Source organism: Microbulbifer thermotolerans, assembly GCF_900112305.1.
Taxonomy (GTDB): Bacteria; Pseudomonadota; Gammaproteobacteria; order Pseudomonadales; family Cellvibrionaceae; genus Microbulbifer; species Microbulbifer thermotolerans.
Genome location: NZ_FOKT01000007.1, coordinates 73,398 through 131,068, shown reverse-complemented (window position 1 = coordinate 131,068; position 57,671 = coordinate 73,398). Strand labels below are relative to the sequence as shown.

Below are 57,671 nucleotides of genomic sequence, written 5' to 3'. Positions count from 1 at the left end.
TATTATTCTTCAAAGCAAACTGAGCAGTAAGCAGCAATGATCGACATCCATACCGTTAATCGCCGCCCACTTCGGCAGCGCTTCAGCAATGGCTTGGCGGCGCTGGGAATGGGATTACTGCTCGGGGGAACTCCGCTCGCCGCGGCGACGGACGACGAGATCCGCCTTCCCGAACTAGGGGACAGCAGCAGTGCCCTGGTGTCCCGGGCGCGGGAGAAAGAACTCGGGCAGATGTGGCTGCGCATGTTCCGCAGCCAGGTGCGCACATCTAACGATGCTCTGCTGCAGCAGTATGTAGAAAGAACCCTCAAAAATCTGGCCGAATACGCCCCCCTGGAAGATAAATCCCTGGATGTGGTGGTGGTCTTGAATGACACCATGAACGCCTTTGCCGTGCCTGGTGGTGTCGTTGGCGTACACACGGGGCTGTTCCTGTTTGCCGAAAACGAAGACCAGTTCGCGTCTGTACTCGCCCACGAATTGGCGCACTTGAGTCAACGCCACTACGCCCGTTCTCTCGAAGCACAGCGCAACAGCACGATTCCCACCCTGGCCGGAATGCTCGGGGCTCTGGTGCTGGCTGCCACCGCCGGTGGCGACGCCGGCATCGCGGCCATGACCGCCACCCAGGCGGCGGCGCTGGACAACCAGCTGCGTTTCTCGCGCAAAAATGAGCAGGAGGCAGACAGAATTGGAATTGAAACGCTGGCCAAGGCGGGCATGGACCCAGAGGCCGCCGGCGAAATGTTCGAGCAAATGCTGAAGGCCACCCGCTACTATCAGCGCCCGCCGGAGTTTTTGCTCACGCACCCGGTGACCGAAAAGCGTATCGCCGACGCAAAATTGCGCGCCAGCCGCATGCCGGATGTCACCCCCCGCAACGGCCGCGACTACCACCTGATGCGAGCCCGCATCCGTGTAGCCGCTGAAGCTACACCGCAACAGGCCGTAAAGCGCTTTCAGGCAGAACTCAACGGTATCAACGACAACGAGGACGCAGCCCGCTACGGCCTGGCTCTTGCGCAGATCGCCGCCGGCAAGCCCGATTCAGCGCTGGACACACTGCAACCCCTGCTGGACAAAGAGCCGGACAAGGATGCTTTCGTTCTCGCGCGCGCCGATATCGACCTGGCCCGTCAGGACTACGCCAGCGCCACCAGCCGTCTGCAGCGGGCACTGAATAAAAACCCCGGCGATCACGCCCTGATCATGGGACTCGCCAACGCCCACTTCAAAGCCGGCAACTACTTGGCCGCGGAGCGTATCCTAGCCAAGCACAGTCGGGTGCGAAGAAAAGATCCGGCGGTCTGGTACCTACTCGCCGAGACCCACGGTCTGGCGGGAGACATTGTCGGGGTGCACGAAGCGAGAGCGGAGTACTATATTCTGAACGGCGTCTTCGACAAGGCACTGCAGCACCTGCGCCACGGTATCCGCCTGGCCAAGAATGACTACCAGACCCACGCAATTCTGGAACAGCGGATAAAGGATGTAATCAAAATGCAGGAGAAGGCAAAGGAGCTCTGAGTCCCACCGGATAAACCAAAAGAGCGGCCAGTGGCCGCTCTTTTACGATCCTCTGCGTGTCCGCCTTACGGCTTGCGAAAATCCAACATGCGCTGTAGCGGAATCATCGCGCGCCGGCCCAGTTCCGGGTCCACGAATATCTCGTTATCGCCGCGCTCCAACACCCCGCACAGGTTCTCCAGTGAATTCATCGCCATCCACGGACAGTTAGCACAGCTGCGACAGGTAGCGCCGGCACCGGCGGTGGGTGCGATGATGAGCTCCTTGTCCGGGCACTGCTGCTGCATTTTGTAGAAAATGCCTTGATCCGTGGCAACCACAAAGCGCTTCTCCGGCCGGGTTTTGGCGGCATTGATAATCTGAGAGGTCGAGCCCACCACATCCGCCAGCTCCACCACAGACGCGGGCGATTCCGGGTGTACCAACACTGCAGCATCCGGGTAGAGCGCTTTCAGGTCGAGTACCCCTTTGGCCTTAAACTCCTCGTGCACAATGCAGGAACCATCCCACAGCAGCACATCCGCCCCCGTCTCCCGCTGCACATAGCTGCCCAGGTGTTTGTCGGGTGCCCAGATAATCTTCTCGCCGCGGGAATCCAGGTAGTCCACCACATCCAGCGCAATACTGGATGTCACCACCCAATCGGCGCGCGCCTTGACCGCGGCGGAGGTATTTGCGTAGACCACGACAGTGCGATCCGGGTGTGCGTCGCAGAAAGCCGCGAACGCTTCGGGGGGACAGCCCAGATCCAGGGAGCAGGTGGCCTCCAAAGTCGGCATCAGCACCCGTTTGTTGGGAGTCAGAATCTTGGCGGTTTCCCCCATAAACTTCACCCCGGCGACAATCAGGGTGTCCGCCGGGTGCTGAGCGCCGAAACGCGCCATTTCCAGGGAATCGGAAACACAACCACCGGTCTCCTCCGCCAAGGCCTGAATCAGCGGGTCTGTGTAGTAGTGAGCCACCAGTACTGCATTCTGCTCCTTGAGCAGACGCTTAATGCGCTCGCGCCACAGTACTAATTCGTCCTCACTGTGATTGCGCACAGCCGGCTCCGCCAAGTGTGCCTGCACAAGGGCCCTGGGATCGGCATGGACGGACTCTGCGGGGGTGGATTTCTGGCTCATTACTCACTAACCACTGACGAAAAGCGCCATTATAGCGGTTTGAGGCCTGACTTTTGCACCACTTGGGAGAGAGGATCTCAGCGAACCCATCGAAAACGATATCGTCTATGCGAGAACTAGTAACGGGGAAGAAAGATGGTGGGTCGTGCTGGACTCGAACCAGCGACCAATTGGTTAAAAGCCAACTGCTCTACCAACTGAGCTAACGACCCGTTGAGGCTACAGGCTCGATTTCCAATCGGAGATCGAAGCTGAAAAAAGGCTGTCAGTGACAGGCCTTGGGAAAATGGTGGGTCGTGCTGGACTCGAACCAGCGACCAATTGGTTAAAAGCCAACTGCTCTACCAACTGAGCTAACGACCCTTGGCTACCTCGCTAAAGGAGCTGCGTATCTTACGGATCTATTTCCAAAACACAATACCTGGCAGCAAAAAATCCAGAGAATTTAAGGGGTTAGGGTCCGAATCGCGCGAGCCCCGGAAATATTTTCCCAATTGGCCACTCAGCGGAGGATAAACCGCAGTGTGCACAGCTCCGGCACAACGGGGCTCAGCCGGCGTAAACCGTGGGATCGGCCAGCCCCGCCTCTGCGAATCCAGCCGCGCGCAAGCGGCAGCTGTCACAGCGGCCGCAGGCCCCGCCGTCGGGCCGCGCCTGATAGCAGGACACCGTCAGACTGTAGTCCACACCGAGTTCAGTACCGCGGCGCACAATATCTGCCTTACTCATATGCATCAGCGGCGCGCGGATACGGAGCTTGTGCCCCTCTACCCCAGCGCGGGTGGCCAGATTGGCCATTTTCTCAAAGGAATCGATATATTCTGGACGGCAATCCGGATAGCCGGAGTAGTCCACCGCATTGACGCCAACGAATATATCCCGCGCTTCCAACACCTCCGCCCACCCCAGGGCAATGGACAGAAAAACGGTATTGCGCGCGGGGACGTAGGTCACCGGAATACCGCTGGTTTCCTCTTCCGGCACGGCAATATTGTCATCCGTCAGCGCCGAGCCGCCGATAGCGCGCAAGTCGAGCTTGACCACCTTGTGTTCGCGGGCTCCCAGATCCGCCGCCACCCGCTGTGCCGCCACCAATTCAGCGCTGTGGCGCTGGCCGTAATCGAACCCCAGGGCATAGCATTCGTAACCTTCGGCACGGGCCATAGCCAACACCGTGGCGGAATCCAGGCCGCCAGAAAGCAGGACTACGGCTTTTTTTGCGGTCATAACCTTCCTCGCTGAATCTGATCGCTGTATATCGGAACTATACGCCGGGGATATCCCCCCAAAGCAATTTGTGCAGCTGCAGCTGCATACGCACCGGCAGACCATCTTCGAGAATCCACTCGGCCAATTGGCGGGGCTGCAGCTGTTCGTAGCTGGGGGAAAAAAGCACTTCCCCCACCCGCTCGTGCAGACGGTACTGGTCCAGTGTGAACCTGGCCCACTCGTAATCTTTCCGGTCGCAGATTACGAACTTAATCTGATCGCCCCTGCCCAGAGCTTGAATGTTTTCCATACGGTTGCGCTGCTGCTCTCCGGAAGCCGGCGTCTTGAGGTCCACGACGCGGGATACCCGCTTATCCACCTGCTCCACCGGCATGGCGCCGCTCGTTTCCAGGGATACCCGGTAGCCGGCATCACAGAGAGCGCTCAGCAAAGGTAGGCAGTTAGGTTGCGCCAGCGGTTCGCCACCGGTGACACAGACGTAACGCGCCGGGTAACTGTCCACCTTTTGCAAGATTTGCTCCAAAGTCATACGTTCACCGCCGTAAAACGCGTACTCGGAGTCACAGTAGGTACAGCGCAGGGGGCAGCCGGTCAGGCGAACGAATACCGAGGGCAGGCCGGACTCCCGTGCCTCCCCTTGAAGGGAGTAGAAAATTTCACTGATGCGCAGTGATTCTGTAGAGAGATCGGGCATATTCACCACAGATAAAAAAAAACGCCCGGGCGGCTTATGCCACCCGGGCGCGGGATCATAGAGCTTTCGTGCTCAAAAAACCAGCGGAGGACCAGCTACTCGTCAGAAGTTCTCTTCCAGGTAGCGCTTTGCCAGGCCCGAGGCCCGGGCATCGCTCGCAGCCACCTGCTCTAAGAGTTCGCGGGCCTTTTCCTGTTCCCCCATCTGATGGTAGACGGTACCCAATTTGTAGCGCCCATCCCACACCTTGGTGGAATTCGGGTAGCCATCAAGTAGTGCGACAAACCACTGGCGCGCCTCTTCCAGGTTGCCCTGCACCAGCGCTATCTCGCCCAGCCAATAGTTGGCATTGGGCGCATACTTGCCGTTCGGGTAGTCCTTCAGCAGACGCTTGAACTCGGCACTGGCCCCGTCGTAGTCGCCGCTGCGGGCCAGACCAAAGCTCGCTTGGTAGCGGTCGTGCTCGTCCCCACTGGCCGCCACCGCCGGTGCGGGAGCGGCCGCGCCGGTACCTCCGGGGCTGTTTTCGGCGCCCTGATCCTCCGGCGGCTGCTCGGCAGGCTGAGTGCCCGCAAGACGGGCAATACGCCGGTCCAAATCCATATAGTCATTGGTGCGCTGTTGTTTCAGGCGCTTGACTTCATGGCGCAGTTCTTCCACCGCTCCGCGCAGCGTCTGAACTTCCTGCTGCAATACCTGCATCTGGTAGTAGGCATCAGCCTGGCTCCCAGCCTGCGCCTGACGCTGGGGGGGCACCGGCGCACGCGCCAACTGCGTATTACCGGAGATCGGCGCGGGGTAAGTGGCCACATCAGACGAGGATGAGTCCGGATACGCAGGCGCCGATTGCCGGTCACTGTCACTGGACAGGTCGACAATCGGCGCCTGGGAAAATACGGGCGATGCCGCAGCCAGCATGGCTGCGGCAATCGCAATACTTCTAATCGTTAAGGCCATTGGCATCCATTGGCGATTAGTTGATCTCTACACGACGGTTCATCGCACGGGCACTTTCACTGGAGCCGGGTACAGCCGGACGCTCTTCACCGTAGCTGATCACTTCCAGGTTAGCGGCATCTACCCCCTGCAGAACCAGGAAATCGCGCACGGCGTTGGCGCGGCGCTCACCCAGAGCCAGGTTGTATTCGCGAGTACCCAGCTCATCAGCGTGACCCTCGAGGCGCACCTGAGTGCTGGTTCCGCGCAGACGCTCGGCGTGCTGAATCAGCAAATCACGGGTCTCGGGTTTCAACAGGGACTGATCGAAGTCAAAGTAGACTACATTGTCCAGCGGTGCCACTGTTTCGGTAACAGGAGCTTCAACCACCGGCTCCGGAGTCTGGTCAACCACCTCCTGCTGCTGTCCGCTGGTTTCGGTATCGGTGCTGGAACAACCGCTCATTACCGCCAGAACAAAGGCCAGACCCAGGCCGGTTTTTACTGATTTCAACATAAGCTACTCCGCTTTTAGTGTTATCAAAAGATCCAGTAAGACGCTTGCTTATCGCACTACACGCCCGCCAAAACTGGTTTGGTGGGCAGTTTCTTCAACAAAGCAAAGATCAATCAAAGTAAGGCGACCACGCCGGCTCCCGCACGTCACCCCGCTGGGACGGCAGGCTGTACTTCACGCCGGCATCCAATGATACCGCCGCCAGAATACCTTTACTCCCCCGCTTGGTGGCGTACATCAGCATCGCACCGTTGGGCGCTACGCTGGGGGATTCATCCAGGGTCGTCTCTGTGAGGACACGCATTCTGCCGGTATTGATATCCATCGTCGCAATCGTGAACACCCCCCTGCTGCGATGTACCATTACCAGCGTTTTCCCGTCGGGAGACACACGCGGCCGAGCGTTATAGTCACCGTCGAAGGTTAAGCGGTCTACTTGACCAGTGGCAAGAGTCAATTGGTAAATTTGTGGCTTACCTCCCCTATCCGAAGTGAACACCAGCGATTTGCCGTCTGGCATCCAATTCGGCTCGGTATCAATGGCGAAGTGCCGGGTCATACGGGTGAACTTGCCGCTAATCAAATCCAGGACATAAATCTCCGGATTGCCGTCCTTGGAGAGGACCATGGCCATTTTGGTTCCATCCGGAGACCAACTGGGAGAACTGTTGAGTCCTTTGAAGTTGGTCAATTGCTGACGCGCGCCAGTGCGCAGGTTTTCCCGGAAGATAGCCGGGCGCCCGGTTTCAAAAGAGACATAGGCTACCTCTTGGCCATTCGGCGACCACATGGGCGACATCACCGGTGCGTTGAAGCGTCGGATCTCACGCGCCCGCGCGCCGTCGATATCCGCCCGCATCAGTGCGTAGCTGGGCCGTCCGCCGCGGGTCTGCTCCAGCACATAGATCATTTCCGTGGAGAAGGCGCCGCGGATACCGGTAATCGCCTCGAAGATTTCATCCGCCGCGCGGTGGGCGATATCCCTCAGCTGCTGGCTGCCGCCACTGACCTGCTTGGTGAACATCTTGTTCTGGCCGAAGATATTCACCAAATCAAAGGTGAGCAGGTAGCCCTGCGCCTGGGGCTCTATGCGGCCGGTTACCACATATTCCGTACCCAATATGCGCCAATCGCGGAAAATCACCTCTTCCGGTGTCTTGGGAAAGGACAGCATGTCCTCCTGGGGCACCGGTGCGAAGAGGCCGCTGCGGCGCAGGTCCGCGGAAATAATGCCGGATACATCCTCAGGCAAGACACCGCTGCCGGACCAGTTAAAAGGTGACACCGCGATCGGGGTCGGGTCCTGGCTTCCGCGGGTAATTTCCACCACCAGCTGCGCCTGAGCAACGGCAGCGAACAGCCAGCTGGTAACGGCACAGGTCAACATCAAGGTCAGTCTTCTCATCATTGGCGCAAGCCTTCGACTCTGAATATCAATTGTGTTGTGCGTATCTGGCGCTCGAATAGCGCCGGTTCCTCCCGGGCCACCTCAGCGACCTCGGGGAATACTTCCACTTTGCGCACCGCGGTGAGCACCGCGCGGTCCAGAGCGGCGTTGCCACTGCTCTTGACGATATTAGCGGCGACCACACGACCAGTGGGCACAAAGTTAATTTTCACTTCCGTCACCATCCCATTGCGCGCGCTGGGGGGCCAGCTGAGCACCGATTCGATGCGCTGCTGGATCGCCTGGGCCACGGACATCACTGCCTGGGTGTCCTCGCGCGCTTCGAGCAGCTCTTCCTCTTCCTCGAGCGCCTCTTCAAAAGCGCTCTGGCGCTCGCGCTCCAACTGTTCACGGCGCTCTTTTTCCTTGCGCTCCCGTTCCTTGCGCTCTTTTTCGCGCTGGGCCTCCTCGGCCTTCTTCTTGCGCTCGGCCTCTTCCTTTTTCTTGCGCTCCAGAGCTGCGCGGCGCTTCTTCTCCGCTTCTGCTTTGCGCTGGCGTTCCAGTTCCCGCTGGCGGCGCTGCTCGCGCAGATCCACCTTGGGCGGCGCGGCCTTTTTCGGTGTCAACGCCTCCGCGCTGATCAGCTTGGCCTGCACAAATTGCGGCATCGGCTTGCGCTCGGGTTCCCTGGCTTCCCAGCCGAAGCTGAGCACCGCAATCAGCAGCCCGTGGAAGAGCAAGCTGATGACAACCGGTAGAAAATAGGAGCTGGCGTTATTCATGCAGTCCTATTCCTGCGGCGGCTCGGTCACCAGGCCCACGCTGGGGGCGCCGGCCTGCTGCAAGTGGGTCATGGCGCTGACGATCAAACCGTATTTCGCGTCCGTATCCCCCCACACAAGTACTGGCGTGTCGGGTTTTTGACGCAAAACCTTAGCCACGGTTTCCTTGATCTCCGCCAGCGGCTTGGGGGCCTTTTCATCTTCCCCCAGATTTAAATAGTAGGTGCCGTCGGCGCGCACAGATACGATCAAAGGTTCCTCGTCGGTGTCCTCAATGGGCGCCGAGGGGGCGTCCGGCAAATCCACTTTGACGCCCTGCATCAGCAGGGGTGCGGTGACCATGAAGACGATCAGCAGTACCAGCATCACGTCTATGTAGGGCACGACATTGATCTCGGAGACCAGTTTGCGCTTGCCGCCCTTGCGAAAAACACTCATGGGTTCGCCTATCCGCTCAGCTTGCGTGCACTTTGCGGTGCAGGATCGAGGAGAACTCCTCGGCAAAGGTCTCGTAACTGGACAGCAACCATTCTGCCTTGGCCGAGTAGCGGTTATACGCCATTACCGCGGGGATGGCCGCGAACAGGCCCATGGCTGTGGCCACCAGGGCCTCGGAAATCCCGGGCGCGACCGTGGCAATAGTGGCCTGGTGCATGGTGGCCAGGCCGCGGAAGGAATTCATAATGCCCCAAACGGTACCGAAGAGACCGATATAGGGACTCACCGAGCCGACAGTCGCCAAAAACGGCAGGTTCATCTCCACTTTCTCCTGTTCCCGCGACATGGCAACCCGCATGGCCCGCTCGGTGCCCTCCATCACCGCTTCGGGGCTGCTTCGCCCCTGCTGCCGCAACCGGGTGAACTCGGTGAAGCCGGCACGGAACAGGGATTCTACGCCGTCGGTCCTGCCGCGTTCAGCGCGGGCATTGCCTTCGCGGAAGAGCTGATTTAGGTCCGCGCCGGACCAGAATCGGCGCTCGAAAGTAGTCAGTGCTTTTTTCGCGCGGGAGAGGTAGAGCCCGCGCTGGATAATCATTACCCAGGAAACCACCGAGGCCAGCAACAGAAGCAACATCACCAGTTGCACCAGCAGGCTGGCATTCTGTATCAGCCCCCAGAGGGAAAGTTGTTCACCGGCGTTCATCTTTTAAATAGCTGCCTTTAATGCTGAATAAATGGGTTCGGGAAGCGCACAGGGCTTGCGGGTGTCATCCGATACGCAAGCGACTTTGACCACACCCTCGCAAATAATTTCATCGTCGCGCCAGATTTTCTGTTCGAAGGTCACCGCGGCGCGCCCCAGTTTGCCAATCGCTGCCGTGGCCCGCAACGTGTCGTCCAGGCGCGCCGAGCGCCGGTACTGTATTTCCGCAGAGTGCACCACCAGTAACAGCCCCCGCTCAGGCATGGCCGGCTTATCATAGCCGAGGGAGCGGACCAGTTCTGTGCGCGCGCGCTCCATATACTTCAGATAATTGACGTAGTAAACGATTCCACCCGCATCCGTGTCTTCGATATAAACGCGGATGGGGATACTAAAAGCTTCTTTCACCCCTATTCCTTACAAAATACTGATTGCACCGAAGAGCCACTCTTTATTTGCTGGCCGGCTTGGGAATTCCAAAATGCTCATAGGCAAGCCCGGTTACCACCCGTCCGCGTGGTGTGCGGGCAATATAGCCCTGCTGAATCAAATAGGGCTCGAGCACGTCCTCAATGGTATCCCGCTCTTCACTGACTGCCGCGGCCAGGCTGTCGATCCCCACTGGCCCCCCGTCGAACTTCTCGATCATGGCCAGCAGCATGCGCCGGTCGAGCTGATCGAACCCCCGCGCGTCCACGTTGAGCATATTCAGAGCGGCGTCGGCAATGGCGGCATCGACACTGCCGTCACCCTTCACCTCGGCGTAGTCCCGCACCCGGCGCAGCAAGCGGTTGGCAATACGCGGCGTGCCGCGGGCGCGGCGCGCGACTTCGAGTGCGCCGCCCTTATTAATTTCCACGCCCATTAGTCCAGCGGAGCGCTGCACAATGCTGGTCAGGTCTTCGACGCTGTAGAACTCCAGCCGCTGTACGATACCGAAACGATCCCGCAGCGGCGAGGTGAGCAGCCCCGCGCGGGTGGTTGCTCCCACCAGAGTGAAGGGCGGCAGGTCCAACTTAATTGAACGCGCGGCCGGCCCCTCGCCGATCATAATATCCAGCTGATAGTCCTCCATCGCCGGATAGAGCACCTCTTCCACATGGGGACTGAGGCGGTGTATCTCGTCGATAAAAAGTACGTCGCCGGGTTCCAGGTTGGTCATCAGCGCAGCCAGATCCCCCGCCTTTTCCAGCACCGGGCCGGAAGTGGTCTTGATGGCCACCCCCATCTCGGCGGCAATGATGTTGGCGAGCGTCGTCTTTCCAAGGCCCGGCGGGCCGAACACCAGGGTGTGGTCCAGGGCTTCACCGCGCAATTTGGCGGCCTGAATGAAGATTTCCATCTGCTCCCGTACCACCGGCTGGCCGACATAGTCCGCCAGCGTCTTGGGGCGCACAGCGCGGTCGTACTGCTCTTCCTGGCCGGCAGGCCCTAGAGGTTCGGGAGTAATGAGGCGGTCGGCGTGAATCACGGCAACCTCCCCGGCCACGGGCGCCAATGCAAACGCGACCGCCTGCAATTCTTCCCCCGACACACTGCTTCACTTGGCATTTCGCTGTCACCTTTGCGCATGATTGCCACGGATTTCCATTACGCCGGCGCGATACTTTTCAGCGCCAGGCGAATGAGGGTGGCGCTGTCTGCATCCGGCTGCGCCTTGCTTGCGCGGGCCACCATCTTGGAGGCTTCGGTTGGTTTGTAGCCGAGCGCGGCGAGGGCGCTCTCCGCCTCGGCAAGGTGATCGACTTTCGGCGCGGCCGCGGCCATCAGCGGTATATCGTTGACCTCCCCTGGGTGCGGCGCCAGCTTGTCTCGCAGTTCGACAATCAAGCGCTCCGCAGTCTTCTTACCCACGCCGGGCACTTTGACCAAGGCGGCCACATTGTCCTCCGCCACACAGCGGGAAAGAGCGGCGGCATCGAGGCCAGACAAGATCGCCAGGGCCATCTTCGGCCCCACACCGTTGACTTTGATCAGCGTCCGAAACAACTGGCGGTCCGCTTCGCGGAGAAAGCCATACAGAGTTTGAGCGGTTTCCGAGACCGCCAGATGGGTGTGCAACTGGACCTGTTGTCCCTGTGGGGGCAGTTCGAAAACAGTGGTCATAGGCGCGAGCACTTCATAGCCCACCCCCTGTACATCCACCAGTAGCAGTGGCGGTTGCACTGCGGCCAGAGTGCCGCTCAGTCTTCCTATCATTCGCTTCTCACTCCGAGGCAAGGGCACTGCCATCCGCCCCGCGTCTGTCTATCGAATCGTTAATCTACCGCGGCGGAAGCTGGTGCGGGCGCCGCCAGCGGTCTGAACCAAGGTCTGCATGGTATGCATATGGCAAAGCGCCACGGCCAGCGCATCGGCGGCGTCTTCTTGCGGCGCGGCCGGCAGTGACAACAGGGTTTTCACCATATGCTGCACCTGAAGCTTGTCCGCCGCCCCGGTGCCCACCACCGCCTGCTTCACTTTGCGCGCCTCGTACTCGGCCACCGGCAGACCCGCATTGGCGGCGGCAACAATAGCCGCGCCCCGCGCCTGCCCCAGCTTCAGGGCCGAACCGGCACTCTTGGACATAAACACGTTTTCAATCGCCATCTGTTCGGGCCGGTATTGCCCGGCGATCTGACTGACGGCATCGAAGATCAGTTTGAGGCGTTCCGGCAGCGCGCCGTCCGGTATCCGGATCACGCCGCTGGCGACGTAGACGGCCTTACCTCGCTGTATGTCGATCAAGCCGTAACCGGTTTTGCGCGAGCCGGGATCTATGCCCAGGATTCGGGTCAAGGGCAACTCCCTTGGTTTTGTCTATCTATTTCTATGGTGGCGGGAGTGTCCCAAGGTGGGGGGAAGGCGTCAAGGAAAGGGCGGGCACAAGGCCCGCCTGCAGCGCAGTAATCCGATACGCGGATCAGGCCAACGCTTCCATCACCTCGGAGGGAATGTCGGCATTGGTATAGACGTTCTGCACGTCGTCCAGGTCTTCCAACATATCCACCAGTGCCATAACCTTCTCGGCACCATCCTTGTCCAGCGGCACCGTTGTGGAGGGGATCATCGCAACCTCGGCATTGTCAGGCTTGAAGCCGGCTTCGGTCAGCGCATCCTTCACCGACATATAGTCCTGGAATTCGGTGGTGACCTCAATGCTGCCGTCGTCGTTGGTCTCGATATCTTCGGCACCCGCCTCCAGAGCGGCCTCCATCAGTGCCTCCTCATCCACCCCAGCCTCATAGTAAAGCTGCCCCTTGCGGGAGAAGAGGTAGGCCACCGAGCCATCGGTGCCCAGGTTGCCACCGCGCTTGGAGAAGGCGTGACGCACTTCGGCAACAGTGCGGTTGCGATTGTCGGTCAGGCACTCCACCAGGATGGCGACACCTCCGGCACCGTAGCCCTCGTAAGTCACCGCCTCGTAGTTGTCTCCTTCGGCGTTGCCGGCACCGCGGGCGATGGCCTTTTCGATGGTATCTTTTTTCATATTCGCGCCCAGCGCCTTGTCGACAGCGGCGCGCAGAGCCGGGTTGTCATCCGGGTTTGGGCCAGCCTTGGCGGCCACGGTCAGTTCGCGAATAATCTTGGTGAAAACTTTACCGCGCTTTGCGTCCTGGGCCGCTTTGCGGTGTTTGATATTGGCCCATTTACTATGTCCGGCCATTGCTCGTCTCTCTTTAATCAGTTTGCAGGATGGGCTGAGGAGCGCAGCGACATGCCCATCGGTTAAACTTGATGGGCACGATCCCGTATCGGGTAACGGGAAAGCAGAAAACCGCTGTACCGCTTTCTGCCTGCGCTTTGCCCATCCTACAAAAGATCAGCCGACCTGCTCTTCCTTCCGGCGCAGACGGATATTCAGTTCGCGCAGCTGCTTGGCCTCCACGGCACCCGGTGCATCTGTCATCACACAAGCTGCTGTCTGGGTTTTGGGGAAGGCGATGACGTCGCGGATAGAATCGCTGCCGGTCATCAGCATCACCAGGCGATCGAGCCCGAAAGCCAATCCACCGTGGGGCGGCGCACCGAACTTGAGGGCGTCGAGCAGGAAGCCAAACTTCTCGCGCTGCTCGCGCTCGTCGATACCGAGAATGCGGAACACCGCCTGCTGCATCGCCTGGTCGTGGATGCGCACGGAACCGCCTCCCAGCTCGGTGCCGTTGAGGACCATGTCGTAGGCCCTGGACAGGGCGCCCAGCGGGTTTGCCTCCAGCTCCTCCGGAGTGCAGGAGGGCGCGGTAAAGGGGTGGTGCAAGGCCGTCAGACCACCATCGTCCTCTTCCTCGAACATGGGGAATGCCACCACCCACAGAGGGGCCCAGTCGCAGGTGTAGAGATTCAGATCGGCGCCCAGTTTGCAGCGCAGCGCGCCCAGGGATTCAGAAACAACCTTGGCAGTATCCGCACCGAAGAAAATTAAATCGCCGCTCTCCGCTTCGACCCGGTCGAGAATCGCCGCACGCACATCAAGGGGCAGGAACTTAACGATCGGCGACTGCAAACCGTTCTCCAGGTCCGACTTGTCGTTGACCTTGATATAAGCCAGCCCTTTGGCACCGTAAATGCCGACGAACTTGCCGTAATCATCAATCTGCTTGCGGGTGAGCTTATCGTTGCCACCGGGCACTTTGAGGGCGGCGACGCGGCCTTTGGGATCGTTGGCGGGACCGGAGAAGACCTTGAACTCGACTTCTGTCATCAGGTCCTTAATCTCGACCATCTCCAGCGGAATGCGCAGGTCGGGCTTGTCGGAGCCGTAGCGCAGCATGGCCTGGTAGTGGCTCATGCGCGGGAATTCCCCCAGCTCCACGCCCAACAGTTCTTGGAACAGCTTGCGCACCATGCCCTCGGTAATGGACATGATGGTCTCTTCATCGATGAAAGAGGCCTCTATATCGATCTGGGTGAATTCCGGCTGGCGGTCAGCGCGCAGGTCTTCGTCGCGGAAACACTTGGCAATCTGGTAGTAGCGGTCGAAACCGGAAACCATCAGCAACTGCTTAAACAGTTGCGGTGATTGCGGCAGGGCGAAAAACTTGCCCTCGTGGGTGCGGCTGGGCACCAGATAATCGCGGGCGCCCTCGGGAGTGGCGCGAGTGAGAATCGGGGTTTCGATATCCAGGAAGCCCTGCGTATCCAGATAGTTGCGGATGGCGGTAGTCAGCTTGGAGCGAAAGCGCAGATTGCGCTGCATATCGCTGCGGCGCAGATCCAGATAGCGGTACTTGAGGCGCACATCCTCGCCCACCGCGGTGTGTTCATCCAGCTGGAAAGGAACGGTTTCCGCGCTGTTCAATATCTCCAGCTCAGTGCCGTAAACCTCCACCTCGCCGGTGTCCATATTCGGGTTTACCGTTGCTTCCGAGCGGGCGCGCACACGGCCGGTCACTTTCAGCACATACTCGCCGCGCACCCGGTCCGCCTGTTCAAAGTGTTCGCCGGCATCCGGATCGAACACCACCTGCACTATGCCATCGCGATCACGCAGGTCGATAAAAATTACTCCGCCGTGATCACGGCGGCGGTCGACCCAGCCGCAGAGGGTTACTACGCGGTCTATATCCGCGGAACGCAGGGCGCCACAGTAGTCAGTGCGCATGGATGTCTATTCCCGTAGTCGTTAAATGAATTTGAGGGCCGCCACACGGCGACCCGGAGGACTCAACCGGTCTTGGACTTGTCTCCACCGGCCTTTTCGCCACTGGATTTGGCCCCATTGGCCGCGTCGCCAGCCAGATTCTTCTTGCTGCCGGTTTTGAAGTCCGTCTCGTACCAACCGCCCCCCTTGAGGCGGAAACCGGCAGCGGAGATCTTCTTGCGCAGCTCCGCCTTGCCACAGGCGGCGCAATCGGTCAGCGGGGCATCACTCATGCGCTGCAGCGCTTCCATCTCGTGGCCGCAGGCATTGCACTGGTATTCGTAAATAGGCATTGCTCAGTACCGGATGGTTTAAGGGGCGCAGATTATACATGAGGCCCATAGCGGGAAGAAGCTGCGGCCTCAATCGGCAAGGCGCACCCCCAAAGTCGGCGCAGACATGGGATCTCAACCGCAGATCGGTAAAAAAAACACTATTTTTTTCCTGCTTTTCCACTGCGCGGGAACAAAAACTATATATACTTCCCCTCAGCACCCGTCGCGCCCCCCCTTTCAGATGGGCGCGCCGGGCGTAAGAACACATTTTCATCGGAAAAAACGAATAGAAGGAAGCTACTAATGGCAGCACGCAAGAAAGCCACAGCAGCTAAGAAAGCCCCCGCCAAGAAAGCCACAGCCAGCAAGGCACCCGCCAAGAAGGCCGCGGTCAAGAAAATCACCGCCGTAAAGGAGAAGTACACCAAAACCCAGATCCTGAACCAGATTGCAGAGAACACCGAACTCACCCGCAAACAGGTTCAGTCCGTTCTGGACGAGCTGGCCGACGTGATTCACGCCCACATCAAAAAGCGTGCGGTCGGCGAGTTCGCCCTGCCCGGCCTGCTGAAAATCACCACTGTGAAGAAGCCCGCCCGCAAGGCGCGCAAGGGCATCAACCCTTTCACCGGCGAGGAAACCGTATTCAAGGCCAAACCCGCCAGCATTCAAGTGAAAGTCCGCCCGCTGAAAAAGCTCAAGGAAATGGCCGAGTCCTGATTCGCGCCACCTTGAGAAACCCCGCTGCGGCGGGGTTTTTTGTTGCTTGGCGCAAAGCGTCCTCCGCAAACACCACGGACCTATCTTTGGTCCCCAGCGCCGGGCATTTAGCGTAGAATGTCGCCCTCCAAAGCAACACAACCAGAACAGAACCCCTATGCGCGCATCCCGCTATCTGATCGCCACCCAGAAAGAAACCCCCAATGACGCAGTTGTAATCAGTCACCAGCTCATGCTGCGGGCCGGCATGATCCGTCGCCTGGCTTCGGGCCTTTACACCTGGCTGCCGACCGGGCTGAGGGTTCTGCGCAAGGTTGAGCACATTGTGCGCGAAGAGATGAACCGTGCCGGAGCCCTTGAGGTGTTGATGCCGATGGTGCAGCCTGCGGAACTGTGGGAGGAGTCGGGCCGCTGGCAGGAATACGGTCCCGAACTGCTGCGCATACGCGACCGCCACGACAACGGTTTCTGCCTGGGGCCGACCCACGAAGAGGTCATCACCGATCTGGTCCGCAACGAAATCAATAGCTACAAGCAACTGCCGGCCAACTTCTATCAGATCCAGACCAAGTTCCGCGACGAAATCCGCCCGCGCTTTGGCGTGATGCGCGCGCGGGAGTTCACCATGAAGGATGCCTACTCCTTCCATATTGATGCGGACTCCCTGCAAGAAACCTACGACGCAATGCACGCCGCCTACTGCCGCATCTTTGACCGCATCGGCCTCGACTACCGCGCGGTGCTGGCGGATACCGGCTCCATCGGCGGTTCTCATTCCCACGAATTCCACGTGCTGGCGGATAGCGGTGAGGACGATATCGCCTTCTCCACCGAATCCCGATACGCCGCCAACGTGGAGCTGGCAGAGGCACTGGCGCCAGCGGGCGAGCGGCCGGCACCGGGCCGGGAATTGGAGGAAGTGCACACCCCGAATCAGAAAACCATCGCCGCGGTGAGCGAATTCCTGCAAGCGGACCCCGCGCAGTCGGTGAAGACGCTGATTGTCCTTGGCGAGTGCGAAGAGGGTGAGACACCGCCGCTGGTGGCGCTGGTGCTGCGCGGCGACCATACACTGAACGAAATCAAGGCCGAGAAACTGCCCGGTATCGCCAGCCCATTGCAGTTCGCGCCGGAAGAGCGCATCGCACAGGAACTCGGTTGCGGTATCGGCTCTCTCGGCCCCGTCGGACTGCAAATTGAAACCATCGTCGACCGCGCCGCCGCCCACCTGGCGGACTTTATCTGCGGTGCCAATAAAGACGACTATCACTACACCGGCGTCAACTGGGGTCGCGATGTGGCACTGGAGCGCGTGGAAGATCTGCGCAATGTAGAAGCCGGCGACCCCAGCCCGGACGGCCGCGGCACCCTGGAAATCAAACGCGGCATCGAGGTGGGGCATATCTTCCAATTGGGTGATAAATACAGCCGCGCAATGAACGCCACAGTGCTGGACGAAAACGGCAAAGAGCAAGTGATGGCCATGGGCTGCTACGGCATCGGCGTGTCCCGCATCGTCGCTGCCGCCATAGAACAGAACCACGACGATGCCGGTATTCTCTGGCCGGATGCCATCGCCCCCTTCCAACTGGCAATCGTGCCGATCAATCTGCACAAAAGCGACACAGTGCGGGAAAAGTGCGAACACCTGTACCAGTCCCTCAGCGCCAAAGGTATCGACGTCCTTTATATGGACGAACCCAAAGCGCGTCTCGGCGCTATGCTCGCCGATGTGGAACTGATGGGAATTCCGCACCGCATTGTGGTGGGCGACCGGGGGCTGGAAAAAGGCGTGGTGGAATACAAAGGCCGCCGGGACGCCGAGAGCCAGGAGTTCGCCGTATCACAACTGGAGGAAGTCCTGCTAAAAATGATCGCTGGTTAACGGTTTTTATGTGACTTGGATGCCGGCGCAGCCCGGCATCCGCGGCTCGCCCCGGAGATATCCGGGCGAACCGCAATTTCCTCTGCCCTTCCCCCGCGCCTTTCCGTAAAATTCCCAGTCATGATAAGAAAAAGCCTCGCCACACTATTGCTCTGCCTGCTTTTCACTGGGGTCCAGGCCCAGGGGGAAGTTGCGCAAATTGATCCCGAGTTAAAGCGCGCCTTAAAGGAAGCAGTCACCCAGGCGGATAGCTTTGTCGACCGCTTCGATGCCGAAGTCTGGCTGATGAGCAAATCCCAGCCCCTGGCCCGCTATATCAAAGATCCTCAAGAACGTATGCGCGTATTAAAAGCCGTGCACCGCGAAGCCACCCGCGCCGGTCTGCGGCCGGAAATCGTTCTCGCCGTTATCCAGATTGAAAGTGCTTTCGACCCCTATGCCGTATCCCGTGTCGGCGCTCAGGGCATGATGCAGGTGATGCCTTTCTGGAAGAAAGAAATCGGCCGTCCGGACGACAACCTGATCGACATGGACACCAACCTCCGCTACGGCTGCACCATCCTCAAACATTACATCGAAAAAGCCAAAGGCAATCTCGCCGACGCACTGGCCTATTACAACGGTAGCTACGGTCGCTATACCTACTCCCGCAAAGTACTGGACGCCTGGGCGGCGCGCTGGAGATAAGCATGAGCACCGGTTACGTGTTCTTTACCGGCGCCGCCTGCGGCCTGCTGTTATTGGCAGCCGCCAAGCTAGCGATCAGCTACCGCCGACAGCTGGCGGGACGCTGGTTGTTTCTACTCCTGACCGGAGTGTTCAGCTACCTAGTGCACCCGCTCGCGGCACCGGAGAACGCCTGGCTGAAGCTGCTGCTAGACCTCCCCACCGACCTGGTACCGGCGGCTTTCTGGCTGTTCACCTTTTCCCTGTGCAGTGACTCGGGAAAATTTCCACGCTCCGGCTGGATTCTGATCGCGCTTTCAGTGATTGTCAGCGGAGCGGCCAACCTCGGTCCCAGCGGGCAGCCTCAAGTGCACGAAGCCCTTTACATCCTGGCCCAACCACTGAAACTCAGCCTGCTTGCCGCAGGCCTGATCACTCTGGTGCGGCAGTTCCAGTCCGACTTGGTGGAAGCCCGCCGCCGCCTGCGCGCGGCGCTGTTGATCGCGGTGGGCGGATATATGTTGATTGTCGTCTGCGCCGAATTTCTGTTCTCCTACCAGCCGGTCCCCGCCGGCGTTCCCACACTACACGCGCTGCTCGCCAGCCTGCTCACTCTGACAGCCTGCCTTTGGCTGCTGGCGCTGTCCCCCACCGCACTGGACGAATCACTGCCGCCGAGCGAAGAACGCGAAAAGAAAAAAACACCGCCTCCCGAGACTCCGCCCCCCCTGGACAAACCCCAGCAACAGCTGCTGGAAAAACTTCAGGCCCACATGCATGCCGGAGGTTATCGCCACACCGGACTGACCATCCGGGAACTGGCGGAGCAACTGGGGGCCCGCGAGCATGTACTGCGAACACTGATTAATCGCCACCTGGGTTACCGGAACTTCAACGAGTACCTAAACCAGTTCCGTATTGACGAGGCCAGCCGGCGCCTGGCGGACCCGGAGCAAGCACACCTCCCGGTGCTCACCATTGCTCTGGATATCGGCTACCGATCCCTCAGCCCCTTCAACGCCGCATTTAAACGCCGCCACAAACAGACACCCACCGAGTACCGGCGGGAAAAGCTACCGGTGCAGGAAGTCTGACCGGCAATTTTTCAGAATCCGTCAGCAGTTTTCCGCTTTCCGCAAGCAGTCGGCGCCACTTTGCCCCACACTCCTTCCACGACTGGAGGGGGTGCCCAAAACTGTCACCTCCACATCACCGGGAAAGCACCGCCCCTCGTGCGGACAGCAATTCACGGGCGCTCCAGCGCACCTAAAACGAATTCATCAGGAGCGCCGCCCCAATAAAGCCAATAAAAAAGGTGAGACTATGGAATTCCTGTGGGAAATGGCCCAAACCTGGGGAGAACACTTCCGTCGCGATCTCTTTCGTTACCTCATCGCCGCTACGGCGGTCAGCCTGCTGGTCAGTTGGGTATTCCGTCAATGGATGGACAGCCGTCGCATCCAAAGGCGTCGCGCAAGCTGGAAAGACATCCGCCGGGAAATCCGCTTTTCCATGCTCACCTTGGGCGTCTTTGCCACCATCGGCATTATCACCAGTATCCTGGGCGATTGGGGACTATTGCGGATATACCGGCAGTGGAGCGACTACCCACTGTGGTGGAACCTGATCAGTCTGCCAGTGCTTATCGTGTTGCACGACACATACTTTTATTGGACACACCGCGCCATGCACCACCCCGCGCTGTTCAAGCATTTTCACCGTGTCCATCATCTGTCCCGCACGCCGACGCCCTGGGCCGCTTACAGTTTCTCGGTGGGAGAGGCTTCTCTGATGGGAATCTTTTCGCCGCTGATACTGGCGCTGATTCCGCTGCATTTGGCGGTCTGGCTCATATTTATCTTCGTAATGATCTTCCGCAACGCCATGCTGCATGCAGGTTGCGAATTTCACCCCCGCAGTTGGGTGGACGGGCCGCTGGACATAATGACCACAACCACCCACCACGACCTGCACCACCAGCGATTCCACGGCAACTACGGTTTTTATTTCACCTGGTGGGACCGCTGGATGGGAACGGAATTCAAAAATTATAAACAGGCATTCTGCCAAGCAGTTGACGGCAATTTTAGCGACTCACACACACGAAAAAGGTCGATAGCATCAAATTTAAATTGCGGCTGATCGGCAAATATCCGCAAACTTACGCGGCCTCCGGGCCGCTTTTTTATCCGAACAATCCTTAAATTCATTTAGACCATCAACACAAAACATGCACGCCAGAATATAAAAATACAGTGACGGAATATACATTTTAACAACGTCACAGATACCAATAAAAAGTAAAATACAGAAAATTTGTAATTAATGGGGTCTCAGGCAAATTGGCGCAGATGCCACCAGCAGATGCCACTAAAATTTTTTCGGAGCTTGGGCACCCCCAAAAACCACGGCAATGGCGCAATTGCACCGGGGAATTCCTAGCGCACCAATCAGGCTCCTCGAGATCAGCAAAAAGAATACAGCGCCAATTCTCCAGTTGGCACTTGTAGAGAGAAAAGGAAGTCAGTACATTGAAAAAAGCTCGGCACCCTAATTATTAAAAGACCGGGCAGCACACACAATACAAACACAAAAAAGGTTTCGGGGAGTTTTTTCATATCCCGATTACCTGATCCTTTATTCCGCACCCAAAACTAGTAGAGCCAGGCAGTGCCGGCCTCAACCGGCGTCTCTACGTTCGAGCAGCCTCCAGAGAAACTCCAGAGGCATTTCCCAAAAAAGGCCAAGGGCGCACCGGTAACGGTAACGCCCATTAAAAATTTATGGTGCAGGAAATAATGAAATGAACAGTCCCGCGTTAAAAATCTCATCGTTATTTCTGTTAATTTGTTCATGGATTGCAATGCCTGCGGCGGCCGCTGCAACCTGTGAGTACCTAATCGTCAACGACTGGGGCTCCGGCGCACAGGCGAGCATCCGCATTACCAACACCGGTACCAGTGCCATTGATGGCTGGCAAGTCGACTGGGAATACGATGACGGTACCGTAGTCGTCGACAGCTGGAACACAAGCCTGATGGGCGACAACCCCTATACGGCGAGCAGCCTGTCTTGGAACAGCAGCGTCGAGCCGGGGCAGTATGTGGAGTTCGGTCTGACGCTCAGCAATGGATCAGACAGCGCCGTAATCCCAGTGGTGAACGGTGCCGTCTGTGACGCTGATGGCAGCGGCAGCTCCAGCAGCTCCAGCTCATCTTCCAGCTCCAGCTCATCGTCCAGTTCCGGCAGCGGAGGCCCCAGTGGTCCGCCACCAGCAGTGGAAATCGAGCGTGTATTCCCCAACCTGACCTTCGAACAGCCTCTCGGCATGATGCAGGCACCAGGAGACAATTCGCGCTGGTATATTCTGGAAAAAACCGGGATGGTTTACTGGATCGATGCCAGTGACAATCTCACCACCACCAAAAACGTTTACCTGGATCTATCCGGCACCGTCGACAGCGCGGCCGAGGGCGGGGTGTTGGGAATGGCCTTCCACCCCAACTACCAAGTGAATAGACAGGTTTACCTGTCATTTACCACACCGGCGTCAGACCCCATGACATCGGTTATCGCCCGCTACACCGAGAGCACCGGCGGCACCAGTCTGGATGCGGGCTCGCGCCAGGACATCCTCACCCTGCAACAGCCCTATGCCAACCACAATGGCGGCCATATCGCCTTTGGCCCCGACGGCTACCTGTACATCGGTTTCGGGGACGGCGGCTCCGCCAACGACCCGGAAGCCAACGGTCAGGACACCAGCAATTGGCACAGCGCCATGCTCAGAATCGACGTGGACAACGGCTCGCCCTACAGCATCCCGTCGGACAACCCCTTCGCAAACGGTGGCGGCCAGCCGGAAATTTACGCCTATGGTCTGCGCAATCCCTGGCGCTGGAGTTTCGACCGGGTCACCGGCGATCTTTGGCTCGCGGATGTCGGCCAGGCGGAATACGAGGAAGTCAATATTATTGAAAAAGGCGGCAACTACGGCTGGCGCTGCCGGGAAGGCTTCCACACCACCAGTAATAGCTGTGAAGACAGTGGCCCCTACAAAGACCCCTTGTTCGAATACGATCACGATCAAGGCCAATCAATTACCGGGGGCTATGTGTACCGGGGCACGCAAATCGCGGGCCTAAATGGCGCCTATATCTTTGGTGATTATCAGAATGGAAAAGTCTGGGCCTACACCGACACCATGTATCCCCTGGCTGACACCGCGTTAAATATCGCCACCTTCGGCGAATCCAACAGCGGTGAAATTTATCTGGCGGATATTGTCGGCGGCACCCTGCACCGCATAGTTGCGCAAGGCGACAGCGGCTCCAGCAGTTCCAGCTCGTCATCATCGGGCAGCAGCTCATCTTCAAGCAGCAGCTCAAGTTCCAGCAGCTCGTCGAGCAGCTCCACCTCGGGCAACTCGTCCAGCGGTGGCACCGACGGTGGCATCTCCTGTGCTGTGACCTACGACAATGTCTGGAACAACGGCTACCAGCTCGACGTCACGGTCACCAACAATGGCAGCAGTGCTGTAAGCAGCTGGGAAGTCACGCTCCAGTTCGATGAACCACCACAAATCACCGGCAACTGGAATTCAAACAGCAGCGTCTCTGAGAACACAGCCACCTTCAGCAACGCTGACTGGAACGGCAGCCTCAAACCTGGTGAAAGCACTACATTCGGCTTCCAGGGCGACCACGATGGAAGCTTTACGCTGCCCACCTGCAGTGGCCCGGGTGGTTCGTCGAGCAGCAGCTCCAGTTCTTCGTCGAGCAGCTCCAGCTCCTCGTCCAGCAGCTCCAGCACGTCATCCAGCAGTTCCGGTTCGTCCAGCAGCGGCGGCACGGATACCAGCAATATGACGGGCTACGAAATCTACAGCGCCATGTGCGCCGGCTGTCACGGTTTTGCCGCCGACGGCGGCAGGGTGGGAGTACCGCTGAACGAGCCTCGTGACCTGGATTTCATGATCAGCTATATCGAGCAGTCCATGCCCCGCAACGATCCTGCCGCCTGTGACGGGGACTGCGCCAACAAGGTCGGCAACTATATTGCCGATACTTTCTGGGAAGAGCAGACGCCGCCGAACTGTGACATTGTCCGCTACGGCGCCCGCCAGTTGAAAATCCTCACGCGGTCCGAGTACCAAAATACGGTCGAGGATCTGCTGGGCGTAGACTTCAATGCTGCAGAAGGATTGGCGGAAGACTACCGGGTAAGTTATTTCATCAACAACGCCCACGCGTCCATCGTCACCTCCGCCTACGACAGTTATCTGACCGTAGCCGAGGAAATCGCAGCCTGGTCCGCGGCGAGAGATTTTGCCCCGGCCTTGAACTGTAGTTCCTTCAACCAGGACTGTGTCGATCAGTTTATCAACGAACTGGCACCGAAAATTTTCCGCCGCCCGTTGGACAGCGAGGAAATCGCCACCTATTCCGAGCTGGCCAATGGCACCGTTACCGAGGGCGACGTACATTCGGGCATCCAGCTGGCGTTGATGACCATGCTGTCCTCACCGCAGTTCCTGTACCGCCACGAGCTGGGTGAACTCAATCCGGCAAACAACGCAATCGACGCAGACGCCTACGAGTTGACGTCCTACGAAATGGCCACCTGGCTGAGCTACTCCTTCACCGGCTCCACGCCGGACGAAACCACCCTGGAAAAAGCGCGCAACGATCTGCTACGCGATCCGGCGCAAATTCAGGAGGAAGCGCAGCGGCTGCTGAATCTGCCCGAGGCGAGAAACACCATGGGCGACTTTGTCGGCAGCTGGCTGGATACGGACAACCTCGACTACTCGCCGAAAGACGAGGCCACCTGGCCCGGTTTCGAAGCAGTAGCGCCGCATATGCAGCAGGAAATCCGTGAAGTCTTCGCCGAAGTCATGCTGAACAGCAGCGAGAGTTTCGCCTCGCTCTACAACGGCAACTGGACCTTCGTCAACGGCCCTCTGGCTCAGCACTACGGCATTGGCGGCGTCTCCGGCGATGAGTTCCAGCGGGTCACCACCACGGATCGCGGCGGCATTCTGACCAGCGGTGCGTTTATGTCCCGCTGGGCCGAGCGCATCGAGACGTCACCGATCCGCCGCTCAGTACGGGTACGCCGCCGTATGCTGTGTCAGGATCAGCCCAATCCGCCCGCCGGCATCATCGAGGACCGCGCCGACCGTATTGAAGAGCTCGCGGACCTTATCGCGGACCCGGCGACAACCAACCGCATGAAGTACGAGGCCCTGACCTCTGTCAGCCCCTGCCTGAACTGCCACCAGGAGTGGATCAACCCCCTCGGCGGCGGTATGGAAGACTTTGACGCGGTGGGCAATCCCCGCACTGTCGACCTCAACGGCAACACGATCGATGCCAGTGGACGTCTCTATGCACCCGATGTGCTGAGCAACCGTGGCGAATGGATCGAATTCGAAGGCGCGCGGGGACTGGGAGAAGTGTTGGCGACACTGCCCAGCGCACAGTCCTGCCTGTCTCAGAATATGTTCCGGTTCATGCTCGGTGTCGGACACAACACCATCGATAGCACTAACCCCGAGGGCCGACAGCTCGACCCGCTCGAGAAGGACGGATACTCCTGCACCATCGCCGATATGACCGATACGCTGGTGCAAGAGAACCCCCGCTCCATGCTCGAAAGTTTGAGCACACTGGATGCAGTCCGTTATCGCAAGGAGTGGTCGCGCTAAGGCGCGGCCCCCGCTCTGACTTTTTGGCGAATCACAGAATAAAAGGTTTAAGCAATGGCAAAGCGATACAAAAATGAATTTGATAAAAGGCGCAGGGATTTACTCAAAATCTTCGCCGCTGCGGGCATCAGCAAAGGACTGATGCGCGCCTCTCCCCTGGTCTCCGGCATGATGGTTTCCCGTTGGGCCGAGGCGCAAACAGCCCCCAACAAATCCGTGGTCATCTATGTACCCGACGGCGCCCTGGCGGAACACTGGTACCCCAACGCCGACCTGACCAGTTTCGGGGATATGTCCCAGCCGTACAGCACTGTCGCCAGTGAGTGCAACTTCCTCAAAAATATGAGCCACCACCGCGGCGGGCACGGCGTTATGCCGACCATCATCAACAACAGCTGGGGTGGCGACAGTTTCGACGTCAACATGGGCAGAATTCTGGGCGAAAACCTGCCCTTTACCTACGTCAACCTGGGGGTACACAGCAACGGCGGCGGCGGTTTCACCAAAGACAACGGCTCCGTTGTTCCCTCCGAAGACAACCCGTTTAACGCCTTCAACCGCCTGTTCGGCAATTTGCAGGGCGGCGGTGGCGATCCCAAATTAAACGCCGTGGACGCCCACCTGGAGGCCGTGAACGCACTGAAAAACAAACTGGGCACCTACGAGCAGCAGCGCCTCGACTCGCATCTGACCGCGATAGAGGAAACCCAGCGGCGCCTGCAAGACCTGGCCGGTGGCGGTTTCTCCTGCGGCGGTGCCACAGCGCCGGAGGAATTCCCGATCGAGTTTTCCACCTTTCAAAAACAGGCGGAACTTCAGGCGGACATCATCGCGCTGGCACTGGAGTGCAATATCACCGCCTCCTGCTCCCTCACCTTCGGCAATGACGGCGCCGAGTTCTCCCTGCCCTATCTGGATTTCAAGGACACCTATCACCAGTCGATTCACGGCGGTAACGGCGGCGATCCGACCTATCCCCACTACCGGGAAACGCGCAAGCACCTCAGCAGCCTTTCGGCTTATCTGATCGGCCGCCTGCGGGACAGAGGCGTACTCGACAGCACCATCGTCTGCGAGGTCACCGACATGGGTAACGGAGACGCCCACAGCAGTACCGATATTCCCCTGATCATGGCCGGTGGCGGCGGTGTAATAAAACGCGGCGTTTCCGATTCCGGCAGTGCCGCCTACACGCCTCTGCACCAGATACACACGGCGGCGGTGGCCCTGCAGGCGCACGAACACCCCGCCTATCAGGGTTATCAATCCGAAGTGATTCCCGGGGTATTGGCCTAGGTGGAAAAAAGGTGTTAACGAGAAAATATGCACAGATTGTCGCCCTGGCTGTTGCCGTTGCCAGCCAGGGTGGGTGCTCAAAATCCGGCGGGGAGTATTCCCCGCCTCGAAACGGACTCAATGATACCGGCATCACCTGGGGCGCGGACTATCCCCGGGGAGTCAACAGCGACTGCAGCGCCCGTATGCAGGGCGGGCAAGCGGCCGGGGAAACGGCTGTAGAGAGCGATATCCTGAGCCAGCAGGACTGCCGCCACGGCAGGGATGTCACCGCCGGTGACGACGCCGACGGCGCAGCGGGCTTTGTGTACCGCAAACTGGATGCAAATGGCGAATTCCTCCCCGCCGATGCACAGAACTGGAACTGTGTACTGGACGAAATCACCGGCCTGATGTGGGAAGTCAAACAACCGGGCGACGGTGTTTACGGCAACCGCGGACGCCACGACGCCGACGATGTCTTCACCTGGTACAACCCGGACAAGAAGCTCAACGGCGGCCATATCGGCGACTGGAACAGCCGCTATGCGCAATGCACCGGATACGTCCAGGGCCAACCCGCCACCTATTGCAACATCGAGGAATTCGTCAGCCGCACCAACCATCGGGGCCTGTGCGGTTACAGCGACTGGCGCCTGCCAACCTTAAATGAACTGTCCAGCCTGGTGCACTTCGGGCGCAGCGCCCCCGCTATCGATACCGCTTATTTCCCCAATACAAAAAGTGGCTTTTATTGGACTTACTCTCCGGACGCATTACTCCCCCAAAGGGCTTGGGCGGTAAATTTCCAGCTCGGTTACGCCGCCCCCCTGCCCCGCGACAATGGCCGTCATGTACGGCTGGTTAGGAACTGGGGCGCAGAAAACTCGGAGGACAAATGATCACTGCCGCACGCAATACATTTCTGCTGTTACTGCTGGCCACGCCTCTGCAGGCATTGTGCGCCCAGCAGTGTAAACCAGGACAGATCATTGCCACCGCGCCCGCCGCACGATTCGAACAACGGGATGACGGTACTGTTATTGATAAAAAGCTGGGCCTGATGTGGCGCACCTGCGTGGAAGGCATGTCCGGAAAAAACTGCGAGGACGGTGAGGCCCTGACCCTTAACTGGGCCGGAGCACTGGCCTATGCGCCGACATTCAACCGCGAAGGCGGCTTCGCTGGCCACCAGGACTGGCGACTGCCGAATATCCGCGAGCTGAGCTCCCTGGTCGAACTGCAATGCACCGCGCCCGCGATCAATACGGCCGTGTTTCCCAATGCCACATCCGCTGGCGTTTGGTCTTCGTCACCCGCCAAATTCCATATGCACTATTCGTGGTATGTGGATTTTGACTCCGGCGCATTTACTTACGGCGAGCGAACACAGCTAAAGGCTCTTCGCCTGGTGCGCGACATTCAGTGACACCGCTGTAGCGGAATTTAATGAGGCGCTCTGCGCCTCTGGTGCAGTTCCCTTGAGGTGATTGTTGACAGCTGTTCACACAAGCTGCATTCATCGGCGCGTCTTTAGTCACTCTTGTTTTCCAGCAAGCGAATCACCCGCTGCACATGAGCGTTGGTCGTCGACCAATTGCTGAATGCGGCGCGAATTGCGTCGCGGCCATCCCACTGCCCAGGGGTCATAAATACCTCACCACTTCGGTTCAGTCTGTCCAGCCAGGCACGGATATCTGGACAATTTCGCGGGCGAAACACCACGACATTCAGTTTACACGGCACCAGCAGATCATAGCCCTGAGCAGAAGCCAGCCACTTCGACAACTGCGCCGCCTGAAGACAGTTGTCTTTCACGATTTGCGCCACGCCCTCGCGGCCGTATGCCCGCAAATTGAACCACAGCGCCAATGCCCGAAAACGGCGCGAGTTCTCTACCCCCCGGTTCATAAAGTGCGGCTGCCCGTTGCCCGCCGGCAAATATGGAGAAGGTACGGCCAATACCTGTTCCAGCAGATCCGTGTGGCGGGTGAGGAAAATACCACTGTCGTAGGGCACGTTGAGCCACTTGTGGGCATCGCAGGTAATGGAGTCCGCAGCTTCAATCCCTTCTGTCCAATGCCGCCTATCCTCCAGCAAGCGGGAAAACAAACCAAAGGCGCCATCCACGTGCAGCCATGCATTGTACTTTCGGCACAGAGAAGCGATTGCCGTTAAATCATCGAAATCAGTACCGGTCACTGTCCCGGCACTAGCCAGTACGATTTTCCCGGGGCTATCGCTGGCGCACAGCGCACGCGCCAGATCCACGGTATCCATACGCTCCGTGCCCGGCTCGCATGCGACGGCGGTCAGGTTATTCCGCCCCAGTCCAGCCATCGCCAACCCCTTCAGACTGCTGGCGTGGGGGCAGGCGGAAAACACTTGGATACTCGCCCCACTCACCCCCTCAGCGGCTATATCCATCCCCTGAACCCGGCCGGCAAATTGGCGTCCGCAAAGAATTCCCAGCAGATTGGCGCTGGTGGCGCCACTGGTTAAACAGCCGTCGAAGGATGGCGGGAGCGAAAAAAGCTGTCGCAGCCAATTCAGGACCTGCACCTCCACCACCGGAGCGATGGAATCCCCGAAAGTGGCCGAATTCTGGTCAGTGGCGGCCGCGAGCCAGTCGCCAACCAAAGCCGCCGGGCTGCTGCCGCCGGTGACGAACCCCCAGTAGCGCGGCCCCGCCGACCCGGAAAGATAGGGCATCACCCGGCGTTGAAATTCCTTCAGGGCCCCCGCAGTGCCCATACCGTGCCGAGGTAGTGACTCCAATGGCAGCGGCGGCGCATCGATACAAGCGGCGGGGCGACGCTCTAGGCCGCGTAAAAATTCACAACTGACCTCGAGTGCCTGTTCCAGCAACTCGCGAAACTGTGTCACTTCCTTCCGGACTTCTGACATTCGTTACTCTCCCCGAACTGCAAAAAAACCAGTTTGCCGCCTTCGCCCAAACCAAAACAGAGACAATAATTTGCGCTTTTTGCAGTACAATTTGCCTCGGCATATCAATCCCGGGGGTGAAATGGCCGCTCTCTACCGCTTATTGGCAGCACAGCTGCAGCGGGAAATTCGCGAGCACCGCTGGGGTGCCGGTCAGCGGCTGCCGTCAGTGCGGCAGTTCGCCCATCAGCACAATGTCAGCGTCACCACCGCAATACAGTGCTACCGAACTCTCGAGAGCGAGGGCTTGATCACCGCCCGCCCCCAGTCCGGTTTCTATGTCCGGGATACCACCCACGCGGAAGCGGGCGCAGAATTGCAGGATTTCACCGCTGCGCCAGGTGTGGTGACCAATATCGCGGAAATCGAACAGGTACAGCGCGCCGCCGCCACCCCTGGCAGCGCACCATTTGGTATATCCCTGCTGAGCCCACAACTGATCCCCCTGACAGAGCTGCAACGCAGCCTGCACCGCGCCACCCTCAAACTCGGGGAGCGCCTCGTGCACTATGCGCCACCACAAGGAGACAAGGCGCTGCGCGAGGCGCTGGCACAGCATTTCGCTACGGACGGCCTCGCCCTGCCCGCGCGGGACCTACTAATCACCAACGGCTGCATGGACGCCATCTGTCTCGCCCTGCAATTGACGACCGAGCCGGGGGATGTCGTCGCACTGCCCAGCCCCTGCTTCAGCGGCCTATTGCAGTTGATCGAAAGCCTCGATCGGCGGCTGCTGGAAATCCCACTGCACCGCAGCGGCATCCGTATGCAGGCCCTGGAAGCCGCCATGGCAAACCCGGAAGTCAAAGCCTGTGTGGTGACTGCCAATCACCACAATCCACTCGGTTTCAGCCTCAGCGTCAACGACAAGCAGCGTATCGCCGCGTGGGCCGCGGAATACCGCTGCCCGGTCATAGAGGATGACGTATTTGGGGAGTGTGGATTCGATCTGAACCGCTCCCTCCCCATCAAACACTGGGATCGGGACGGTTGGGTATTCTGGTGCAGCGCCTTCTCAAAAGCACTGGTCCCCGCCTACCGTATCGGCTGGTGCGCCCCGGGGCGGTATTTGTTGTCAGCGGTACAACGATGGCGCGCACAGGCAGTGAGCGTGAACCTGCCACTGCAGGTAGCACTGGCGGACTTTGTCAATACGGGCCACTACCGCCGCCACCTGCAGCGCCTGCGCCTGGCGCTGGCGGAGCAGCTAACCGCGTACCGCCGCACCCTGAAAAACGTAATGCCGGCGGAAACAGCGATTTCGCGCCCGGACGGCGGTTTTGTCCTATGGCTGACACTGGCGGAGAGCTTCGATGGTATGGCACTGTTTGAGGCCGCTGCCGCCCGCAATATCAGCATTGTGCCCGGCCAGGTATTTTCCAGCCTGGGACGCTATCGCAACTGCATTCGCATCAATTGCGGCTGGCCCCTGGAACGGCGCTTGAAGCGGAATTTACAAGTGCTGGGGGAAATAGCCAGCGAGCTCAGTCGTTGAACAGCAACTCCAGCGGATAGCCGGTAAACGGCTTGGTTTTTTCGATCACCAGGTGGGAGGTCATGCGCGAGATAGCCGCCTCCTCGTTGGCCAACAGCTGCTCGGACACGCGATTGAAATCCGCCGCGTCCGGGCACACGAAGCGCAGCATATAGTCGAACTCCCCAGACATCTTCACACAGGAGACGATCTGCGGAATATCGTTGATGGCGCGGCGGAAGCTTTCGGCAGTGCGGGCATCCTGCCGCTTTAAGGCCACGTTGACGTAAAACTCGGCGTGACGCACTTTGTCCAGGTTCACTTCGGCGCGAAATTCCCGGATGTAACGCTCGCTGGTCAAACGCTTGACCCGCGCCAGGCAGGCGCTCTCGGATAACCCTATCTCCTCACTCAGTTTCAGATTACTGATGCGCGCATTGGTTTGCAGCGCCCGCAGAATTCGCAAATTGTGCCGGTCGATTTTCACAACTTTTGTTCTTGCTATTGGAAAAAAACAAGGATAGCGGCAGCAAATATTCGCCTGCAAGCAGACGCCCGTAAAAGGCGTCCGCATGCGGGTGAATGTCTGTCAGGCGCTGCGCTTGTTGCCAGTGGTGACAAAACGCTCTATGCGGTCCAGAGCGCGGGACAACTCACCCTCATCCGCCGCCAGTGTCAGGCGGACGTGGTTGACGGCGCTGGGGCCGAAAGGAGCGCCGGGCAGCACCGATACCCGTTCGGCATCGAGCAGTGCCTCGGCGAAGGCCTGGCCGGATTCCGCGATGTTGGAGACATCCACCATCACGAACATCCCTGCATCGGGGGAGTAACAACTGAGGCCGGGAATTTTGCCGATACGCTCGACGATCAGATCCCGGCGGCGCTCATAGGCATCGCGCATCTGTTTGACAAAGTAGGAGTCAAACTCCAGCGCAAAGGCAGCGGCCTCCTGAATGAATTGCGGACAACCGAAGATGGTGGCACCGGCGAACCCGATCAGCCGCTCTACTAGCGGCCCGTGGGCCACGGCCCAACCGAGGCGCCAGCCGCTCATCGCGTGGGACTTGGACAGGCCGTCGATAACGACAATATTGTCCAGGTGCTCGGCGGCGGTACGCAGGGAAGTGTGGCGGCGGGCAAAAGTGATCATGGAATACATTTCATCACACACCAGCCACACATTGCGCGCGCGGCAGTAGGCCGCCAGTTCGCGCAACTGCTCCGGGGTGGCCATGGCGCCCGTGGGATTGACCGGCGTATTGATCATGACCGCGCGGGTATCCGCGCCTATGGCGGCCTTGACCGCCTCCACGTCAAAGGCGAAATGGGTCTCCGCCGGGCAGGACACTTTTTTCACTTTCAGGCGCAGTGCGTCGCAGATGGGCACATAGCCGATATACATCGGCTCTGGAATCACTATCTCCTCGCCCGGATTCAACAGGCAGGACAGCACCGCGAAGATGGCGTTGGTGCCGCCGGGGAAAACCACTACGTCATCGGGGCTGCAGGGATGCGGAGAGACTTTGCTCTCGATATCGGCGATGGCGCGGCGCAGCATCGGCTCGCCAGCGGCCGGGGAATAGTGTGTGCGGCCAACGCCCAGCCGCGCGCGGGCAAAGTCCAGGATGGGTTCCGGCGTATCGAAATTGGGGTCGCCCACACACAGAAAGATCACGTCCTCGCCCCGGTTCGCCAGTGCGTGGGCGCGGTCGCTGACCGCCCACACATCGGCATCGGCACGGTTTAGGGCATCGCTCTGCAGACTGAATCTGGGACTAAACATTGTCACTAGTGTCACTTTCGGGTTGTTATCAGTACCGGTAACGGTAACAACCACCCGAGTAATCGGCGGCGCGAAACGGGCGCGATTTTCGCATTCCCGTGAATTTTTCCGCACTTTTGCCGCAGAAAATTCGGTGAAATTTTGCTGATCCTTCCTATCAAAAACGGTAATTCAGGTTCAAGCCACCCACGGTGTCCTCTCGCCGCACCAGGATGTTGCCGCTCATTTGCAGCTTGTCGGTCAGGTTGAGCCCCACCAGGGCGCCAAAGCCATTCTGAAAAAAACCCGCGTGACGGCTGTCGTAAGCCGCCAGGTAAGCGCTGTTACCGGGGATAGACTTAACCCCGATGCCCACCTTGTCCGTATCGTCACCGCTGTTGTACTCCAGCCATACTTCACCGAACCAACGCCAGTCCGCCTCTTCCGGTGCGTTGTAAAAAAAACCGGTGCGCAGGCGGTAATAGTCGCGGCTCTGGTGGCGCACATAGAGGCCGAGGGGGTCCAGGGTCTCACCGTTGTTACCCACATAGGTGAGATCGCGATTGGTGGATTCCCGGAAGCTATCCACATCCACCTGGGTCCACTCGCCGGCGATAAAGGGCCCCAGCTGGCAGGGCAGCGCCGGGGCTGTGTCGTAGCCGGCGCGGGCAAACAGGGTCACGGCATCGCCATCCGTACCACCCTCGATACGCGTGGCAAAACGCTGCCCCAGATAGATATCCCGGTCCACCTCGTGGTAGTCGATATCGCCGTACGTCAGCCCGCCATCGACAAACCAGCGCTCATCGTTCCAACGCGCCAGCGCGGAAAAATTGAGGGTACGGGCCTTGAGCGAAAGGCTCGGGGGCGTGTAATCATTGCCGGCGTAAGACAGCGCCAGCGCCCACTCGAAATGATCGCCTGCGGCGAAACTGAAGCCAAAAAAACCGTCCCAGCCGTTGCTGTTGCGGTTTGGCGCCGGCCCCTGGCCGAGCTCCGTATACTGCCAGGCGCCGCTGAAAAACACCGTGGTGGTGGGATCGCGAAAGCGCTGCGCAACCAGGTGGTGATCGATATTGGACTGGTGCAGGCGGCTGTTCTGGTAACCGAGGTCCGGCAACATGGCGAACCCCACCGGAGCGCTCAACACGGAATAGTAGTAATCGCCAACCAGCTGTGCGGCGGCCAATGTCGGATGGATGCCGTCGTTAAACAGCAGCCTGTCCGAGTCGGGAGCACTGCCAGTCTCACTGTAGACGGGATTGGGGTTATCGCAGGCACCGGCGGCGTAGCAGGTGGCGGCCTGATCGATATCGGCAAAGCCGAACAGCCCCGGCTTCGCTTGCGCCAGGGCGGTGATACCCTCGGTATCGAGGATCAACACATTGCCGATAAAATTCACACGCACCCGCAGCGCATCGTTAAACAGCGCAGTGCCAATATTTGCAGTGCTGACCGCATCTGACCCCAGGTCGTTCATCAGTGGAGTATCCCCCACCCGGGGCACATTAGACACCACCACGAACGCGGCGCCGGCGCGGCGCAATTCACTCGCGGCGGTAGCCAGAAAGTCGGCAGAGCGCTTCATGCTGTCCGGGGAGACGGTACCGGCGAGCGTGGCGGCAATAATGTCGTTGCCACCGCCATTCAAAAAGTAAAGGGTATCGCCGGAAACGCCGTTTTGCGGCAAGTAACCCCGGCCCGTGCCAAAGGGCACACCGGTGAGGGTGATATTGTTGCTCGGATCATCCACCAGAGCCTGCAGCGCCACTGGATCACCGAAAGCGGCAGTCGCCTCCATCACTTCCGCAGGGGAAAGATACGGGCTCTCGCCCGCAGCCGGATCGCAGACGCCATCGGCGCCGCAGCGGGTGGAATCCGGCAGGATAGTAGTCAGGTTATTGTGATCGGCCACGGTGGTATCCGGGAAAAGCTGCCGAAAGCGGTGCGCCCCCACTAGATCCAGCAGCACATCTGCGGTGCGGTTGCCGCCCACGGCCCAGTTGCTGCCGTTGGCCAATACCGAAGTCACTACCTGTTGCAACTGACCGGCTGCGTCCGCGGCGGTGGGATAACAGGGCACCGGCCCGCCAACGCTAAACCCCAAACCGGAACAGGAAGGATTAAGCGACGCCAGGCCAAAATCCTGTGCGGTAAAACTGATGGCCGGCTGCATCGGCAACAGGCCGTCCGGGTCATTGCTGGTAAATATGCCGGCGTTGCCACTGTCCGAAAGACTGTCACCAAAAACGACAATATTGTTGTAGAGCTTATCGGCGGCCACAACCGGACCGGCGGCAGCAAGAGCCACAGCGATAGACAGGGTTTTCCATGAAAAGCCCATTGCGCACTCCATTGCAGTAGGGAATCAATCGCAGTGGAGCAAGTATAGACACGCCGCCGCTCACCAATAGCGGCACAAGGACTTTTTCACTGACGCCTGAAGGGACCTCTGACCCATTCACACGGGAGCTGTAATAATCTTCTAGGGTTCACATAATTGGGTGGATATTTCAAAAGTCCCCCTAGCTCCTCCGGATACCGCCCTGTACCCGAGGATTTCGCAATACCCCGGCCACCGCCTGCACTGATCCTTTGGCCTAAGGAACCTCTGATTAATTCGCGTGAAGGCTTTGGTTAGTTCCGTGGCGCTCAAGCAATAGGATGGCCATTTCGAAAACGCACGAGTACTTCCCTGTAGCTCCGACGGATACATCCCTGTATCCGACGATTTCGAAATGGCCACCCTATCACCTGAGCTTCTCATCTAGCTCCAAAGAATTTTTATCGTCAGGAAGCGAATTAATCAGAGGTTCCCTAAGCCTCACATCCGCCCCCGAAGCGCCTCTGCCACCAGAAAGTGACTTAATCAGAGATTCCTTAAACCGGCAAAAGCAGCGATTGCCTGATCGCGGCTTTGCGCCACATCGCAAACCGGTGCCGGGTAACCATCGAGCGGTGGCGGGCAGTGAATCGCTTTCTCACTCAGGTGGCGCAATTCCGGCACAAACCGACGGATAAATTCACCGTGCCGATCAAACCTTTTCGACTGACTGTAGGGATTGAAAACACGAAAATAAGGCACCGAATCCGTGCCCGTAGACGCAGCCCACTGCCAACCGCCATTGTTCGCGGCCAGATCCGCATCAATTAATCGCTGCATAAAATAGCGCTCGCCCCAGCGCCAGTCGATCAGCAGGTTTTTGGTCAGGAAGGAAGCAACCACCATGCGCAGCCGATTGTGCATCCAGCCGGTTTCGTTTAATTGGCGCATGGCGGCATCCACAATGGGTACGCCGGTTGTACCTTCGCACCAGCTCCGAAACAGTTGCGCATCGTACTTCCAGGGCACGCGGTCCGTATCCGGCTTAAAGGGCTTGTGCATGGAGAGCCGCGGGAAGGCGGCGATCAGATGGGTGTAAAACTCTCGCCACAGCAACTCTCCCAGCCAACACTCTGCGCCCTGATTGCCTCCACTCCAACCACCGCCATTCTCCGCAAACGCCATCTGCACACACTGACGAATGGATACGGCGCCGCAATTTAAATAGGGAGAAAGGCGCGAGGTGGCATCCTTGGCTGGAAAATCGCGCTCCAGCGCATAGCGGCCGATTTTCTCGCGGAATGCGCGCAAGTGACGCGCACCCGCTGTTTCCCCCGGCATCCACCCCAGCAGCCTGCCGTTCCTGTCGGGCGTGAGCTCATAACCCGGTAGTTTTCCGGGAATAGTCCGCACCAAATTATGTTGCTCTGCAAGTTGAATCCAACGGGGCCATCCGGCCACTGTTTCCATTTTTCGCGGCGGCGGCAACGGTGCAAAATAATCACTGCCGCAACGGGCGACAAAGGCGCGTTTAAAGGGCGTAAATACTTTGTAGGTTTCCCCGCCCCCGGTTTTAACCGCGCCCGGTGGCAGCAGGGTTCGGTCGCTGCAAAACTCCACCTGTAACCCTGCGTTTTTCAGAGCCGTGCGCACGGCGTCATCGCGGCGCTGTTCGTTGTAGGGATATTCCGAATTGGCAAAAAGGGCTTCAATTTCAAGCTTGTGGACTATCTCCTCCATCGCCCGCGGCACCTGCTGGAATCTGGCGATTTCGAGAAAATAAAGCGGAATATTTCGCTCCGCCAATCGCTGCTGCAATTCGCGCAGACAGGCCAGACGGAAGGCGACCACCGGCTCCCCCTCATCCTGCTCTTGCCAACTTATCGGGCAGGCGATAAAAACAGCGGCTAATTCACGGCAACTTTGCGCGCCCCGGTACAACGCGGTGTTGTCGTTCAAGCGCAGATCATTGCGCAACCAAACCAGCCCCCGGCGAAAGCGCTTCAATGGCTTAGGTTCTGGATTGCCCATAGCGCCTCTCAGCGAAAATCACACAGTCCCAGCTCAGCTGGCTCTGCGGCGAGCAGCACCTGGCTATGGATAAACTGATGCGGGCTGCGCGGAAGGTAGTGACGCAGCATGGTCAATACCGCGGATAGCGGTTTACGTCCCCGGTAATAATCCTCGATTAAACGGGTCAACTCCGCCCGCTCTTCCTTGGTCAAATACTCGTTCAGATGTCCCTGGCTGTGCATCAGTGCATTGGTTCTATCCCGACGATTGGCAGGATGGCTGAGAATCTCCATCATCCTGCCGCGCACTTCCACAGCCAATTGTTGCGGCTTATAGCCGCTGGTGTCTGAAAGCAGCCGCCCCAATTCACGGGTCAGCGGTTGATGGTGGGCCAGCAGAAGGTATTTATAAGCCGTGTAGAACTCCGTCACCCGCGCCGGACGCGGGTCCGGAGCCACATAGCGATACCAGGCATCGTAGGCGAACACACGTGTGAGAAAATTTTCACGGATATCACTGGCATTCAAGCGCCCCACTTCCTCTATCGGCAGATGAGGAAAATGTTCGCGCAGACGCGCGGCGAAAAGACCGGCACCGTGGGCCAACGCGCCCGAGCCATCCTCCTTGTAGTGCGGCACACTGCGCACACCACAGCTCGGGGATTTCTGCATCAAAATAAAACCGCGCAGTTCCTCCACCTGCGGGACCACCCGGTCGGCGTAATTTTCCAGCGCCTCAGTAACATCCATACGCGGATCATCCCGCCCTACAGCCCGCAGCCGGTCACTCACAATCAAATGAATCGGCGGTCGCGGAACGCCCAGACCAATAGCCACTTCAGGACAGAAAGGGCGCAGCTCCAAACACTGACTGAGAAGCTCCGTACAGACCTTGCTGTGCTTGTGACCGCCGTTGTAGCGCACCGGGTCGCCCAGAGCACACTGGCTTATACCCACCGGAATCCTCTCTGTCAGCAGCTGGATTTTCATATCAGTGTTTCTATTTTCCGCTTATTACCATTTGATAGCGTGACACATCGACTTATACAACCATAGTCCTAGCCGGACACCATCTAAATAGGCATGGCTGACTTTCTTTAGAAAACTCGAACAACCGCAAACAGTCGCAATTGAATCCGGCGCCAGATATCAATAAGATTTCGGCTTTCGCATGGAAGAAAAAAAGGCCGGAAACCCCAGGGAATCTATGCTTAAACGACTTTTCGCCACCCGTAAACGCCCCTACGTACCCGGCATTAACCGCCCCGAAACTATCCGGGTAGACCTATCCGGCAGTATTCTGACTCTGCAAATGCCGCCGCACTCTTACTATGGAGGGTTTCCAGGTGAAGACCCACCAGCACAGGTAAATATCTACGAGCAAAAACGGTATGCCGACGATAGTGTCCTACCAGAGTGGCAACGTGCAGGGAAATCTTCATTTCATTTTTTGCGACGCAAGTGGGCATTTTACGGCCCCCCCTGGCGCACCCGCCCCTATGGCACCATCTCTTTTAGTATCACTGTCTGGCGCTATGATATTTTGCCAGAGGACATGAGTTGCTTTAACCCTAATCACTTTGAACAGATGGCCCTGCGCAGCCTCTGGTATGCTGGCCCCGCACGCCCAGATTTTGGGGAGTATCTGGCCCCCATCAATTGGCGCCTGCGACACGAGTCCGGCGCAACTTGGCTTTACTTTGAAAGGCACCGAGATTATTCCCATGAAGCGGAGCCGCCTCCGGAGTTTATGCGCACCTACCGCAGCAGCCATCTGCGTATCCCGCTGGACAACCGCTACTATCTGAACTTGGTCTTTAGCTATCTCGGCTACGCTCCCGTTAAGTACTGCCTAGCCAACATGAATAAACTTCGGGATGCCGTGCTGGATTCCATACAGCTGGAACTCAGCGCAACGGCGAAAGAGCGTCTGGCGGAAGCGAAGCGCAAATGGCCAGATGCCCACGCCAGTGAACACCGTGATCCAGAGCCCTGGATTTACCCCAAGTGGCGTGATGGTAATGAAGGTGAAGAGGAGTTCGTCATACTAGAGCCCGGCAGCCCGCCACCAGAGCTAACATCCTGATTTGCACTCGTCCCTACTATAGCCGGAACTTCCTATTTCAGCGGTTTAAAAAACTTGAACAGGCGCAAATAACGCCAATTGAACCGAGCGCCAGATATCAATAGAATTTTGACTTTCACATGGAAGAATGGCCGGGACCAGAAACCCCAAGGAACTTATGCTTAAACGACTTTTCGCCACCCGCAAACGCCCCTACGTACCCGGTATTAACCGCCCCGAAACCATCCGGCTAGATCTCTCCGGCAACATTCTTACACTGCAAATGCCGCCCCACTCCTACGATGGATGGGGCCCGAGCAGGGAACCCCCGCAGATAAATATCTATGAGTCATACCAATATACTGACGACAGTTATGAGCCGGAGTGGCGGCGAGAAGGTATAGCATCATTTAAGCTTTTACACCGCCATTGGTCATTCTACGGCCCTCCCTGGCGCACCCAGTCTTACGGCACCATCTTTTTCAATATCTTTGCCTGCCGTTACGATGCTCTGCCGGAAGGCATGAGCTGCTTTAACCCCAACCATTTTGAGCAGATAACCTTGCGCAACCTTTGGTATTCCGGAGTCTTCGGCGGGATTCAGGCCCCCATTCATTGGCGATTGCGGCAAGAGTCCGGTGCAACCTGGCTTTACTTTGAAAGACATAATGACGATCTTGAACCGGAGCCACTCCAGGAGATTTTAAGCACTTGCCTTGATTGCCACCTTCGTATCCCGGTCGACGACCGCTACTATCTGGACCTGCACTTCAACTATTTCGGCTATGTCCCAGCAGAATACTGCCTCACCAATATGAATGCACTGCGGGATGCTGTACTGGATTCTGTACAACTGGAACTCAGTTCATCGGCAAAAGAACGTCTGGCGGAAGCAAAGCGCAAATGGCCCGATGCTCGCGCCAGTGAACACCGCGACCCGGAGCCCTGGGTTTTCCCCAAATTGCGGGATGGTGTTGAGGGAGAAGAGAGTTACGTCGTACTGGAGCCCGGCAGGCCGCCAGTATTAACCCCATGAACCACAATACAGCAGCAGTGCAATGCGCCCGCTATTGCCCTACCATGCCCAAATACCCCTCGTCTTTTTAAGAAATTTGAACAACCGCAAAAAACGACAATTGAACTTGGCACCAGGCATCAATAAAATTTCGACTTTCACATGGAAGAAAAGCTGGGGCCAACAATCCCAAGGAACTTATGCTTAAACGACTTTTCGCCACCCGCAAACGCCCCTACGTACCCGGCATTAATCGCCCCGAAACTATCCGGGTAGACCTCTCAGGCAATATTCTGACGCTGCGAATGCCGCCCCATTCCAACTACGGGGGATTTCCAGGTGAAGACCCGCCACCACGGATAAATATCTACAATCCAAGCCAGTATTTCGACGACGGCAGCAACCTACCCGAGTGGCAGCGTGAGGGGAAAGCCGCCTTTTACTTTATGAAGCGCGATTGGGAATTTTACGGCCCTCCCTGGCGTCCTCGCTCCTATGGCACCATTTGTTTCGGTATCGGCCTCTGGCGCTACGATGCCCTGCCGGAAGGAATGAGTTGCTTTAATCCTAAGCACTTCGAGCAGATATGCCTGCGCAACCTCTGGTATACCTGTCCCGCATGCCCCAGCTTAGGAGAATATCGGGCTCCGGTCCACTGGCGTCAACGGCAAGAGGCTGGCGCAACTTGGCTGTATTTTGAAAGACACCGCGACTATTCCCACGATAAGGAACCGCCTCCGGAGTTTATGCGGACCTATCGTGACTGTTATCTGCGCATCCCGCTGGACGACCGCTACGGTCTGGATCTGAACTTCGGCTATATCGGCTATGCCCCGGTAGATTACTGCCTCGCCAATATGAATGCGCTGCGGAATGCCGTGCTGGATTCCGTACAGCTGGAACTCAGTGCAACGGCGAAAGAGCGCCTGGAGGAAGCGAAGCACAAATGGCCAGATGCCCGCGGCAGCGAACACCGTGATCCAGAGCCCTGGATTTACCCCGAGTGGCGTTACGGTGGTAAAGGTGAAGAAAATATCATCGTAGTAAATCCCGGCAGCCCGCCACCAGAGCTAACCCCCTGATACCACAGAAACCTACTTACTCAATTTTATCAAAAAATAGCAAGGGAGCTGTTATGCAAAACAAAAGCAAAACTTGGAAACTTATTAGTGGCGGTAATGGCATAGGGAGAAACGTCTACGTAAAGAAAACCCAGGAAAAAGTCTGGGAAACTATTCAGCGCGAACATACCGGTAACTATTATCTCACCAGTGTGGTCAGAGCGATCCATGCACTAAGCAGTGTTGCCGTAGGCCGCCGTTTCCAGACAGAAAAACTGACTTTTGACGGCGCAGCCATCCTCTATCAGCTAGACAACGACGGTAACGTACTGATTTATAGACTGGAAATCGACAGCGATTACAAATTCCATAAAGGCCCACAAACAACCGGTCTCTATCAAGTTCAACGACAAGCTAACCGCTGGCAAACCGATAACAAACGTAGAACCGAGATACAGCTGGATCACCGCTGGGATGGCGCCCACTACGCCGCTGTCAGTGGCAAATTTGACGACAAAGAACAGGCCGGAAGAATGCTGATCGAGCATATCTCCAAGGCCTACAGCAGTCTCTGCAATGAGTTTGTTAATTGCTCCGGGAATCACTACTCCCTATATTGGCAAAACGGCGGTTTTAAGAGCGACAAACACCGAGATCATCTGGCATCGCTGATTCAACAGGCGATGCTTGCCGGAGCACGGGTACACTGGCTAGCGCACGGAGAGGGGGCCGGGACTTTTGTGCGCGCCCTGCAAGTTCTGGAAAAACAGCTGTCTCCGGAACACCCCCCGATGCAATCTCCGGCGCGAGAAGGGGCAAAGAAAGCAGAACACCAAAAAGCACTGCGCCAATACCTGAACCGGCAGAAGGTGTACTTTTCCAATCCACGTGGTGTCGGCACCCGAAAAAAGGAGCTCGAAGACCTATGTAACAAGGTGGGGATCAGCTACGTGGGGACCAAGGTCAACCCTTACGATATGCTCAACAAAGATGCGCGCCGAGACGCGCTTCTACAGCATGGTACTGTAGCGACCGCTCTTGCCGCGGGCCACACCTTCTCCGAAGTTTTAGGCTTGGAAGAGATTCCGCAAACAATTGTTAACACTGCTAGCCAAGTCTTGTCCTCAGGGTCGGTCTTTGGCGCTGCAGCCGTAGGAGCTTATGGTTGCTTCTTGGTGCGCGATAAATTAGCAAAGATCAACGCCTACGTCAGAAACCTGCCCTCCGCTGCAATTCGCACAGCCCAAAGCACCTTCGGCAAAGGCAACCAACGCTGGGCAGCCTGACTTTCTCCCACTTTTCAGTCCGGGGGCGCCAAACGGCGCCCTCGCTCTGTACAGCCCCATATAGCCCCCCTCCCCGCCGCCGCGCTACAATGCCCGCCCTTTTCTTCTCCACCCAGTAAATGCGACCCATGATCCCAGCACTGCGCGAAGTCGACGAAGTACAGGCTCTCTATCTCCAGTTTCTCGAGGCGCTGAAGGGCGGCGGTTTTCGCGGCGATATCAGCCCCAGCTACGCCAGCCGCACGGTTCTGTCCTCGGACAACTCCATCTACCAGGTACTGCCCCAGGCGGTGGTGTACCCGCGGGATATCCACGATCTGCAGCTGATCGCCAAGCTGGCGGACCGGGAGGAGTTCCACCAGGTGGTGCTCTCTCCACGCGGTGGCGGCACCGGCACCAATGGCCAGTCCCTCACCGATGGTCTGGTGGTGGACATTTCCCGCCATATGAACCGGATTCTGGAAATCAACGCCGAGGAGCGCTGGGCGCGGGTACAGGCCGGGGTGGTGAAAGACCAGCTGAACGCGGCCCTGAAGCCCTACGGGCTCTTCTTCGCCCCGGAGCTTTCCACCAGCAACCGCGCCACCATTGGCGGCATGATCAATACCGATGCCTCAGGGCAGGGTTCCTGCCTCTACGGCAAAACCCGGGACCATGTGCTGGAACTGTCCACCGTGCTGCTGGGGGGCGAACTCTGGCAATCCGCACCGATCGACGATGACACACTGCGCGAAATCACCACGCGCGATGACCGCCCAGGCAAGGTGCACCGCATCTGCGACGAGATAGCGCGGGATAAAGCCGAACTGATCGCGCACAAATTTCCCAAACTGAACCGCTGCCTCACTGGTTACGACCTGGCCCATATCCGCGAAGGTGGCGAATTCAACCTCAACAGCGTGCTCTGTGGCTCCGAGGGCACTCTGGGCTTTATCGCCGAGGCGAAGCTGAACCTGTTGCCGATTCCAAAATGCGCGGCGCTGGTGAACCTGAAGTACGACAACTTCCAGGATGCCCTGCGGGACGCCAAGGACCTGATGCAGGCCGGCCCCACATCCATCGAAACGGTGGACAGCAAAGTGCTGCAGCTGGCGATGGAAGATATCGTCTGGCACAGCGTGAGCGAGTTTTTCCCGGCGGAAGAGCGGCCGGTAAAAGGTATCAACCTGGTGGAGTACACCGCCGATTCAGAAGAGGAACTGGAACAACTGCTGGCGAAATTCACCGCCCATGTGGACGCCATGATCGGCCAACCGGGCAAAAGCTTCGGTTACACCATCGCCCGCGGCCACACCGAAGTGAATCGCATCTGGGCCATGCGCAAGCGCGCCGTGGGCCTGCTGGGCAATGTGCAGGGTGAGAAACGGCCGATCCCCTTTGTCGAAGACACGGCGGTGCCGCCGGAAAATCTGGCCGACTTTATCGCCGAGTTCCGCGCGGTACTAGACGACGCAGGCCTCGACTACGGTATGTTCGGCCATGTGGACGCGGGCGTGCTGCACGTGCGTCCGGCCATCGATATGAAAGACCCCGAACAAGCGGCGCAGATACGCGCTATCACCGACAAGGTGGTGGCCCTGACACAAAAATACAAAGGCCTGCTGTGGGGCGAACACGGCAAGGGGGTGCGCTCCGAGTACGCGCCGGAGTTCTTCGGCGAACTCTACCCGGAACTGCAGCGGATCAAGGCCGCCTTCGACCCGCGCAACCAGCTGAACCCCGGCAAAATCGCCACCCCCAGCCGCGCCTCGTCCCTGCTGAAGATCGACCAGGTCACTACCCGTGGCGAACTGGACCGACAAATTCCAGTGCAGGTGTGGGACGGTTACAGCGAAGGCGTCTACTGCAACGGCAATGGCGCCTGCTTCAACTGGAATCCTGACGACGCCATGTGCCCCTCTTACAAGGCCACCCGCGAGCGCATCCACTCTCCCAAGGGCCGCGCCTCCCTGGTGCGCGAGTGGCTGCGACTGCTCGCGGCACGGGGCGTGGACCCGGTGGAAACGGCGCGCAAGTTTCGCGAACAATCCTTCTTCGTGGGGCTGCCGGGGCGCATCAAAAACTCCCTGGCCAAAATGCGCGGAGAATACGACTTCAACCACGAAGTGAACGACGCCATGCAGGGCTGCCTGGCCTGCAAATCCTGCTCTGGCCAGTGCCCTATAAAGGTGGATGTCCCCGAATTTCGCAGCAAGTTTCTCGAACTCTACTACAGCCGCTACCTGCGCCCGCTGAAAGACTATGTGGTCGGCGGCCTGGAATTTGTGATGCCGCATTTGGCGAAAGTACCGCAGCTATACAACTGGCCGCTGAAACTGAAGCCTGTCACTTGGCTGCTGGAGCGCGGCTTGGGACTGGCGGACAGCCCCCTGCTGGCGCGCAAGAGCCTGTACAAAACCATGGCGGAGCTGGGCGTGCCCTTCGCCAGCGCCGCCAGCCTGGAAGCCCTGGGCCCCGCCCAGCGCAGCCGCGCTGTCATCATTGTGCAAGACGCCTTTACCAGCTACTTCGATGCCGAAGTGGTCGGCGACCTGCTGAAGCTGCTGAAACAATTGGATTTTGTTCCCCTGGTGGCCCCCTTTAAAGCCAACGGCAAACCCCTGCATGTGCACGGCTTCCTGCGTCAGTTTCAGCGGGTGGCGGAAAGCAACAGCGCCATGTTGAACGAACTGGCCGCCTGCGGCGTACCGCTGGTGGGCGTGGACCCATCCATGACCCTGACCTACCGCGCCGAGTACCGAAAGCTGCTCGGCGAAGAAGCACCCAAAGTGCAGCTGGTGCAAGAATGGCTGGCCGGGCAGTTGGAACACCTGGAGCAACAGCGGCCGCGGCTGACCCCCGCCCGCTTCCACCTGTTGCCGCACTGCAGCGAGCAGACCAACGCCGCCGCCAGTCTGAAAGATTGGCAGCGGATTTTCGAAGCTCTGGGCCTGGAGCTGCATACCGAACGGCTCGGCTGCTGCGGCATGGCCGGTACCTACGGCCATGAAACGGCGCACAAGGAGACGTCCCGCACCATATTCCAACAATCCTGGGCACCGCGCCTGTCCGGTACCGGTGCGGATACAGAAAAGCTGCTCGCCAGCGGCTATTCCTGCCGCTGCCAGTCGAAACGCTTTGCAGGTGTGTCCTTGCGCCATCCCTTCCAAGGCATACTGGCGCAACTGCAGCCTGAGGGGTGATACTGAGAGTTATTACAGCCTCTCAACTCCCGAGCCGTTACAGGGAAGGCGCCCAAGATGCACGGAACCCTGACCAGCCTCTCTCTCGCAGTTCTGCTCCTTGCCGCCGGTGTTGCAGTAGCGACACCGGCGGCGAAAGGAGAAGGTGCCACACAAAAGCTGCTTACCAGCGCCGAAGCACTCGCGTTACAAGGCGATTTCGACCGCGCGCTGCCCCTCTACGAAAGAGCCATCGGCACCCTGGCAGACAAACCACAACAGCAGCATGCTCTGCGCTACCGCTACGGCATGGTGCTGAACGCCCTTGCCGCCCGCGCCCGCCCGGAACTCTACCCGCTGGCTCGGGCCCAATTTGAGTCAGTACTCGCTTACCTGGATGGCGGTGCCACCCTGGGCCTGCCCGCCCCCTTCGAACACTCGCCCGCGCGGGTGCGCTCGGCGCTGGCCCACACCTACCACCAGCAGTCCGCCAGCGAGCAGGACCCGCTGCGCAGGGCACACCTGTTGCGCACCGCCTACCAACTGTACAGCCGCGCCATCAGTGGACTGACCCGTCACGGGGAGTGGCACAACCTGGCCATCACCTATTTCAATCTGGGACAGGTGTGCGAGTGGCAGGGCAATCTGGAAGAAGCCATAGAATGGGTGGAAAAAGCCGTGGAACTGGACGCCCGCCACGGTTTTGCGGATCTGGAGGAAGACCGCGCCTACCTGCTGGGGCTCCGGCAACAGCTCAACCCTCCCCAGCCTGCCGACGCCACATCCACCTGAGGAAGCTTCGGCTCATTCATACAGGAGCTTAAGCGGGCTTTGGGGTGCTCTGGCCATGGAATCGGCTTCTCATCTGCCCCCGAAGTCTCTTTGTCACCGGGCGGCCAATGAACCAGTGGCTCCCTGTAGCACCCGACAGACCAGTCACAAATAATTTCAGAGAAATTTTTTACTTTCTCTATGCGGATTGGAAAACCAATCCAGCGCTTATTCGTGCCTCTCATTAGGATGACATCGTTATCAGCCAGTTTTTTCGCAAAGAAATCAATTACTAAGCCTGCGGAGATTTGTTCAACCGATTATCCGCAAACATTCTTATCGGCAAAAAATGGTTGCAACAAAAGAAAGCCTTTGGGGCCAAAATCCCATGCTTTTAAAAAAGAAAGATAAAACGGTCGGCTTTTTACCGGCCTTCAGCAAAAAGTTGATAAGTGACCATCAACCCGTAATATAGCCACCACTGCTCAATTATTGATCAGTTATTTCCAAAGACACTTGGACTTCTTCATTGGCGCACCATTTGCCTGTGACCAAATGACACCTGGAGGTATCGGGACATGACGAAACAGACTCTGCGCAATACCGTACTTTTTATAATTGTTTTCCTCGCGGCGGCAATCAGCCTTAACGCCTCCGCCACCATAAAGAAAAAAACCATGACGGTCGACGCCACCGCCTATAACTCGGTGCCAGGCCAAACCGACAGCAATCCCTGGATTGCGGCCTGGAACAACCGACTGCGCCCCGGCGACAAGATAATCGCCGTCTCCCGCGATCTTGAAAAACACGGCCTGACTAATGGGGCCAAGGTTAAGATCGAAGGCTTGCCCGGCATTTACACCGTGCGCGACCGCATGAACAAACGCTTCAGACGACGCATAGATGTTTGGATGGGCAAAGATGTCAAAAAGGCGCGCCGCTGGGGCAAGAAGAAACTGAAAATTACCTGGCACCCGGCAAAATAACCCAAAGAAGCAATAACACAACACCATTGAGTACGGCCCCGAGCCCCAGCATACCCCGCCATTGGCGGGGTATTTTTTTACGAAGCACGGTCACGGCTCGGTTTCAGCGGCGACACCCGGCAGTTCGACACAATCGCGGTTGTCGATGTAATAGAGACTCGGCTGGCGGTTTTCGTTGTAGCGGTGCTCCGGCCCCTTATCACCAAAAACTATCAGATACTCGGATTTGACCCAGTCGTCATTTACCCGGTATTCGCTCAACCACAGCAGCGAGGGCATCCCCTCGTAGCAGCGGCCATAAAACATGCGCGTCTTCTCCACCAGAGTCTTACTCAGGTAATCGACGTAGCGACCGGGATAGGTGTAGCGCTCACTCGCAGCCTCTATGGCCGCCACATCTTCTCCAGGTCGGGGTATTTTAAAAATGTAAATGGCGGGATTTTCATCGCAGTCCAGGCAGCTGCGTCCGGCAACAACCGCATAGCCACCCAATTCGGCGACCAGCCGGACTTCTTTCAGGCCGGTCTTGAGCAGGTGTTGGTCAGAGAGCTGAAGGGGGATTGCCACCCCGGGCAGGGACAATAACAGCAGGGGTAGGAGGCGAATCGCTCGCATAGGAAGGGTACCGCGAATCGGGTCGCACCGCCGGGAACAATCAGTCCGTGGTTGCTCCACGGCGGCACTGCGATTGGGTTGTGCTGTTACACTGTCGCGATTCCCTTCTGCTGTAACCTTAGCACAGCGTGGGCAGGCGACGCGGCGTCGCTCGCGCGGGGAACTCGCCCGCTACCAGTGCTCGTCCGCTTCCTGTACCGGGCCCACGAAGGCCGCTATGCCCTCTTCGCGCAGCGCATCCAGTGCCTCATCCAACGCCTCCTGCTCCGTATCGAAGGAATCCTCCCACACGGTGGAGTTGTTGTTCTCGTCCACTATCTCGAGCAACCAACCGCCCTCGCCATCCTCGTAAATATCGATCTGGACGGTCACATCACCTTCGCGGTAGGTCTGGCTCAAGTCCGACTCTCGGGGTGCAAAATCTTCATCCATGGCTATGGCCTCGCTGTGGTGCTGCCGAACTGTGACAACTTGCGGCCCGGAGGTCAATGACTTTTCGCCGCAGGCCCCAGTGATTGATAAATGTACGACAACAACGTGCACCTGGGATAAAATGCGCGGCGATTTTTTCTGCTCCGGATTTACGCTCCGGCACTGCAATGAGGAAGTAATATGAATTCCACCGTCGTGTGCGCACTCTACAAGTTCGTCACCCTGGACGACTTCGAATCCCTGCGCGATCCCCTGCTCAAAGTCATGCTCGACCGGCAAGTCCGCGGCACCCTGCTGCTGGCTCGCGAAGGCATCAACGGCACTGTGGCCGGCTCCCGCGAGGGCATAGATGCCCTGCTGGCGCACCTGAAATCCGACCCGCGCCTGGCGGACCTGGATTACAAAGAATCCTACACCGACAAGCCCCCCTTCCTGCGCAGCAAGGTGAAGCTGAAGCGAGAAATCGTCACTATGGGTGTAGAGGGGATAGATCCGCGGCGCAGCGTCGGCACCTATGTCAAACCCGCAGACTGGAACGCGCTCATCTCCGATCCGGAGGTGCTGCTGATCGACACCCGCAACGACTACGAATATCAGGTGGGCACCTTCAAGAATGCGGTGAACCCCAAGACCGACAGCTTCCGCGAGTTTCCCCAGTACGTGCAGGAAAACCTGGACCCGGACAAACACAAAAAAGTGGCCATGTTCTGCACCGGCGGTATCCGCTGCGAAAAGTCCACCGCCTATCTGAAAGAGCAGGGCTTTAAAGAGGTCTACCACCTGCAGGGCGGCATTCTCAAATACCTGGAAGAAGTGCCCAAGGAAGAGAGCCTGTGGGAGGGCGAGTGCTTTGTCTTCGATGACCGCGTCACCGTCAACCACGACCTGCAGCCGGGCAACTACGACCAGTGCCACGCCTGCCGCATGCCGGTCACACCGGAGGACAAACAATCTCCCCTGTACGAACAGGGCGTCAGCTGTCCCCACTGCCACGACAAGGTCTCCGAGGAAAAACGGGCCCGACTGCGCGAGCGGGAGAAACAAATCCAGCTGGCCAAACAGCGGGGCGAACCGCATATCGGCCAGGAGGCGCGGGAAGCCATCGCCGCGCGCCGCCGCCGCAAATATTCACTGCGCAAGCGGCAAGCCGCCCAATCCTGATCCCACAGGGTTATGCGGCCTTTTTAAGAACAATCAGAGAGCCTGTGCTTAATTTGCACGAGCGCTGTAGCTAGCCCTGTGGCGCTCAAGCAATGGGGTAGGCATTTCGAAAACGCACCAGTACATCCCTGTAGCTCCGCCGGATACATCCTTGTATCCGACGGTTTCGAAATGCCTACCCCATCACTTGAGCTTCGCCCCAGACTCGACTTCTCTTTCTCCCCTGGGCGCAGATACCTCAAAGCGCCCTTAGGACACTTCAATTTGCGGTAAATCCTCTTCACCGGCGTTCAGCCAGATCTGCGCCGCAGCGCGGCGGGCGATATCGCGGTAAAGCCCCGCAATCTCCCCCTCCGGGTCCGAGGCCACAGTGGGCAAGCCGCCATCGGCGTCCTCTCGGATCGCCAAAGTCAGGGGAAGCTGACCGAGCAGGCGGGTCTGGTAATCGGCGGCGATGCGCTCACCACCGCCGCTGCCGAAAATCGGTTCGCTGTGGCCGCACTGGGAACAGGTGTGCAGGGACATGTTCTCCACAATGCCCAGCACCGGTACCGATACCTTGCGGAACATCTCCACCCCCTTGATGGCATCTTTTAACGCCAGGTCCTGGGGCGTAGTCACAATTACCGCACCGGCGAGGGTGGTGTTCTGCGCCAGGGTCAGCTGAATATCCCCGGTGCCCGGAGGCATATCCACAAACAGGTAATCCAACTCACCCCACAGAGTTTGCGTCAAAATCTGATTCAAAGCGCCGCTGGCCATGGGGCCGCGCCACACTGCCGGGGTTTCCTCCGTCATCAAATAGCCCAGGGACATGGTCTTCAGCCCCCGAGCCTCTACCGGCAGGAAAAATTTCTGCTCCTTAACATCCGGGCGTACCCCCTCGGTACCGAGCATGGTGGGCAGACTGGGACCGTAGATATCCGCATCCAGCAGGCCGACACTGGCCCCCTCGGCCGCCAGAGCCAGAGCCAGATTCACCGCGGTGGTAGACTTGCCCACACCGCCCTTGCCCGACGCCACCGCGACAATATTTTTGACGCCCCGCAAAGGTTCTGGCGCATCCGCCGCGCCAGTGACCGGAATGTCACTGAACAGTTCGAACTGCAGCTGCGCCTCTCCCAGTGGACCGCCCTTGAGCGTCGGCAGGCAGGCCTCGCGCAGCCGCGCATCCCAGTCCGCCTCCCGGCCGGCACAGGGATAACCGAGGGTGAGGCCGACGAACACAGTGCCCCCCTCAAAACCCACCTCAATCTCCGCGTCCAACTCGTCCAGCGGCAACCCGGTGGCCGGATCGTGCAACTGCCCCAGGCTCTCCGCCAGGCGCTCCAGCTCCACCTGCACCTCCGCGGGCAGATGATCGTGTTCGTGATCGCTCACAGCTCTTCCCTCTCGACGAATGTAAATTCGGCGGCATTGTGTCGGATCACCTCCGCCAAAGCCAGCCGCATCGTGCCCCGGCGGAAAGCCCCGCGCTCCCAGCCACCCCGCAAATCTGCTATATTCCGCGGTCTTTTTACGATGTCCGGCCGCTCCGGCCAAAACCCCTCAGCCGATGGAAAAACCGATGTCCGAAACGCGCCCCACACCGCGAAAAATCCTGGTCACCAGCGCACTGCCCTACGCCAATGGCTCACTGCACTTAGGCCATGTGCTCGAATATATCCAGACTGACATCTGGGCCCGCTTCCAGCGCGCGCGCGGCCACCAGTGCCTCTACATGTGCGCCGACGACGCCCACGGTACCGCCATTATGCTCAGGGCCGAACAACTGGGCCTGACGCCGGAACAGCACATCAGCAATATGCAGGCGGAGCACGAGCGCGACTTTTCCGGCTTCCTGATCGACGTGGACAACTACCACTCCACCCATTCGGAGGAGAACCGCGAGCTGTCGGCCATGATCTACCGGCGCCTGTCCGAGAACGGCCATATCGCCTCGCGCACCATTACCCAGGCCTTCGATCCGGAGAAACAACTGTTTCTGGCCGACCGCTATATCAAGGGCACCTGCCCGCGCTGCGGCACCCCGGATCAATACGGCGACAACTGCGAGGCCTGCGGCGCCACCTACAGCCCTACGGAGCTGATAGATCCCGTGTCCGCCATCTCCGGCGCCACACCGGTCGAAAAAGAGTCCGAGCACTTCTTCTTCACGCTTCCGGCCTTCAGCGACTTTTTGAAGCAGTGGACCCGCGCGGGCCACCTGCAGGAGGAAATGGCCAACAAGCTGGCGGAGTGGCTGGAAGAGGGCCTGCAGGAGTGGGACATCTCCCGCGACGCCCCCTATTTCGGTTTTGAAATTCCGGATGCCCCCGGCAAATACTTCTACGTCTGGCTGGACGCCCCCATCGGCTATATGGCCAGCCTGAAAAACTACTGCGACCAACGCGGCCTCGACTGGCGGGATTTCTGGAAAAAAGACAGTGACGCCGAGGTGTACCACTTTATCGGCAAAGACATCGTCAACTTCCACGCCCTCTTCTGGCCCGCGATGCTGCACTCGGCGGACTTCCGCACCCCCACCAAGGTGTGCGTGCACGGCTTTTTGACCGTCAACGGCAAAAAGATGTCCAAATCCCGCGGCACCTTTATCAATGCGCGCAACTACCTCGACCACCTGGACCCCGAGTACCTGCGTTACTACTTCGCCGCCAAGCTCACCGCCGGTGTCGACGACCTGGATTTGAACCTGGACGACTTTATCGCCAAGGTGAATTCCGACCTGGTGGGCAAGGTGGTGAACATCGCCTCGCGCACCGCCAAATTCGTCAACAAATCCGGCGGTGTACTGGCGAACGCACTCGCCGACGAAGCCCTCTGGCAACAGTTTGTCGAGGCCGCGCCGCGCATCGCCGAATACTACGAGAGCCGCGAATACGCCCGCGCCATGCGCGATATCATGGCACTGGCCGACGCCGCCAACGCCTGGATCGCCGACAAGGCGCCCTGGTCCCTGGCCAAGGAGGAAGGCAAAGAGGCCGAAGTTCTGGCCATCTGCTCCCAGGGTGTCAACATGTTCCGCGCCCTGATCACCTGGCTGGCACCGGTGCTGCCGAATACCGCAGCCAAGGCGGCGCAATTCCTCAACTGTGAACTGGACTGGGCCGCGGCCACCACCCCACTGGCCGACCACCAGATCAACAAATTCAAACCCTTGATGCAGCGTGTAGAAAAATCTCAGGTGGACGCCGTCATGGAAGCAGCCAAAGAATCCCTGGCAAAACTGCAGGCAGAGGCAAAGCCCGCCAGCGGTCCGCTGGCCGAAGAACCCATAGCACCGCAAATCCAATTCGACGACTTCGCCAAGGTGGATCTGCGCATCGCACTCATCGCCAACGCAGAACATGTCGAAGGCGCGGGTAAACTGCTGAAGCTGACCCTGGATCTGGGCGGTGAAACCCGCCAGGTATTCGCCGGTATCAAGAGTGCCTACAACCCCGAGGATCTGATCGGCAAGCACACCGTGATGGTCGCCAACCTGGCCCCGCGCAAAATGCGCTTCGGCGTCAGCGAAGGCATGGTGCTCGCCGCCGGCCCCGGCGGCAAGGACCTGTGGATACTCGAACCCCACGAAGGCGCCAAGCCGGGCATGCGGGTGATGTAAACCCAGTCTTTCAGCGGGCAAACGGGATTCAGCGATGCGCGGCGTATTCCTCGATACTCTGACCATGAAACTGGAGGAGCTGGACACCTCCGCTCTGGAAGCCTCCCTGGATCACTGGGACTTCTTTGAGACCACCGCGGCGGAGGAAACCGCCGCGCGCATCGCCGGCGCGGACGTGGTGGTCAGCAACAAGGTGGTCCTCGATCGCCCCCTGATCGAAAGCGCCCCGAACTTAAAGCTGATCTGCGTCTGCGCCACCGGCACCAACAACATCGACCTGGAAGCGGCCGAGGCCCGCAGTATCCCGGTGCGCAACGTACAGGGCTACGCCGGCGCCTCTGTGCCACAACACGCCCTGGCACTGATGCTGGCGCTGGCCACCCGCTGGCACCAGTACGACAGTGACGTGAAATCCGGCCGCTGGAGCCAGTCGCCGATTTTCTGCCTGCTGGAGCACCCGGTGGTAGAGCTGGCGGGCAAGAAGCTCGGCATTATCGGCTACGGCAATCTGGGGCAAAGATTCGCCCAACTGGGCCGATCACTAGGTATGGAAATTCTGGTGGCGGAATCCTTTACCGGCCGCCGACAGGAAGGCCGGGTGCCGCTGGTGCAATTGCTGGCGGAATCCGATGTCATCAGCCTGCACTGCCCCCTCAGCGCGCATACAGAACGGCTGGTGGACGGGGACTTCCTCGCCGCCATGAAACCCGGCGCCTTCCTGATCAACACCGCGCGCGGCGGCCTGATCGATGAACCGGCCCTCGCGGCCGCTCTGAAAAGCGGCCACCTGGGCGGCGCCGCCCTGGACGTTTTGAGCGCGGAACCCCCACCGCCGGACCATCCGCTATTGGCCGCCGATATCCCCAACCTGATCATCACCCCGCACAGCGCCTGGATCAGCCGCGAAAGCCGCCAGCGACTGCTGGACGGCGTGGTGGAAAACATCCGCCGCTGGCGCAGTGGTGCGGCAAACACGTAAAAGTGCCCGCACTGAACCTCAAGTCACACCCAAGTTAACGATTTGCCGACCGCGACTCTAGGATACTGGGACCCATTTCCAAGAGTGAGGAACGCGTTATGGCCACGGCAAAAACCTCTCAGCAAAACTCCGGTCGGGAAAAGTTGGCTCAGGCTTACCAACTCGCTGGTGAGGCAGCAAGCGAAACAGCGGAGCACCTGAAAAAGCGGGCTGCCACCACACTGAAAACCGGCAAACAACAGGCCAACAACTTAGAGAAACGTGCCGAAGACACAATTAAGGCGCACCCGGTGCTCAGTGTCGGCTGTGCTTTTGCCGTGGGCTGGGTAATTGCCAAACTGCTGAAATAAATACCACACCTGAAACCGTACCAGCGGGATCGGCATTCAATGGCAAACACCAATCAAACACGGCCTTCTGGAAACACCCACCGCCAGACTGCGGACAAGCTGGCTGGCGGTGGTGAAGCGGATTCAGCACATGGCCACACAGGCACAGAAGATACGCCACCACCGCCGGGCGGCACGGACAAAGCGTTGACACAAACAGAAGCCACACTGACGCTTATGTCAGCGTGGCTTGAAAATTTGCGCGCGCTAGCACAGCTGGAGCTGAGCCGCACCCTCACTGCCGGCAAGCGCCTTATCGCCCTGCAGCTGCTGCTCCTGCCCCTGGCCATCACGCTGGTACTGAGTTTCTGCGGTGGTGCGGGCCTGATCGGCTATCGCTACTCGCAATCGATTTACGTCGGTTTTGCCGTATTTGTACTCGCGCAAGTCCTGATTCTGGCGGCAATCCTTCTGTACCAGCGCAGGCTAGGCACTCTGCTCGGCTTCAGTGAAACCAAGCGACAGCTACAAGCGGCGGTTCGGGATGTCCTTGAGATCTTTAAGTAAAGCGATTCAACAGCACAGCCGGGAAATGGAAAAACAACGGGCCTGCGCCGTGGTCTTGCTGAATCGGCAAAAAAACAGTGTAACCGCAGGCTTGCGGCGTATTTCCCTGCCCGCACTGATCGGCCTTGCGGCAATCGGCGGTTTCACCGCGCAGCGGCTGTCGCGCACCCGGATGCCTTCCCGCGCCGCCAGGCTGCTGCTTTCGTGGCGGAAACTGTCATCACTTTGAGGCATACTCTCGGCACCCACCAGATACTCTGCCGGTGCCACCCATGACCCTCAGCCCCCGAAACGCGAGTGCGCAAACCTTCGCGCCGCCCTGCCCGCAGCAAACCACCGCTGCAGAAGCGGCCGCCGAGCACTTGGCCGCTTTTATCCGCCGTTATCCGCGTTTGATGATTCTCACCGGGGCCGGTGTCAGCACCGATTCCGGCATTCCCGACTACCGGGACCAGGACGGCGCCTGGAAACGCAAGCAGCCCGTGCGGCACGGGGACTTTATGAGCAGCCTGAGTACCCGGCAGCGCTATTGGGGCCGCAGCCTGATCGGCTGGCCGACCATGCGCCGGGCTCAGCCCAACGCGGCGCATCGGCATCTGGCGGAGCTGGAGCGGCGGCAACACACAGAACTGCTGGTAACCCAGAATGTGGACCGACTCCACCAGCGCGCCGGCAGCCGACGGGTACTCGACCTGCACGGCCGTGCAGATGAAGTTATCTGTATGCACTGCGGCTACCGCTGCGACCGCCAGGCGGTACACGAACGCTGCCACACCCTGAACCCGGATTTTCGCCGCCACAACGCCACCGCCGCGCCGGACGGCGACGCCGATCTGGAAGTGGATTTCAGCGGATTTTGCGTCGCCGACTGCCCCCACTGCGGCGGCATCCTCAAACCGGATGTGGTTTTCTTTGGCGACAATGTCCCCGGCGAGCGAGTGCAAATAGCGCTGAATGCGCTAGAGGCCAGCGATGCCCTGCTGGTAATCGGCTCCTCCCTGATGGTTTATTCCGGCTACCGCTTCTGCCGCTATGCGCGCGACTGGCGCAAACCCATGGCGGCACTCAACCTGGGCCGAACACGGGCGGACGACATGCTCGACCTCAAACTGAACGCACGCATTGGCGAAACCCTCGCCGCCGCGCTCGCGCTGCTTTAAGGGACCGCCGCTGCATTCACACGGGAGTTGTAGTGGGCTTCGGGGCGCTCAGGCAAAGGGATGGGCTTCTCACCTGACCCCGAAGTATTTTTAACCAATTAATCAGTGGTTTCCCGGGAATCCCCGCCGGGGCCGATCTTATCCTGAGTGCGGCGGTCAAAATCGCTGGCATCATGCCGCTCGTGCAGTTGCTCAGCCGGCTCGCCCCAAGTGCGGTTCACCATGCGCCCGCGCTGCACCGCCGGACGCTGCGCTATCTCTTCCGCCCAGCGCACCACATGCTTATAGCTTTGCACATCGAGAAACTCCCCCGCGTCATAGAGGGCATTTCTGACCAGAGCGCCGTACCAGGGCCAAATAGCCATATCCGCAATGGTGTATTCCTCACCAGCCACATAGCGGTGCTCAGCCAGCTGCCGGTCCAGCACATCCAATTGGCGCTTCACTTCCATGGTGAAGCGGTTGATGGGGTACTCGTATTTTTCCGGCGCATAAGCGTAGAAGTGACCGAAGCCGCCACCCAAATAGGGCGCGCTACCCATCTGCCAGAAGAGCCAGTTGAGACACTCAGTGCGCTGCGCCGGTGCTTGCGGCAGAAATGCGCCGAACTTTTCCGCCAGATAAAGCAAAATGGAACCGGACTCAAACACCCGGATAGGTGGATTCGCGCTGCGATCCATCAGCGCCGGAATCTTAGAATTGGGATTCACTTCCACAAAGCCACTGCCAAACTGATCGCCCTCGGTAATTCGGATCAGGTGCGCATCGTATTCCGCCCCCTCGTGCCCCAGCGCCAGCAACTCTTCGAGCATAATAGTTACCTTAACGCCGTTGGGCGTGGCCAGCGAGTACAGCTGCAATGGATGTCTGCCAACCGGCAGGGACTTGTCGTGCGTAGGACCGGCCACAGGGCGATTGATACTGGCAAAGGCGCCGCCGTTCTCTGTGTCCCATTTCCACACCCGAGGCGGGGTATAGGTGTTATCCGTCATGCTTCGACTCCGTATTGTGTCATTTAGCGCGCGAAGGGGATGCAACATGGATAGAGTATCCGCACGCAATATCAAAACCCTTACAGACTAACCCCACCGAAAGCCTCTGTCGCCATCTAAAGTTGCGGGATTCTTGCCAGTTTCTGTATCTCCCGCAGCCGCGCCGGAATCAGGCACACAGCTCCGGTTTCGCCGATTTATTTGCAGGGTTGGGGATAACAGCCGACGATTAGACAAACGAGAAGAGTCAATATCGGTTTATCTCCGCGCATGCGGGGAACAGCGCTTCAGCGTCTGGCTCTTCCCCAGTCCGCTCGGTTTATCCCCGCACATGTGGGGAACAGCGTTTGCCCGGCCACTATCTGAACCCAGTTCGCGGTTTATCCCCGCACATGCGGGGAACAGGAGCAGCAGCAAATCGAGCAGGACTATCAGAACGGTTTATCCCCGCACATGCGGGGAACAGAGGGAAGCCG

The 57,671-nt window shown here is 58.8% G+C and carries 51 protein-coding genes and 2 tRNA genes; 24 read left to right on the top strand and 29 right to left on the bottom strand.

The genetic code is table 11. The features are described 5' to 3' along the window. The first annotated feature begins 36 nt into the window (after positions 1-36). Complete coding sequence (locus BM155_RS12575; protein WP_074903491.1) at positions 37-1,527, top strand: M48 family metalloprotease; 1,491 nt, start codon at positions 37-39, stop codon at positions 1,525-1,527. A 65-nt stretch (positions 1,528-1,592) separates the two neighbouring features. On the opposite strand, the gene nadA is transcribed toward BM155_RS12575, so the two are convergent. The 18 genes from nadA to BM155_RS12485 form a co-directional block, all read right to left on the bottom strand. Continuing rightward, positions 1,593-2,651, bottom strand: coding sequence for a quinolinate synthase NadA (gene nadA, locus BM155_RS12570; protein ID WP_067151515.1), 1,059 nt, complete (start codon positions 2,649-2,651; stop codon positions 1,593-1,595). A 136-nt stretch (positions 2,652-2,787) separates the two neighbouring features. Then, positions 2,788-2,863, bottom strand: a tRNA-Lys gene (locus BM155_RS12565). Between the two features lie 75 nt (positions 2,864-2,938). Then, positions 2,939-3,014: transfer RNA gene (locus BM155_RS12560), tRNA-Lys, on the bottom strand. 186 nt (positions 3,015-3,200) lie between these two features. Beyond that, entirely contained in the window at positions 3,201-3,878 is a 678-nt protein-coding gene (gene queC, locus BM155_RS12555) for a 7-cyano-7-deazaguanine synthase QueC (RefSeq protein WP_067151513.1), read from the bottom strand. A gap of 37 nt (positions 3,879-3,915) precedes the next feature. Further along, a complete protein-coding gene (gene queE / locus BM155_RS12550; RefSeq protein ID WP_067157375.1) occupies positions 3,916-4,575 on the bottom strand; it encodes a 7-carboxy-7-deazaguanine synthase QueE in 660 nt (219 codons plus the stop codon). A 102-nt stretch (positions 4,576-4,677) separates the two neighbouring features. Further along, positions 4,678-5,532 carry a tol-pal system protein YbgF gene (gene ybgF / locus BM155_RS12545; RefSeq protein WP_074903489.1) on the bottom strand — a complete coding sequence of 285 codons (855 nt, stop codon included), beginning with the start codon at positions 5,530-5,532 and terminating at the stop codon, positions 4,678-4,680. Between the two features lie 16 nt (positions 5,533-5,548). After that, on the bottom strand, positions 5,549-6,028 hold the full coding sequence (locus BM155_RS12540; RefSeq protein ID WP_067151507.1) for an OmpA family protein: 480 nt from the start codon (positions 6,026-6,028) through the stop codon (positions 5,549-5,551). 109 nt (positions 6,029-6,137) lie between these two features. After that, the gene (tolB, locus tag BM155_RS12535) at positions 6,138-7,433 is read right to left on the bottom strand and encodes a Tol-Pal system beta propeller repeat protein TolB (RefSeq protein WP_407939290.1); all 1,296 of its coding nucleotides are present in this window, start codon (positions 7,431-7,433) and stop codon (positions 6,138-6,140) included. Beyond that, positions 7,433-8,197 carry a cell envelope integrity protein TolA gene (tolA, locus tag BM155_RS12530; protein WP_067151498.1) on the bottom strand — a complete coding sequence of 255 codons (765 nt, stop codon included), beginning with the start codon at positions 8,195-8,197 and terminating at the stop codon, positions 7,433-7,435. Before tolA ends, tolB begins: the two co-directional genes overlap by 1 nt. 6 nt (positions 8,198-8,203) lie before the next feature. Then, positions 8,204-8,635, bottom strand: a complete 432-nt coding sequence (gene tolR / locus BM155_RS12525) for a protein TolR (RefSeq protein ID WP_067151496.1) — start codon at positions 8,633-8,635, stop codon at positions 8,204-8,206. 16 nt (positions 8,636-8,651) lie between these two features. Then, entirely contained in the window at positions 8,652-9,341 is a 690-nt protein-coding gene (tolQ, locus tag BM155_RS12520) for a protein TolQ (protein ID WP_067151494.1), read from the bottom strand. 3 nt (positions 9,342-9,344) lie between these two features. Continuing rightward, positions 9,345-9,749 carry a tol-pal system-associated acyl-CoA thioesterase gene (ybgC, locus tag BM155_RS12515; protein ID WP_067151492.1) on the bottom strand — a complete coding sequence of 135 codons (405 nt, stop codon included), beginning with the start codon at positions 9,747-9,749 and terminating at the stop codon, positions 9,345-9,347. A gap of 43 nt (positions 9,750-9,792) precedes the next feature. Then, positions 9,793-10,812, bottom strand: a complete 1,020-nt coding sequence (gene ruvB, locus BM155_RS12510) for a Holliday junction branch migration DNA helicase RuvB (RefSeq protein ID WP_067157372.1) — start codon at positions 10,810-10,812, stop codon at positions 9,793-9,795. A 119-nt stretch (positions 10,813-10,931) separates the two neighbouring features. Continuing rightward, the gene (ruvA, locus tag BM155_RS12505) at positions 10,932-11,540 is read right to left on the bottom strand and encodes a Holliday junction branch migration protein RuvA (RefSeq protein WP_067151489.1); all 609 of its coding nucleotides are present in this window, start codon (positions 11,538-11,540) and stop codon (positions 10,932-10,934) included. A gap of 48 nt (positions 11,541-11,588) precedes the next feature. After that, entirely contained in the window at positions 11,589-12,119 is a 531-nt protein-coding gene (gene ruvC / locus BM155_RS12500) for a crossover junction endodeoxyribonuclease RuvC (RefSeq protein WP_175487797.1), read from the bottom strand. A gap of 124 nt (positions 12,120-12,243) precedes the next feature. Continuing rightward, entirely contained in the window at positions 12,244-12,987 is a 744-nt protein-coding gene (locus BM155_RS12495; RefSeq protein WP_067151483.1) for a YebC/PmpR family DNA-binding transcriptional regulator, read from the bottom strand. A 156-nt stretch (positions 12,988-13,143) separates the two neighbouring features. Further along, positions 13,144-14,922 carry an aspartate--tRNA ligase gene (gene aspS / locus BM155_RS12490; RefSeq protein WP_074903487.1) on the bottom strand — a complete coding sequence of 593 codons (1,779 nt, stop codon included), beginning with the start codon at positions 14,920-14,922 and terminating at the stop codon, positions 13,144-13,146. A gap of 62 nt (positions 14,923-14,984) precedes the next feature. Next, positions 14,985-15,254, bottom strand: a complete 270-nt coding sequence (locus BM155_RS12485; RefSeq protein WP_067151476.1) for an FmdB family zinc ribbon protein — start codon at positions 15,252-15,254, stop codon at positions 14,985-14,987. Between the two features lie 285 nt (positions 15,255-15,539). On the opposite strand from BM155_RS12485, the gene BM155_RS12480 reads away from it, so the two are divergent. From BM155_RS12480 to BM155_RS12440, 9 genes are all read left to right on the top strand, one after another. Further along, the gene (locus BM155_RS12480; protein WP_067151473.1) at positions 15,540-15,956 is read left to right on the top strand and encodes an HU family DNA-binding protein; all 417 of its coding nucleotides are present in this window, start codon (positions 15,540-15,542) and stop codon (positions 15,954-15,956) included. Between the two features lie 157 nt (positions 15,957-16,113). Further along, positions 16,114-17,841, top strand: a complete 1,728-nt coding sequence (locus tag BM155_RS12475; RefSeq protein WP_074903484.1) for a proline--tRNA ligase — start codon at positions 16,114-16,116, stop codon at positions 17,839-17,841. Between the two features lie 120 nt (positions 17,842-17,961). Continuing rightward, positions 17,962-18,528: a lytic transglycosylase domain-containing protein gene (locus BM155_RS12470; protein ID WP_067151466.1), complete on the top strand. Its 567-nt coding sequence runs from the start codon at positions 17,962-17,964 to the stop codon at positions 18,526-18,528. Between the two features lie 2 nt (positions 18,529-18,530). Beyond that, positions 18,531-19,601: a helix-turn-helix transcriptional regulator gene (locus tag BM155_RS12465; protein WP_074903482.1), complete on the top strand. Its 1,071-nt coding sequence runs from the start codon at positions 18,531-18,533 to the stop codon at positions 19,599-19,601. Positions 19,602-19,830: 229 nt separating this feature from the next. After that, positions 19,831-20,649: a sterol desaturase family protein gene (locus BM155_RS12460; RefSeq protein WP_074903480.1), complete on the top strand. Its 819-nt coding sequence runs from the start codon at positions 19,831-19,833 to the stop codon at positions 20,647-20,649. Positions 20,650-21,370: 721 nt separating this feature from the next. Next, the gene (locus BM155_RS12455) at positions 21,371-25,216 is read left to right on the top strand and encodes a cellulose binding domain-containing protein (RefSeq protein ID WP_074903479.1); all 3,846 of its coding nucleotides are present in this window, start codon (positions 21,371-21,373) and stop codon (positions 25,214-25,216) included. A 54-nt stretch (positions 25,217-25,270) separates the two neighbouring features. Beyond that, positions 25,271-26,512, top strand: a complete 1,242-nt coding sequence (locus BM155_RS12450; RefSeq protein WP_231902448.1) for a DUF1552 domain-containing protein — start codon at positions 25,271-25,273, stop codon at positions 26,510-26,512. 11 nt (positions 26,513-26,523) lie between these two features. After that, positions 26,524-27,393: an Lcl C-terminal domain-containing protein gene (locus BM155_RS12445; protein ID WP_074903477.1), complete on the top strand. Its 870-nt coding sequence runs from the start codon at positions 26,524-26,526 to the stop codon at positions 27,391-27,393. Continuing rightward, on the top strand, positions 27,390-27,920 hold the full coding sequence (locus BM155_RS12440) for an Lcl C-terminal domain-containing protein (protein ID WP_139223256.1): 531 nt from the start codon (positions 27,390-27,392) through the stop codon (positions 27,918-27,920). The genes BM155_RS12445 and BM155_RS12440 overlap by 4 nt, the downstream gene beginning before the upstream one ends. Positions 27,921-28,024: 104 nt before the next feature. On the opposite strand, the gene BM155_RS12435 is transcribed toward BM155_RS12440, so the two are convergent. Next, positions 28,025-29,398 (bottom strand): pyridoxal phosphate-dependent decarboxylase family protein, encoded by a 1,374-nt coding sequence (locus tag BM155_RS12435; RefSeq protein WP_074903474.1) that lies wholly within the window; start codon positions 29,396-29,398, stop codon positions 28,025-28,027. 121 nt (positions 29,399-29,519) lie between these two features. Here BM155_RS12435 and BM155_RS12430 point away from each other — a divergent pair, with 121 nt between their 5' ends. After that, positions 29,520-30,932, top strand: a complete 1,413-nt coding sequence (locus BM155_RS12430) for an aminotransferase-like domain-containing protein (protein WP_074903624.1) — start codon at positions 29,520-29,522, stop codon at positions 30,930-30,932. On the opposite strand, the gene BM155_RS12425 is transcribed toward BM155_RS12430, so the two are convergent. The 5 genes from BM155_RS12425 to BM155_RS12405 form a co-directional block, all read right to left on the bottom strand. Next, positions 30,922-31,398, bottom strand: coding sequence for an Lrp/AsnC family transcriptional regulator (locus BM155_RS12425; protein ID WP_067151447.1), 477 nt, complete (start codon positions 31,396-31,398; stop codon positions 30,922-30,924). The two genes, BM155_RS12430 and BM155_RS12425, sit on opposite strands and share 11 nt — an antisense overlap. Before the next feature lie 102 nt (positions 31,399-31,500). Next, positions 31,501-32,694 carry a pyridoxal phosphate-dependent aminotransferase gene (locus BM155_RS12420; RefSeq protein ID WP_067151444.1) on the bottom strand — a complete coding sequence of 398 codons (1,194 nt, stop codon included), beginning with the start codon at positions 32,692-32,694 and terminating at the stop codon, positions 31,501-31,503. A 157-nt stretch (positions 32,695-32,851) separates the two neighbouring features. After that, positions 32,852-35,017, bottom strand: a complete 2,166-nt coding sequence (locus tag BM155_RS12415; RefSeq protein ID WP_074903471.1) for an autotransporter outer membrane beta-barrel domain-containing protein — start codon at positions 35,015-35,017, stop codon at positions 32,852-32,854. 525 nt (positions 35,018-35,542) lie between these two features. Beyond that, positions 35,543-37,027 carry a cryptochrome/photolyase family protein gene (locus tag BM155_RS12410; RefSeq protein ID WP_074903469.1) on the bottom strand — a complete coding sequence of 495 codons (1,485 nt, stop codon included), beginning with the start codon at positions 37,025-37,027 and terminating at the stop codon, positions 35,543-35,545. An 8-nt stretch (positions 37,028-37,035) separates the two neighbouring features. Continuing rightward, positions 37,036-37,998 carry a YbgA family protein gene (locus BM155_RS12405; protein ID WP_074903467.1) on the bottom strand — a complete coding sequence of 321 codons (963 nt, stop codon included), beginning with the start codon at positions 37,996-37,998 and terminating at the stop codon, positions 37,036-37,038. Positions 37,999-38,215: 217 nt separating this feature from the next. On the opposite strand from BM155_RS12405, the gene BM155_RS12400 reads away from it, so the two are divergent. The 7 genes from BM155_RS12400 to BM155_RS12370 all read left to right on the top strand — a co-directional run bounded on the left by BM155_RS12400 (position 38,216) and on the right by BM155_RS12370 (position 47,353). Continuing rightward, positions 38,216-39,094 (top strand): hypothetical protein, encoded by an 879-nt coding sequence (locus BM155_RS12400; RefSeq protein ID WP_074903623.1) that lies wholly within the window; start codon positions 38,216-38,218, stop codon positions 39,092-39,094. 157 nt (positions 39,095-39,251) lie between these two features. Continuing rightward, a complete protein-coding gene (locus tag BM155_RS12395) occupies positions 39,252-40,109 on the top strand; it encodes a hypothetical protein (RefSeq protein WP_074903465.1) in 858 nt (285 codons plus the stop codon). 179 nt (positions 40,110-40,288) lie between these two features. Further along, the gene (locus BM155_RS12390; protein ID WP_067151427.1) at positions 40,289-41,170 is read left to right on the top strand and encodes a hypothetical protein; all 882 of its coding nucleotides are present in this window, start codon (positions 40,289-40,291) and stop codon (positions 41,168-41,170) included. A gap of 53 nt (positions 41,171-41,223) precedes the next feature. Further along, complete coding sequence (locus BM155_RS12385) at positions 41,224-42,435, top strand: hypothetical protein (RefSeq protein WP_074903462.1); 1,212 nt, start codon at positions 41,224-41,226, stop codon at positions 42,433-42,435. Between the two features lie 128 nt (positions 42,436-42,563). Further along, the gene (ydiJ, locus tag BM155_RS12380; RefSeq protein ID WP_074903460.1) at positions 42,564-45,617 is read left to right on the top strand and encodes a D-2-hydroxyglutarate dehydrogenase YdiJ; all 3,054 of its coding nucleotides are present in this window, start codon (positions 42,564-42,566) and stop codon (positions 45,615-45,617) included. Between the two features lie 57 nt (positions 45,618-45,674). Next, the gene (locus tag BM155_RS12375; RefSeq protein ID WP_067151418.1) at positions 45,675-46,388 is read left to right on the top strand and encodes a tetratricopeptide repeat protein; all 714 of its coding nucleotides are present in this window, start codon (positions 45,675-45,677) and stop codon (positions 46,386-46,388) included. A 557-nt stretch (positions 46,389-46,945) separates the two neighbouring features. Next, positions 46,946-47,353 (top strand): 3D domain-containing protein, encoded by a 408-nt coding sequence (locus BM155_RS12370; RefSeq protein WP_074903458.1) that lies wholly within the window; start codon positions 46,946-46,948, stop codon positions 47,351-47,353. A gap of 90 nt (positions 47,354-47,443) precedes the next feature. On the opposite strand, the gene BM155_RS12365 is transcribed toward BM155_RS12370, so the two are convergent. Both BM155_RS12365 and BM155_RS12360 read right to left on the bottom strand, forming a co-directional pair. Further along, on the bottom strand, positions 47,444-47,968 hold the full coding sequence (locus BM155_RS12365; RefSeq protein WP_067151412.1) for a hypothetical protein: 525 nt from the start codon (positions 47,966-47,968) through the stop codon (positions 47,444-47,446). Between the two features lie 171 nt (positions 47,969-48,139). After that, entirely contained in the window at positions 48,140-48,367 is a 228-nt protein-coding gene (locus tag BM155_RS12360) for a hypothetical protein (protein WP_231902447.1), read from the bottom strand. Positions 48,368-48,580: 213 nt separating this feature from the next. Here BM155_RS12360 and trhO point away from each other — a divergent pair, with 213 nt between their 5' ends. Beyond that, the gene (gene trhO / locus BM155_RS12355) at positions 48,581-49,561 is read left to right on the top strand and encodes an oxygen-dependent tRNA uridine(34) hydroxylase TrhO (RefSeq protein WP_067151406.1); all 981 of its coding nucleotides are present in this window, start codon (positions 48,581-48,583) and stop codon (positions 49,559-49,561) included. Positions 49,562-49,810: 249 nt separating this feature from the next. Here trhO and apbC read toward each other — a convergent pair whose 3' ends face one another. Beyond that, positions 49,811-50,941 carry an iron-sulfur cluster carrier protein ApbC gene (gene apbC / locus BM155_RS12350; RefSeq protein ID WP_231902446.1) on the bottom strand — a complete coding sequence of 377 codons (1,131 nt, stop codon included), beginning with the start codon at positions 50,939-50,941 and terminating at the stop codon, positions 49,811-49,813. Between the two features lie 187 nt (positions 50,942-51,128). On the opposite strand from apbC, the gene metG reads away from it, so the two are divergent. The 4 genes from metG to BM155_RS12330 all read left to right on the top strand — a co-directional run bounded on the left by metG (position 51,129) and on the right by BM155_RS12330 (position 55,043). Then, positions 51,129-53,168 carry a methionine--tRNA ligase gene (metG, locus tag BM155_RS12345; protein ID WP_067157360.1) on the top strand — a complete coding sequence of 680 codons (2,040 nt, stop codon included), beginning with the start codon at positions 51,129-51,131 and terminating at the stop codon, positions 53,166-53,168. A 34-nt stretch (positions 53,169-53,202) separates the two neighbouring features. Beyond that, positions 53,203-54,147, top strand: a complete 945-nt coding sequence (locus BM155_RS12340; protein WP_074903456.1) for a D-2-hydroxyacid dehydrogenase — start codon at positions 53,203-53,205, stop codon at positions 54,145-54,147. Between the two features lie 98 nt (positions 54,148-54,245). Continuing rightward, on the top strand, positions 54,246-54,497 hold the full coding sequence (locus BM155_RS12335; protein WP_067151400.1) for a hypothetical protein: 252 nt from the start codon (positions 54,246-54,248) through the stop codon (positions 54,495-54,497). Between the two features lie 39 nt (positions 54,498-54,536). Beyond that, positions 54,537-55,043, top strand: a complete 507-nt coding sequence (locus BM155_RS12330) for a hypothetical protein (protein ID WP_067151397.1) — start codon at positions 54,537-54,539, stop codon at positions 55,041-55,043. Between the two features lie 6 nt (positions 55,044-55,049). On the opposite strand, the gene BM155_RS12325 is transcribed toward BM155_RS12330, so the two are convergent. After that, entirely contained in the window at positions 55,050-55,313 is a 264-nt protein-coding gene (locus tag BM155_RS12325; RefSeq protein ID WP_067151394.1) for a hypothetical protein, read from the bottom strand. A 2-nt stretch (positions 55,314-55,315) separates the two neighbouring features. Here BM155_RS12325 and BM155_RS12320 point away from each other — a divergent pair, with 2 nt between their 5' ends. Further along, entirely contained in the window at positions 55,316-56,203 is an 888-nt protein-coding gene (locus BM155_RS12320) for an NAD-dependent protein deacetylase (protein WP_074903453.1), read from the top strand. A 98-nt stretch (positions 56,204-56,301) separates the two neighbouring features. Here the strand turns inward: BM155_RS12320 and yghU are convergent, their stop codons facing one another. Next, complete coding sequence (gene yghU, locus BM155_RS12315; RefSeq protein ID WP_074903451.1) at positions 56,302-57,195, bottom strand: glutathione-dependent disulfide-bond oxidoreductase; 894 nt, start codon at positions 57,193-57,195, stop codon at positions 56,302-56,304. Between the last annotated feature and the right edge of the window lie 476 nt (positions 57,196-57,671).

What these genes read in the sequence shown, in the direction of transcription:
- BM155_RS12575 (WP_074903491.1), top strand. Translation starts at nt 37, where the DNA reads ATGATCGACATCCATACCGTTAATCGCCGCCCACTTCGGCAGCGCTTC.
- nadA (WP_067151515.1), bottom strand. Translation starts at nt 2,651, where the DNA reads ATGAGCCAGAAATCCACCCCCGCAGAGTCCGTCCATGCCGATCCCAGG.
- queC (WP_067151513.1), bottom strand. Translation starts at nt 3,878, where the DNA reads ATGACCGCAAAAAAAGCCGTAGTCCTGCTTTCTGGCGGCCTGGATTCC.
- queE (WP_067157375.1), bottom strand. Translation starts at nt 4,575, where the DNA reads ATGCCCGATCTCTCTACAGAATCACTGCGCATCAGTGAAATTTTCTAC.
- ybgF (WP_074903489.1), bottom strand. Translation starts at nt 5,532, where the DNA reads ATGGCCTTAACGATTAGAAGTATTGCGATTGCCGCAGCCATGCTGGCT.
- BM155_RS12540 (WP_067151507.1), bottom strand. Translation starts at nt 6,028, where the DNA reads ATGTTGAAATCAGTAAAAACCGGCCTGGGTCTGGCCTTTGTTCTGGCG.
- tolB (WP_407939290.1), bottom strand. Translation starts at nt 7,433, where the DNA reads ATGAGAAGACTGACCTTGATGTTGACCTGTGCCGTTACCAGCTGGCTG.
- tolA (WP_067151498.1), bottom strand. Translation starts at nt 8,197, where the DNA reads ATGAATAACGCCAGCTCCTATTTTCTACCGGTTGTCATCAGCTTGCTC.
- tolR (WP_067151496.1), bottom strand. Translation starts at nt 8,635, where the DNA reads ATGAGTGTTTTTCGCAAGGGCGGCAAGCGCAAACTGGTCTCCGAGATC.
- tolQ (WP_067151494.1), bottom strand. Translation starts at nt 9,341, where the DNA reads ATGAACGCCGGTGAACAACTTTCCCTCTGGGGGCTGATACAGAATGCC.
- ruvA (WP_067151489.1), bottom strand. Translation starts at nt 11,540, where the DNA reads ATGATAGGAAGACTGAGCGGCACTCTGGCCGCAGTGCAACCGCCACTG.
- BM155_RS12495 (WP_067151483.1), bottom strand. Translation starts at nt 12,987, where the DNA reads ATGGCCGGACATAGTAAATGGGCCAATATCAAACACCGCAAAGCGGCC.
- aspS (WP_074903487.1), bottom strand. Translation starts at nt 14,922, where the DNA reads ATGCGCACTGACTACTGTGGCGCCCTGCGTTCCGCGGATATAGACCGC.
- BM155_RS12485 (WP_067151476.1), bottom strand. Translation starts at nt 15,254, where the DNA reads ATGCCTATTTACGAATACCAGTGCAATGCCTGCGGCCACGAGATGGAA.
- BM155_RS12480 (WP_067151473.1), top strand. Translation starts at nt 15,540, where the DNA reads ATGGCAGCACGCAAGAAAGCCACAGCAGCTAAGAAAGCCCCCGCCAAG.
- BM155_RS12475 (WP_074903484.1), top strand. Translation starts at nt 16,114, where the DNA reads ATGCGCGCATCCCGCTATCTGATCGCCACCCAGAAAGAAACCCCCAAT.
- BM155_RS12470 (WP_067151466.1), top strand. Translation starts at nt 17,962, where the DNA reads ATGATAAGAAAAAGCCTCGCCACACTATTGCTCTGCCTGCTTTTCACT.
- BM155_RS12465 (WP_074903482.1), top strand. Translation starts at nt 18,531, where the DNA reads ATGAGCACCGGTTACGTGTTCTTTACCGGCGCCGCCTGCGGCCTGCTG.
- BM155_RS12460 (WP_074903480.1), top strand. Translation starts at nt 19,831, where the DNA reads ATGGAATTCCTGTGGGAAATGGCCCAAACCTGGGGAGAACACTTCCGT.
- BM155_RS12455 (WP_074903479.1), top strand. Translation starts at nt 21,371, where the DNA reads ATGCCTGCGGCGGCCGCTGCAACCTGTGAGTACCTAATCGTCAACGAC.
- BM155_RS12450 (WP_231902448.1), top strand. Translation starts at nt 25,271, where the DNA reads ATGGCAAAGCGATACAAAAATGAATTTGATAAAAGGCGCAGGGATTTA.
- BM155_RS12440 (WP_139223256.1), top strand. Translation starts at nt 27,390, where the DNA reads ATGATCACTGCCGCACGCAATACATTTCTGCTGTTACTGCTGGCCACG.
- BM155_RS12435 (WP_074903474.1), bottom strand. Translation starts at nt 29,398, where the DNA reads ATGTCAGAAGTCCGGAAGGAAGTGACACAGTTTCGCGAGTTGCTGGAA.
- BM155_RS12430 (WP_074903624.1), top strand. Translation starts at nt 29,520, where the DNA reads ATGGCCGCTCTCTACCGCTTATTGGCAGCACAGCTGCAGCGGGAAATT.
- BM155_RS12420 (WP_067151444.1), bottom strand. Translation starts at nt 32,694, where the DNA reads ATGTTTAGTCCCAGATTCAGTCTGCAGAGCGATGCCCTAAACCGTGCC.
- BM155_RS12415 (WP_074903471.1), bottom strand. Translation starts at nt 35,017, where the DNA reads ATGGGCTTTTCATGGAAAACCCTGTCTATCGCTGTGGCTCTTGCTGCC.
- BM155_RS12410 (WP_074903469.1), bottom strand. Translation starts at nt 37,027, where the DNA reads ATGGGCAATCCAGAACCTAAGCCATTGAAGCGCTTTCGCCGGGGGCTG.
- BM155_RS12405 (WP_074903467.1), bottom strand. Translation starts at nt 37,998, where the DNA reads ATGAAAATCCAGCTGCTGACAGAGAGGATTCCGGTGGGTATAAGCCAG.
- BM155_RS12400 (WP_074903623.1), top strand. Translation starts at nt 38,216, where the DNA reads ATGCTTAAACGACTTTTCGCCACCCGTAAACGCCCCTACGTACCCGGC.
- BM155_RS12395 (WP_074903465.1), top strand. Translation starts at nt 39,252, where the DNA reads ATGCTTAAACGACTTTTCGCCACCCGCAAACGCCCCTACGTACCCGGT.
- BM155_RS12390 (WP_067151427.1), top strand. Translation starts at nt 40,289, where the DNA reads ATGCTTAAACGACTTTTCGCCACCCGCAAACGCCCCTACGTACCCGGC.
- BM155_RS12385 (WP_074903462.1), top strand. Translation starts at nt 41,224, where the DNA reads ATGCAAAACAAAAGCAAAACTTGGAAACTTATTAGTGGCGGTAATGGC.
- ydiJ (WP_074903460.1), top strand. Translation starts at nt 42,564, where the DNA reads ATGATCCCAGCACTGCGCGAAGTCGACGAAGTACAGGCTCTCTATCTC.
- BM155_RS12375 (WP_067151418.1), top strand. Translation starts at nt 45,675, where the DNA reads ATGCACGGAACCCTGACCAGCCTCTCTCTCGCAGTTCTGCTCCTTGCC.
- BM155_RS12370 (WP_074903458.1), top strand. Translation starts at nt 46,946, where the DNA reads ATGACGAAACAGACTCTGCGCAATACCGTACTTTTTATAATTGTTTTC.
- BM155_RS12365 (WP_067151412.1), bottom strand. Translation starts at nt 47,968, where the DNA reads ATGCGAGCGATTCGCCTCCTACCCCTGCTGTTATTGTCCCTGCCCGGG.
- trhO (WP_067151406.1), top strand. Translation starts at nt 48,581, where the DNA reads ATGAATTCCACCGTCGTGTGCGCACTCTACAAGTTCGTCACCCTGGAC.
- metG (WP_067157360.1), top strand. Translation starts at nt 51,129, where the DNA reads ATGTCCGAAACGCGCCCCACACCGCGAAAAATCCTGGTCACCAGCGCA.
- BM155_RS12340 (WP_074903456.1), top strand. Translation starts at nt 53,203, where the DNA reads ATGCGCGGCGTATTCCTCGATACTCTGACCATGAAACTGGAGGAGCTG.
- BM155_RS12335 (WP_067151400.1), top strand. Translation starts at nt 54,246, where the DNA reads ATGGCCACGGCAAAAACCTCTCAGCAAAACTCCGGTCGGGAAAAGTTG.
- BM155_RS12330 (WP_067151397.1), top strand. Translation starts at nt 54,537, where the DNA reads ATGGCAAACACCAATCAAACACGGCCTTCTGGAAACACCCACCGCCAG.
- BM155_RS12320 (WP_074903453.1), top strand. Translation starts at nt 55,316, where the DNA reads ATGACCCTCAGCCCCCGAAACGCGAGTGCGCAAACCTTCGCGCCGCCC.
- yghU (WP_074903451.1), bottom strand. Translation starts at nt 57,195, where the DNA reads ATGACGGATAACACCTATACCCCGCCTCGGGTGTGGAAATGGGACACA.